Source organism: Methylobacterium sp. Leaf89, from assembly GCF_001422215.1.
In the GTDB taxonomy this organism is placed as follows: Bacteria; Pseudomonadota; Alphaproteobacteria; order Rhizobiales; family Beijerinckiaceae; genus Methylobacterium.
In genome coordinates, this window is the sequence record NZ_LMML01000009.1 from 1 (window position 1) to 55,681 (window position 55,681).

General features: G+C 73.1%; 46 protein-coding genes, 1 tRNA gene and 1 pseudogene (1 of these 48 cut by a window edge). 23 read left to right on the top strand and 25 right to left on the bottom strand.

Features of this window, described 5'->3' with window-relative positions:
* The first annotated feature begins 690 nt into the window (after positions 1-690).
* Positions 691-2,445, top strand: a complete 1,755-nt coding sequence (locus tag ASF18_RS03815; protein WP_056221815.1) for a type I secretion system permease/ATPase — start codon at positions 691-693, stop codon at positions 2,443-2,445.
* On the top strand, positions 2,445-3,794 hold the full coding sequence (locus ASF18_RS03820; RefSeq protein WP_056221817.1) for an HlyD family type I secretion periplasmic adaptor subunit: 1,350 nt from the start codon (positions 2,445-2,447) through the stop codon (positions 3,792-3,794). The genes ASF18_RS03815 and ASF18_RS03820 overlap by 1 nt, the downstream gene beginning before the upstream one ends.
* A 142-nt stretch (positions 3,795-3,936) precedes the next feature.
* On the opposite strand, the gene ASF18_RS24370 is transcribed toward ASF18_RS03820, so the two are convergent.
* Positions 3,937-4,083 (bottom strand): hypothetical protein, encoded by a 147-nt coding sequence (locus ASF18_RS24370; RefSeq protein WP_156389685.1) that lies wholly within the window; start codon positions 4,081-4,083, stop codon positions 3,937-3,939.
* Positions 4,084-4,425: 342 nt separating this feature from the next.
* On the opposite strand from ASF18_RS24370, the gene ASF18_RS03825 reads away from it, so the two are divergent.
* A complete protein-coding gene (locus ASF18_RS03825) occupies positions 4,426-4,647 on the top strand; it encodes a hypothetical protein (RefSeq protein ID WP_056221819.1) in 222 nt (73 codons plus the stop codon).
* Between the two features lie 174 nt (positions 4,648-4,821).
* Here ASF18_RS03825 and ASF18_RS03830 read toward each other — a convergent pair whose 3' ends face one another.
* From ASF18_RS03830 to ASF18_RS03850, 5 genes are all read right to left on the bottom strand, one after another.
* Positions 4,822-5,694, bottom strand: a complete 873-nt coding sequence (locus tag ASF18_RS03830) for an alpha/beta hydrolase (RefSeq protein ID WP_056349658.1) — start codon at positions 5,692-5,694, stop codon at positions 4,822-4,824.
* The gene (locus ASF18_RS03835; RefSeq protein WP_056349662.1) at positions 5,684-6,601 is read right to left on the bottom strand and encodes a polysaccharide deacetylase family protein; all 918 of its coding nucleotides are present in this window, start codon (positions 6,599-6,601) and stop codon (positions 5,684-5,686) included. The genes ASF18_RS03830 and ASF18_RS03835 overlap by 11 nt, the downstream gene beginning before the upstream one ends.
* Before the next feature lie 105 nt (positions 6,602-6,706).
* Entirely contained in the window at positions 6,707-7,486 is a 780-nt protein-coding gene (locus tag ASF18_RS03840; RefSeq protein ID WP_056349665.1) for an ABC transporter ATP-binding protein, read from the bottom strand.
* Entirely contained in the window at positions 7,479-8,297 is an 819-nt protein-coding gene (locus ASF18_RS03845) for an ABC transporter permease (RefSeq protein WP_244472580.1), read from the bottom strand. Before ASF18_RS03845 ends, ASF18_RS03840 begins: the two co-directional genes overlap by 8 nt.
* A 29-nt stretch (positions 8,298-8,326) precedes the next feature.
* The gene (locus ASF18_RS03850) at positions 8,327-9,286 is read right to left on the bottom strand and encodes an NrtA/SsuA/CpmA family ABC transporter substrate-binding protein (RefSeq protein WP_056276977.1); all 960 of its coding nucleotides are present in this window, start codon (positions 9,284-9,286) and stop codon (positions 8,327-8,329) included.
* A 126-nt stretch (positions 9,287-9,412) separates the two neighbouring features.
* On the opposite strand from ASF18_RS03850, the gene ASF18_RS03855 reads away from it, so the two are divergent.
* Together ASF18_RS03855 and ASF18_RS03860 are read left to right on the top strand one after the other, a co-directional pair.
* On the top strand, positions 9,413-10,321 hold the full coding sequence (locus ASF18_RS03855) for a LysR family transcriptional regulator (protein WP_056221836.1): 909 nt from the start codon (positions 9,413-9,415) through the stop codon (positions 10,319-10,321).
* A 14-nt stretch (positions 10,322-10,335) separates the two neighbouring features.
* Positions 10,336-11,517: a hypothetical protein gene (locus tag ASF18_RS03860; RefSeq protein WP_056349670.1), complete on the top strand. Its 1,182-nt coding sequence runs from the start codon at positions 10,336-10,338 to the stop codon at positions 11,515-11,517.
* A 34-nt stretch (positions 11,518-11,551) separates the two neighbouring features.
* On the opposite strand, the gene ASF18_RS03865 is transcribed toward ASF18_RS03860, so the two are convergent.
* Positions 11,552-12,865, bottom strand: a complete 1,314-nt coding sequence (locus ASF18_RS03865; protein ID WP_056349673.1) for a GGDEF domain-containing protein — start codon at positions 12,863-12,865, stop codon at positions 11,552-11,554.
* A 376-nt stretch (positions 12,866-13,241) separates the two neighbouring features.
* Here ASF18_RS03865 and ASF18_RS03870 point away from each other — a divergent pair, with 376 nt between their 5' ends.
* Entirely contained in the window at positions 13,242-13,901 is a 660-nt protein-coding gene (locus ASF18_RS03870; protein ID WP_056349676.1) for an OmpW family outer membrane protein, read from the top strand.
* Between the two features lie 31 nt (positions 13,902-13,932).
* Here the strand turns inward: ASF18_RS03870 and ASF18_RS03875 are convergent, their stop codons facing one another.
* The 3 genes from ASF18_RS03875 to putA form a co-directional block, all read right to left on the bottom strand.
* On the bottom strand, positions 13,933-17,385 hold the full coding sequence (locus tag ASF18_RS03875; RefSeq protein ID WP_056349679.1) for a YhaN family protein: 3,453 nt from the start codon (positions 17,383-17,385) through the stop codon (positions 13,933-13,935).
* 96 nt (positions 17,386-17,481) lie between these two features.
* Positions 17,482-18,732, bottom strand: coding sequence for a DNA repair exonuclease (locus ASF18_RS03880; protein ID WP_056276956.1), 1,251 nt, complete (start codon positions 18,730-18,732; stop codon positions 17,482-17,484).
* Between the two features lie 154 nt (positions 18,733-18,886).
* Positions 18,887-22,582 (bottom strand): bifunctional proline dehydrogenase/L-glutamate gamma-semialdehyde dehydrogenase PutA, encoded by a 3,696-nt coding sequence (gene putA, locus ASF18_RS03885; protein ID WP_056349682.1) that lies wholly within the window; start codon positions 22,580-22,582, stop codon positions 18,887-18,889.
* Between the two features lie 342 nt (positions 22,583-22,924).
* On the opposite strand from putA, the gene ASF18_RS03890 reads away from it, so the two are divergent.
* Positions 22,925-23,098 (top strand): hypothetical protein, encoded by a 174-nt coding sequence (locus ASF18_RS03890; RefSeq protein ID WP_200917498.1) that lies wholly within the window; start codon positions 22,925-22,927, stop codon positions 23,096-23,098.
* Between the two features lie 77 nt (positions 23,099-23,175).
* Here ASF18_RS03890 and ASF18_RS23510 read toward each other — a convergent pair whose 3' ends face one another.
* Entirely contained in the window at positions 23,176-23,319 is a 144-nt protein-coding gene (locus tag ASF18_RS23510) for a hypothetical protein (protein ID WP_156389683.1), read from the bottom strand.
* A gap of 191 nt (positions 23,320-23,510) precedes the next feature.
* Here ASF18_RS23510 and ASF18_RS03895 point away from each other — a divergent pair, with 191 nt between their 5' ends.
* Together ASF18_RS03895 and ASF18_RS03900 are read left to right on the top strand one after the other, a co-directional pair.
* Positions 23,511-23,969 carry a hypothetical protein gene (locus tag ASF18_RS03895; protein WP_056349688.1) on the top strand — a complete coding sequence of 153 codons (459 nt, stop codon included), beginning with the start codon at positions 23,511-23,513 and terminating at the stop codon, positions 23,967-23,969.
* A gap of 311 nt (positions 23,970-24,280) precedes the next feature.
* Complete coding sequence (locus ASF18_RS03900) at positions 24,281-24,736, top strand: Rrf2 family transcriptional regulator (RefSeq protein ID WP_056349691.1); 456 nt, start codon at positions 24,281-24,283, stop codon at positions 24,734-24,736.
* Positions 24,737-24,881: 145 nt separating this feature from the next.
* Here ASF18_RS03900 and rocF read toward each other — a convergent pair whose 3' ends face one another.
* Entirely contained in the window at positions 24,882-25,811 is a 930-nt protein-coding gene (gene rocF / locus ASF18_RS03905; protein ID WP_056349695.1) for an arginase, read from the bottom strand.
* Between the two features lie 454 nt (positions 25,812-26,265).
* Here rocF and ASF18_RS25015 point away from each other — a divergent pair, with 454 nt between their 5' ends.
* Positions 26,266-26,394: a hypothetical protein gene (locus ASF18_RS25015; protein WP_274533541.1), complete on the top strand. Its 129-nt coding sequence runs from the start codon at positions 26,266-26,268 to the stop codon at positions 26,392-26,394.
* 25 nt (positions 26,395-26,419) lie between these two features.
* Here ASF18_RS25015 and ASF18_RS03910 read toward each other — a convergent pair whose 3' ends face one another.
* From ASF18_RS03910 to ASF18_RS03920, 3 genes are all read right to left on the bottom strand, one after another.
* Complete coding sequence (locus ASF18_RS03910) at positions 26,420-28,876, bottom strand: DNA topoisomerase (RefSeq protein ID WP_200917500.1); 2,457 nt, start codon at positions 28,874-28,876, stop codon at positions 26,420-26,422.
* A gap of 43 nt (positions 28,877-28,919) precedes the next feature.
* Complete coding sequence (locus ASF18_RS03915) at positions 28,920-29,222, bottom strand: hypothetical protein (RefSeq protein WP_244472566.1); 303 nt, start codon at positions 29,220-29,222, stop codon at positions 28,920-28,922.
* Positions 29,223-29,408: 186 nt separating this feature from the next.
* Positions 29,409-29,687 carry a hypothetical protein gene (locus tag ASF18_RS03920; RefSeq protein WP_244472567.1) on the bottom strand — a complete coding sequence of 93 codons (279 nt, stop codon included), beginning with the start codon at positions 29,685-29,687 and terminating at the stop codon, positions 29,409-29,411.
* Positions 29,688-30,028: 341 nt separating this feature from the next.
* On the opposite strand from ASF18_RS03920, the gene ASF18_RS03925 reads away from it, so the two are divergent.
* From ASF18_RS03925 to ASF18_RS03930, 3 genes are all read left to right on the top strand, one after another.
* Positions 30,029-30,343, top strand: a complete 315-nt coding sequence (locus ASF18_RS03925) for a hypothetical protein (RefSeq protein ID WP_056221872.1) — start codon at positions 30,029-30,031, stop codon at positions 30,341-30,343.
* 174 nt (positions 30,344-30,517) lie between these two features.
* Positions 30,518-30,694 carry a hypothetical protein gene (locus ASF18_RS24210; protein WP_200917502.1) on the top strand — a complete coding sequence of 59 codons (177 nt, stop codon included), beginning with the start codon at positions 30,518-30,520 and terminating at the stop codon, positions 30,692-30,694.
* A 164-nt stretch (positions 30,695-30,858) separates the two neighbouring features.
* Complete coding sequence (locus ASF18_RS03930) at positions 30,859-31,062, top strand: hypothetical protein (protein WP_055953942.1); 204 nt, start codon at positions 30,859-30,861, stop codon at positions 31,060-31,062.
* Between the two features lie 132 nt (positions 31,063-31,194).
* On the opposite strand, the gene ASF18_RS24215 is transcribed toward ASF18_RS03930, so the two are convergent.
* Positions 31,195-31,338: a hypothetical protein gene (locus ASF18_RS24215; RefSeq protein WP_200917504.1), complete on the bottom strand. Its 144-nt coding sequence runs from the start codon at positions 31,336-31,338 to the stop codon at positions 31,195-31,197.
* Positions 31,339-31,455: 117 nt separating this feature from the next.
* Complete coding sequence (locus ASF18_RS03935) at positions 31,456-32,412, bottom strand: alpha/beta hydrolase (RefSeq protein WP_056276931.1); 957 nt, start codon at positions 32,410-32,412, stop codon at positions 31,456-31,458.
* A 97-nt stretch (positions 32,413-32,509) separates the two neighbouring features.
* Between ASF18_RS03935 and ASF18_RS03940 the strand changes: the two genes are divergently transcribed.
* Together ASF18_RS03940 and ASF18_RS22790 are read left to right on the top strand one after the other, a co-directional pair.
* A complete protein-coding gene (locus tag ASF18_RS03940) occupies positions 32,510-33,397 on the top strand; it encodes a LysR family transcriptional regulator (protein WP_056349697.1) in 888 nt (295 codons plus the stop codon).
* Between the two features lie 83 nt (positions 33,398-33,480).
* A pseudogene (locus tag ASF18_RS22790) lies at positions 33,481-34,386 on the top strand (transposase).
* Between the two features lie 43 nt (positions 34,387-34,429).
* On the opposite strand, the gene ASF18_RS03950 reads toward ASF18_RS22790, so the two are convergent.
* From ASF18_RS03950 to ASF18_RS03960, 3 genes are all read right to left on the bottom strand, one after another.
* Positions 34,430-34,519 (bottom strand) — tRNA-Ser (locus ASF18_RS03950).
* A gap of 457 nt (positions 34,520-34,976) precedes the next feature.
* Positions 34,977-37,148: a glucans biosynthesis glucosyltransferase MdoH gene (gene mdoH / locus ASF18_RS03955; RefSeq protein ID WP_280138918.1), complete on the bottom strand. Its 2,172-nt coding sequence runs from the start codon at positions 37,146-37,148 to the stop codon at positions 34,977-34,979.
* The gene (locus ASF18_RS03960) at positions 37,145-38,737 is read right to left on the bottom strand and encodes a glucan biosynthesis protein D (RefSeq protein WP_056349698.1); all 1,593 of its coding nucleotides are present in this window, start codon (positions 38,735-38,737) and stop codon (positions 37,145-37,147) included. Before ASF18_RS03960 ends, mdoH begins: the two co-directional genes overlap by 4 nt.
* 398 nt (positions 38,738-39,135) lie before the next feature.
* On the opposite strand from ASF18_RS03960, the gene glmU reads away from it, so the two are divergent.
* The 4 genes from glmU (at position 39,136) to ASF18_RS03980 (ending at position 43,432) form a co-directional block, all read left to right on the top strand.
* Positions 39,136-40,515 (top strand): bifunctional UDP-N-acetylglucosamine diphosphorylase/glucosamine-1-phosphate N-acetyltransferase GlmU, encoded by a 1,380-nt coding sequence (glmU, locus tag ASF18_RS03965; protein WP_244472568.1) that lies wholly within the window; start codon positions 39,136-39,138, stop codon positions 40,513-40,515.
* Positions 40,516-40,761: 246 nt separating this feature from the next.
* On the top strand, positions 40,762-42,588 hold the full coding sequence (gene glmS, locus ASF18_RS03970; protein ID WP_056221892.1) for a glutamine--fructose-6-phosphate transaminase (isomerizing): 1,827 nt from the start codon (positions 40,762-40,764) through the stop codon (positions 42,586-42,588).
* A gap of 170 nt (positions 42,589-42,758) precedes the next feature.
* Positions 42,759-42,998 carry a hypothetical protein gene (locus tag ASF18_RS03975; protein ID WP_056221894.1) on the top strand — a complete coding sequence of 80 codons (240 nt, stop codon included), beginning with the start codon at positions 42,759-42,761 and terminating at the stop codon, positions 42,996-42,998.
* Positions 42,995-43,432, top strand: coding sequence for a type II toxin-antitoxin system VapC family toxin (locus tag ASF18_RS03980; RefSeq protein ID WP_056221897.1), 438 nt, complete (start codon positions 42,995-42,997; stop codon positions 43,430-43,432). Before ASF18_RS03975 ends, ASF18_RS03980 begins: the two co-directional genes overlap by 4 nt.
* A gap of 106 nt (positions 43,433-43,538) precedes the next feature.
* On the opposite strand, the gene ASF18_RS03985 is transcribed toward ASF18_RS03980, so the two are convergent.
* Entirely contained in the window at positions 43,539-44,882 is a 1,344-nt protein-coding gene (locus tag ASF18_RS03985; RefSeq protein WP_056221902.1) for a dicarboxylate/amino acid:cation symporter, read from the bottom strand.
* 359 nt (positions 44,883-45,241) lie between these two features.
* On the opposite strand from ASF18_RS03985, the gene ASF18_RS03990 reads away from it, so the two are divergent.
* Entirely contained in the window at positions 45,242-47,155 is a 1,914-nt protein-coding gene (locus tag ASF18_RS03990; protein WP_082487046.1) for an ATP-binding protein, read from the top strand.
* Between the two features lie 8 nt (positions 47,156-47,163).
* Positions 47,164-48,510 (top strand): sigma-54 dependent transcriptional regulator, encoded by a 1,347-nt coding sequence (locus ASF18_RS03995; protein WP_056275093.1) that lies wholly within the window; start codon positions 47,164-47,166, stop codon positions 48,508-48,510.
* Between the two features lie 48 nt (positions 48,511-48,558).
* Here the strand turns inward: ASF18_RS03995 and ASF18_RS04000 are convergent, their stop codons facing one another.
* The 3 genes from ASF18_RS04000 to ASF18_RS04010 all read right to left on the bottom strand — a co-directional run bounded on the left by ASF18_RS04000 (position 48,559) and on the right by ASF18_RS04010 (position 53,116).
* Positions 48,559-49,113: a PepSY domain-containing protein gene (locus tag ASF18_RS04000; protein ID WP_056221905.1), complete on the bottom strand. Its 555-nt coding sequence runs from the start codon at positions 49,111-49,113 to the stop codon at positions 48,559-48,561.
* Positions 49,114-49,209: 96 nt separating this feature from the next.
* Positions 49,210-50,814 carry a PepSY-associated TM helix domain-containing protein gene (locus ASF18_RS04005; RefSeq protein WP_056349700.1) on the bottom strand — a complete coding sequence of 535 codons (1,605 nt, stop codon included), beginning with the start codon at positions 50,812-50,814 and terminating at the stop codon, positions 49,210-49,212.
* A gap of 37 nt (positions 50,815-50,851) precedes the next feature.
* On the bottom strand, positions 50,852-53,116 hold the full coding sequence (locus ASF18_RS04010; RefSeq protein WP_244472581.1) for a TonB-dependent siderophore receptor: 2,265 nt from the start codon (positions 53,114-53,116) through the stop codon (positions 50,852-50,854).
* Positions 53,117-53,680: 564 nt separating this feature from the next.
* Here ASF18_RS04010 and ASF18_RS04015 point away from each other — a divergent pair.
* The gene (locus ASF18_RS04015) at positions 53,681-54,427 is read left to right on the top strand and encodes a Crp/Fnr family transcriptional regulator (RefSeq protein WP_056349704.1); all 747 of its coding nucleotides are present in this window, start codon (positions 53,681-53,683) and stop codon (positions 54,425-54,427) included.
* Positions 54,428-54,587: 160 nt separating this feature from the next.
* Here the strand turns inward: ASF18_RS04015 and ASF18_RS04020 are convergent, their stop codons facing one another.
* Entirely contained in the window at positions 54,588-54,851 is a 264-nt protein-coding gene (locus tag ASF18_RS04020; protein WP_056221917.1) for a hypothetical protein, read from the bottom strand.
* Positions 54,852-55,059: 208 nt separating this feature from the next.
* Between ASF18_RS04020 and ASF18_RS04025 the strand changes: the two genes are divergently transcribed.
* On the top strand, positions 55,060-55,681 hold the 5' portion of the coding sequence (locus ASF18_RS04025) for a DUF502 domain-containing protein (protein ID WP_056349706.1). The gene runs 158 nt beyond the window's last position; only the first 622 of its 780 coding nucleotides appear in the window; it begins with the start codon at positions 55,060-55,062; the stop codon falls past the right edge of the window.

Below are 55,681 nucleotides of genomic sequence, written 5' to 3' on the forward strand. Positions count from 1 at the left end.
AGGATCCGCAAGAGCAAAATCGCCGCCCACGCTTCTCTTTCTCAGATTCACTTGTCAAAGAACATTGTACCGAACACGAACCGTTCGGTCCCAATGCCGCTACAGACAAAAACAGTTGGTCATCCAGCTCTTCGCCGGATCCCCATCCGATAGTCTCTGCAGAAGCGTCGGTGCGCCGCCAAACCCGTTGGCCGGCGCCGATGAGCCGGGGTATACGGGCGCCGGCCGGGGCCGTCAACACCCAACATCACATTTTTACGACGCCCATGCGCAAGGCGCCCCAGCGACCGCCGGGTTGGGCGCGCAGGGCCCCCATGCGTCGCCCCCACCCCTATCCGGCGGCACTCTCTCACGGTGCCGATCGGCGGGGGAGGGGCGGTCTTGGCCTGTCCACGGCGGATTGTGCCACCGCGGCCCCGATCGGCCCGAATCTCGGGGGAGGGCGCATTCACCGCATCTTCACACGATTGCCACATGCCTATGGAATGCGCCGCGGCCGCGTCGCGGGGCGTCTTCGCTCCGACCTCGCAACGCGCTCCGCTTCGGTATCAGACTTAATCCCGACTGATTACGGGTGCGCACGAGGGGGCATCAGCGCGCGGAGACACTTGCAACGACTAAGTGGCTCGCTCAAAATACAGTTGTGGAGAGGGGCGGGCCGCACCGGTCTCGCCGGGAAGGAAGCAGATTGTGACGCAGGCCCGGGATTCCGCCGAGCTGGCCTCGGCACTGGCGCAGTGCCGGACGGCCTTCATCGGCGTGGCCGCCATGAGCGGGCTCGTGAACGTGCTCTATCTCACCGGCTCGTTCTTCATGCTCGAGGTCTACGACCGGGTGATCCCGAGCCGGTCGGTACCGACCCTGATCGGCCTCTGCATCCTGGCCTTCGTGCTCTACATCTTCCAGGGACTGCTCGAAGCCCTGCGCTCGCGCATCCTGGCCCGCATCGGTGCCGCCCTGGACGAATCCCTGAGCGGGCGAGTCTTCGACATCGTGGTGCGCGCGCCCCTGAAGGGGGCCGCCCCCGGCGACGGCCTCCTGCCCCTGCGCGACCTCGACCAGCTGCGCGCCTTCCTCGGCGGCTCGGGCCCCTCCGCCTTCTTCGATCTCCCCTGGATGCCGATCTATCTGCTGATCTGCTTCCTGTTCCATCCCCTGATCGGCGTCGCCGCCCTCGTGGGCGCGGCCGTCCTCGCCACCCTCGGCCTTCTCACCGACCGAGCGACCCGGCATCCGGCCCAGACCGCCACCGCCCACGGCCTGCGTCGGAACGGCCTGGCCGAGGCCGGCCGCCGCAACGCCGAGGTCTTGGCCGCCATGGGCATGCAGGGGCGCTTCGGCACCCGCTGGGCCCTGGCCAACCGCGACTACATGCAGTCCCAGCAGCGCGCCTCCGACATCGCCGGCGGCTACGGCGCCGGCTCCAAGGTGTTCCGCACCGCCCTGCAGTCCGGGGTGCTGGCGCTGGGCGCCTACCTCGTGATCAACGGTCTGGCCTCCGCCGGCATCATCATCGCCTCCTCGATCCTGGTGGCCCGGGCCCTGGCCCCGGCGGAGCTCGCCATCGCCAACTGGAAGAGCTTCGTCCAGGCCCGCCAGTCCTGGGCCCGCCTCTCCGAGCTCTTCGCCCGCATGCCCGCCGGCGCGCAGCCGCACGCGCTCCCGGCGCCATCCCGCGCGCTTCAGGTCGAGAGCGTCAGCGTCGCCCCGCCCGGAACTCCCCGCCTCGTGGTCCAGGACGTCAGCTTCGCCCTCCAGGCCGGCCAGGGCCTCGGCGTCATCGGCCCCTCGGCCTCGGGCAAGTCGAGCCTGGTGCGCGCCCTCGTCGGGGTCTGGCCGGCCGTGCGCGGGAAGGTGCGCCTCGACGGCGCCGCCCTCGACCAATGGTCGGCCGACGATCTCGGCCCCCATATCGGCTTCCTGCCCCAGGAGGTGGAGCTGTTCGCCGGCACGGTGGCGGAGAACATCGCCCGCTTCGATCCGCAGGCCCCCTCCGACGCCGTGATCGCGGCCGCCCGCGCGGCCGGCGTGCACGAGCTGATCCTGCGCCTGTCGGAGGGCTACGACACCCGCATCGGCGAGGGCGGTGCAGGCCTTTCCGCCGGCCAGCGCCAGCGCGTCGGCCTGGCCCGGGCCCTCTACGGCGATCCCTTCCTGGTCATCCTCGACGAGCCCAACGCCAATCTCGACGCGGAGGGCGAGAACGCCCTGACCCAGGCGATCATCGGGGTGCGCCGCCGCGGCGGCATCTGCATCGTCATCGCCCACCGGCCGTCCGCCCTCGGCGCGGTCGACCTCATCCTGATGATGGCGGAGGGCCGGGCCCAGGCCTTCGGGCCGAAGGACGAGGTCCTCAAGCGCGTGCTGCGTCCGGCCTCGGTCCCCGTGGAGGCCCGCCCCGTGGACACGCAGGCCGGCCCCGGCGCCCTGCAGGAGAGTGCATGATGTCCGTCGCCCTCAGCCCCGTCGACCTGCATCCCGCCCTCACGGCCCCGCGTCCCACCGCGCAGGGCTCGATCCGCCGCCACCTCGCCCTCGGCCTCGCCCTGGGCGCGGTGCTGGTGGTGGGCGTGGGCGGCTGGGCCACCTTCACCCAGATCTCTGGCGCCGTGATCGCGCCGGGCCAGCTCGTGGTCGAAACCGACGTGAAGAAGGTGCAGCACCCCACCGGCGGCGTCGTCGGCGAGCTGCGGGTCCACGACGGCATGCGCGTCAAGGCCGGCGACATCCTGATCCGTCTCGACGAGACCCAGACCCGGGCCAACCTCGACATCATCCTGAAGGCCCTCGACGAGCTCTCCGCCCGGCGCGCCCGCGACGAGGCCGAGCGCGACGGCGCCGCCACCATCGCCTTCCCGCCCGAGTTGCTGGCCCGCAAGGACAGCGATCCCTCGGTGGCCCACCTGATCGAGGGCGAGACCCGGCTGTTCAGGTCCCGCGTGGCCGGCCGCGAGGGCCAGAAGGCGCAGCTGCGCGAGCGCGTCCAGCAGCTGCGCGAGGAGATCAAGGGCCTGACCGAGCAGGTCGCGGCCAAGGCCCGCGAGGTCGGCTTCATCACCGGCGAGTTGCAGGGCGTGCGGGAGCTCTACGCCAAGAACCTGGTGCCCCTGGCCCGGGTCAACGCCCTCGAGCGCGACGCCGCGCGCCTCGACGGCGAGCGCGGGCAGCTCCTCGCCTCGACGGCCTCGGCCCGCGGCAAGATCGCCGAGACCGAGCTGCAGATCCTTCAGATCGACGGCGACATGCGCACCGAGACCGGCAAGGACCTCGCCGAGATCCGGGGCAAGTGGTCGGAATACGTCGAGAAGCGCGTGGCGGCCGAGGACCAGCTCAAGCGTGTCGACATGCGCGCCCCGCAATCGGGCACGGTGCACCAGATGACGGTGCACACGATCGGCGGCCTGGTGACGCCCTCCGAGCCCGCCATGCTGATCGTGCCGGAGGCGGACCAGCTCGCGGTGGAGGTGAAGATCCAGCCGCAGGACATCGACAATGTCCGCCTCGACCAGGCGGCGGTGCTGCGCTTCTCGGCCTTCAACCAGCGCACCACGCCGGAGATCGACGGGGTGGTGTCGCGGGTCTCGGCCGACGTCACCTCCGATCCGAAGACCGGGATGAGCTACTACACGGCCCGCATCCGCGTGCCGGAGGACCAGAAGGAGCGCCTCGGCACCGCCCGCCTCGTCCCGGGCATGCCGGTCGAGACCTTCATGCAGCTCGGCAACCGCTCGGTGCTCAGCTACCTCACCAAGCCGCTCACCGACCAGATCGCCAAGGCCTGGCGAGAAAAGTAAGGCCTGGCGAGAAAAGGTAAGGCCTGGCGAGAAAAGGAAAACGTGGCGCGAGGCCTTCGTCTCGCCGGAAGCCGGATGGCCCCGGCCTGCGCGAAGGCCGCTGCGCCTGAACGGGGGATGGCCCGTGCGCTGGCGGGAGGGATCAGCAGGCCGGCTGGATCGCGGACATCAGGCTTCGAAGGACGGCCCGGAGATGGGCGCGGAGCGCCAGGACCCGCTCGTCCGGCAGGGTCTCGGTTCCTGCCCTCTCGCTTCCGGGACCTGCAAGATATCCGTCGAACCCGCTCATCGGCAGCGCCCCTCAATGCCACGACGCATTTTTGCAGTGCACAAAAGACAAAAAGTATTATTCCAGACTGATTGTCAATACCTGCTTCTAGCGCAATTGCGCATCCCATTCGCCAATTGCATCTTCGATGAATGAAGCGCTTAATTCTACCTGAAGTTAATCGGGATTGAGCAACGATATCCGATACTGAGCACGCCACGGCCTCCCTTTGACTGGCCCGTCGCCCGTACCCTGAGACCTGGATCCCTTCCGGCCTGGAACGGACGTGCGGCGGTTCGGGCGGCAGGTCAGCGGGGGCGACAGGCCCATGCTCGTCCCTGCGTCCCGAGGGCCATTTCCCCGATGCGCTTCCATTTCGATCTCACCGATGGCCGGACCACGATGCCCGACGCGAGGGGCGCCGAAGCGGCCGACCTCGCCGAGGCCATCGCCCAGGCCGCGCTGGTCATCGAGGAACTTCGCAGGGGCGGCGAACTGGTCCATGTCGAGGGCGCCTGGGATCTCGTGATCCGGGATGCGGACGGGCGGGACCTGCACCGCATCCCCGTCGTCCCGAGGGCGTGAGTGCGCGGGCCTGCGCGTCCGAAGCCGAAGCTATGCCGCATCGACGGGGCCGTGCATTAACTTTCCATGAGCGGTTCACGATCAGCGGTTCACGATGCGTGGCCTGCCCTGAGCCAAGGCGGGTCGAGGAGGGGCCGACCGGGCGAAGGCGGGGCGATTCGCGTCCGGGACGACTCAGGAATGGCCCAACGCGGCGGCGATGCGGGCCAGGCGCCCGTCCGGATGCGCCAGGGCCTCGAGGATCGAGAAATGATCCGCGCCGTCGAGCGCGACGCAGCGGGTCTCGGGCTCCACCGCCGCGCGCGACGCGGCGTAGGCCTTCGACTGGCACCGAAGTTCGGGCAGTTCGTCGGCCCCGTAAGCGACCACCAGGGGGACGAAGCGGCGGGGGGCCAGGCGGATCGGCGACAGCGCCTCCACCTCCCCGGGCGTGAGCCCGAGCGCGTCGTCGAGGGACGTCCGGCGGATGGGGGCGAGATCGTAGATCCCGCTGATCGCGAGGCCGGCATCGGCGTCCGGCCCGTCCAGCGCCAGGGCGGCGAGGTGCCCGCCCGCCGACCAGCCGGAAACCACGAGGCGCCGACGCCCCAGGCCCACGGCGGCATCGTGCGCCCGTAGGGCGCGCAGGGCCGCCCGGATCTCGTCCGCGATCCGGGTCAGCGACGCCTCCGGCGCCAGGGTGTAGCCGATCAGGGCCACGTCGAGGCCGAGGGCGAGCGGCCCCTCGGCCAGACAGGCGAAGCCCTCCTTGGCGTTCCGCTGCCAGTAGCCGCCATGGATGAAGGCCAGCAGCGGGGCGCTGGCCCGTCCGCAGGCGAACAGGTCGATCCGATTCCGGGGGCCGGCAGCGTGGGGCGGCCCCGGATCGTAGGGGAGATCGAGGGTGTGGCCCGGGCGGGCCCGGAGGGCGGCGCTGCGCGCGCTCCAGTCGGCGAGGCGGGCGGCGCTGTCGGCGACCGCCCCCGCATTGTCGTAGGCCCGGCTCAGGGCCGCGCGGTCGAGGTCCCGCCAGTCCGTCGGCGGCGTCCCGTCGGTCTCAAGCCTCATCGCCGGTTCCCCGATACCAGTCCACGAGTTCGCCCCCTTGGGCGAACCAGACGTCGTCGCGGGCGAGGAGCGCGTCGAGGAGCCGCTCCAGCAGCCCGATGCGGTGGGGGACGCCGGTGATGTAGGGGTGGAGGGCGAATCCCATCACCTTGGCGCCGCCCAGCGGCCCGTCGCCGGCCGCCTCCGCGGCGAGGCGCTCGACCTGGGCCAGCGCCCGGGCCACGAACTCGTCGGCACGGTGATGCTGGATCGCCAGCAGGGGGATGTCGTTCAGCTCCACCGAGTAGGGCAGGGCGATGAGCGGGCGCGTCGCGGTGGCGATGCGGCTGGGCCGGTCGTCCACCACCCAGTCGCCCACATAGTCGAGACCGGCGGCGGCGAGGTGGTCCGGGGTGTCGAGGGTCTCGGTCAGGCCGGGCCCGAGCCAGCCGCGCGGGTTCGTCCCCGTCACGGCGCGGATCGCCGCCAGGGTCCGGGCGATCATCGCGGGCTCGTCCGCGATGCGGTGGGTCGGGACCTGGTGGAAGCCGTGGCCCATGAACTCCCAGCCCGCGGCGTGGGCTTCGTGCGCCACGCGGGGATAGGCCTCGCAGACCGAGCCGTTGATCGACAGGGTCGGGCGGACCCCGCGCGCCTGGAACGCCGCGAGGAAGCGCCAGAACCCGACGCGCATCCCGTATTCGTGCCAGCCCCAGTTGGCGAGGTCGGGCAGGAGGGGCGCGCCGGTCGGCGCCACCAGGATCTGGCGCGGCATCGGGTTGTCGATGAGCCAGTGCTCGACATTCACCACCGGCCAAATCGCCACGTGCTTGCCCTTCGGCAGGACGAGGCGCGGCCGGTCGATGGCGGCCCAGTAGGCGAGGCGGCGCTCGGGGCGGCGGGGGTCCGACAAATCCGGTTCGGTCATGCGGGCTCGGTGCGGCACCAGGGGTTGGACATGTGGAGGGCGGCGGGCGCCGCCCGTTCCCCTTCTCCTCGAGGGGGAGAGGGACCCGTTCCGGACGTCAGCGCCTCACGCGGCGACGCGGCCGTGATGGCTGTGGAGCTGGGCCGAGAGCATCCGGCGGATGTCGTTGAAGGCCGGGCTCGAGACGTCGCGGCGGCGGGGCAGGGCGATGTCGTGCACGGCGTCGATCCGGCCGGGGCTCGGCGACATCACCACGACGCGGTCGGCGAGGAAGATCGCCTCCTCGATGGCGTGGGTGACGAACAGCACGGTCAGGCCCGTGCGGCTCCAGAGCTCGAGGAGCTCGTCCTGCAGGCGCTCGCGGGTCATGGCGTCGAGCGCCCCGAAGGGCTCGTCCATCAGCACCACCTCCGCCTCGTTGGCCAGCACCCGGGCGATGGCGACGCGCTGCTTCATGCCCCCCGAGAGCTGGTGGGGATGCGCGTCCGCAAAGGGGCCGAGGCCCACGAGGTCGATGTAGCGGGCCACCGTGTCGCGGATCTCAGGCGCAGGGCGCCCGCGGGATTTCGGACCGAATCCGATGTTGTCGCGAACCGAGAGCCAGGGGAACAGGCCGTAATCCTGGAAGACCATGCCGCGCGACGGGTCGGGGCCGGCGATGGGCTTGCCCCACATGCACGCTTCGCCGGAGGAGGGCGGCTCGAAGCCGGCGGCGATGCGCAGCAGGGTGGACTTGCCGCAGCCCGAGGCGCCCAGCAGGCAGACGAACTCGCCCCGCTTCACCGTGAGGTTGGCCCCCTTCAGGGCGGTCACCGTCCTGCCCTGGACCGCGAAGGTCTTGCCGACGTCGCGGATCTCGAGAATCGGAAGCGTCGGATCACCCATGAGACGGACTCCAGGCCAGGAGGCGGCGGCCGATCAGCATGACGATCCGGTCCGACAGGAAGCCCGCGACGCCGATGACGATCATGCCGCAGATGACGATCTCGGTGCGGGAAAGCTGGCGCGCCTCCATGATGATGGCGCCGAGCCCCGTCTGCACGCCGGTCATCTCGCCGACCACGATCACCACCCAGGCGAAGCCGAGACCGAGGCGCAGGCCCGTGAAGATCGACGGCAGGGCGGCGGGCAGCACCACCCGGGCGAACTGGGCCGAGCCCCGGCAGCCGAGCATGCTGGCCGCCTCGAACAGGCGCGGCTCCACCGAGCGCACCCCGAAGATGGTGTTGACCAGGATGGGGTAGAACGCCCCGAGGAAGACGAGGAAGTAGGCCGAGCGCGGCCCGAGGCCGAACAGGATCATGGCCAGCGGCAGCCAGGCGGTGACCGGCACCGGCCGCAGGATCTGGAAGGTCGGGTCGAGGAGCTGGCGCATCAGCGGCACCCGCCCGATGAGGAGGCCGAGGGGGAGCGCGAACAGCACCGCGAGGGCGAAGCCCCCGTAGACCCGCGACAGCGAGGCGCCGAGATGGGTGAGCAGGGTGGCGCTGAAGGCGTCGTCGTTGATGCCCCCCACGGCGAGGTCGACCAGCGCCGTCCAGACCTCCGCGGGCGGCGGGATCAGGCTGTAGGGCCGCCCCGTCGTCAGGAGATGCCAGATGACGGCGAGCCCGGCGGGGATCGCCAGGGCCAGGGCCGCCGCGCGCAGGCGCCCCCAGGGCCATGCGACGCGCGGGCGGGGCGGGGCCGCCGGCACGGACGCCGCGACGGCGGCCGGCGCGGCGCTCACGCGTCCCTCATGGCATCGACGAAGCGGGTGTCGATGAAGGTCGAAAAATCGGGCAGGCGCTTGATCTGCTTCAGGGCGAGCATGCGGTCGGCATAGACCTTGGCCTGGGCGACCTCGGTCTCACCGAGCTTCCATTTCAGCTCGACGTTCGGGGCGGAGAGTTCCAGCGCCTCCCGCTTCTGCCCGAGCTTGGCCACCGCCATGGCGATCATCGCCTCGCGGTTGCCCTGCGCGAACTCCGTGGCCTTGCGGTGGATCTCCAGCATCGTGCGGACGATCTCGGGCCGCTGCGCCGTGGTGTCGGCGTGCGCGCCGAACACCATGTTGAGGGCGCCCATCTCGGTCCCGTAGGGATACTCGACGAGGCTGCCGACGCCGCTGGCGAGGCTCACGCCCGGGGCCGGCTCGGCGCCCACATAGGCGTCGATGTCGCCGCGCGCCAGGGCGATGTGCATCTCCGAGAACGAGATCCGCACCGGGGTGATGTCCTTCACGCTCATCCCTTCCTGGCGCAGGCGCTCCAGGGCGAAGACCTCCTGGGTCGAGCCGGGCCACAGGGCGACGCGCTTGCCCTTGAGGTCCTTGAGGGCGGCGATGCCCGCATCCTTCCTGGCGATGATCGCCATGCCGCGGTTGCAGGTCGAGGCGATGATGACGAGGGGCTCGCCGGCGGCCGCTCCCAGGGTGCCGGCGGCGATGCCGAAGGTCCCGAAATCCACCGACTTCGTCACCACCGCGTTCTTGCACTCGGTGGGGCTCTCGAACGGCACGACCTCGACCTTGTATCCGGCCGGGGTGAACGACTCGTAGAAATGCGGCGCGATCGAGTGGATCAGCTTCAGGGAGCCCATCCGGATCACCGTGGGGGCCTGCGCCCGGGCCGGACGGGGAAGGCCGAGGGGCGTGGCCAGGAGGCCGGCGCCGAGGCCGGCCAGGAGGGTGCGACGGCGGATCATGGCGGGGCTCCGGACGGCAAGTCTCGACCACCGAGGCTAGGGTCATCGCCTGTTGCACGCGAGTGCTGTTTCTTGACTGCCCCGTTGCCGATCGGGCAACAGGGGCGGGACCAGCGGACCCGCACGATGAAGCACCTACGCATCCTCACCTACGTGGCCGAGGTGGCCCGCCACGGCGCGATCCGCCGGGCGGCGGAGCGGCTCAACATCACGCCCTCCGCCCTGACCCGGCAGATCCAAGACCTCGAATACGAGCTCGGCACGCCGATCTTCGAGCGGGTGGCCCAGGGCATGCGCCTCAACGCGGCCGGCGAATTGCTGGTGCGCCACATCCGCGACCAGCGCGCCGACCTGGAGCGGGTGCGCTCGCAGATCGCCGACCTGTCCGGGGTCCGGCGCGGGCACGTGGCGCTGGCCTGCAGCCAGGCCTTCGTCAACCACGTGGTGCCGGACGAGGTCGAGGCCTACCGGGCGCAGTTCCCGCAGGTGACCTTCACCGTGCAGGTGCGCGACCACGTCCAGGCGGTGGCGGCGCTGGCCCAGTTCGAGGCCGACCTCGCCCTGGTGCTGCAGCCGCCGCCCTCGGCCGACATGCAGGTGCTGTTCTCCTGCCGCCAGACACTGTGCGCGCTGATGCGGGCCGAGCACCCGCTGGCCGCGGAGACCGGCCCGGTGCGCCTGCGCGACTGCCTCGCCCACCCGATGGCCCTGCCGGACCGCTCGCTCGCCATCCGCCACCATTTCGACGACGCGCTGGGCCGCCGGGGCACACCGCTGAGGCCCGCCATTGAGTCGAGCTCGCTGGAATTCCTGCGCAACCTCGTCCTGCGCGAGGACGCGGTCAGCCTGCAGGTCCCGAGCGGCATCCCCGACGATCCCCGCCTGCGCTCCCGCCCCATCGACGCCCGGGACCTCGCCCCGATGGCGCTGATCCTGGCGCAGCTGCGGGGCCGCACCCTGCCGGTGGCGACGGCCAAGTTCGCCGACCGCTTCGCGAGCAGCCTGCACCGGCGCTACGGCGTCGCGGCATCCTGACGGCGGAGGCGGAGATGCGCGTCCCCCGCCGCGTCCCCATCTCCACCCGGACCATTGGCACGGGATCGGACATGACGCGGATGCGCCTGCGCGGCGGTGCGGCCTGGATCTCCGCGGCCGCGGGCTGGATCGGCCTCCTGGCGGCCGGCGTGACCCTGGCGGTCGCGGCGGCACCGGTGCTCGTACCCGCCGCGCGCGCGGGCCGCCTCCTCGCGGCGGCCGACGATCCCGGCGCCCTGGCGGAGATCCGCCTGGAGCGCGCGGCCACGCCGGAGCGCCTGGAGGCCGGGCTCGATGCCGCGGTCGCGGCGGAGGACGAGGACCTCGCCCTGAGCTTCCTGGCGCTGGCCGAGACCCGCGGCCTGCCCGTCGATCCGGCCCGCCGGGGCCGCGTGGAGGCCCTGGCGCAGGGCCGGATGAGCCGCGCCGCCCGGGACTTCGCGGCCGGGGCGGTCTCGGGCACCGCGGAGGGGACGGCGGGTCTCGCCGGCACCCTCGCGGCCGACGTGACCGGCCTCGGCGACCTGCGCGACCTCCTGCGCGAGGGCGGGCGCTACGCCCGCGCCGAGCCCTACGACCCGCTCCTCCTCGGCATGGCGCTGGTGGGCCTGCCGCTCACCGTCGCCACCTGGACGGCCGGGGCGGGCGCGGGCGGGCGGGCCGGCATGACCGTGCTGAAGGCGGCCCGGCGCGGCGGCCGGCTCTCGCCCGCACTCGCCGCGAGCCTGGGCCGCACGGTCCGCGCCGGCCTCGATCGCGAGGCCGTGGCCGGCGCGGTCGCCGCCTCCGCCCGCCTGGACGTCGCCGGCGCGCGGGCCGCCGCCGGCCTCGCCATCCGGCCCGGCACGGTGGCGCGCCTGACGAACCTGGCCGGCGATGCCCTCGTGCTCGGCCGCCGCACCGGCCAGCGCGGGGTGATGCAGGTGCTCGGCCTCGCCCGGGACCCCGGCGACGTCACCCGCGCGGTCCGCCTCAGCGAGCGCCTCGGCCCCCGCACCCGCGCCACCCTGGCGCTCCTCGGCCGCGGCGCCCTGGCCCTCGGTGCCGGCCTCGCGGCCCTGGCCAGCGCCCTGCTGACGGGGCTGGCCTGGTGCCTGGGTCTGGCGCTGTTCTGCCGACGCCTCGGACTGCTCCTCGGACGCGCGATCTGGCGCCGGCCCAGGCCCCCGAGCCTGCGGGACGCGGGTCGGGCCTGACGGGGTCTTCGGGCCGGAGCAGGTCCGGGACGCCCTAAGCCAGGCGCAGATCGGCGTGCGGCAGATCGGCGACCGGCACGTTGACCGGCAGGTCCACCACCGGGGGATCGAGCGGCGTCGGATCGGCGAGCGGCAGGGCACGGGCCTGCCCGAGGCCACCCCCGACTGCGCCCCCCACTGCGCCGGGCGTCGGAGCCGCCTTCGGCTCGCAGCAGACGCGGTTCCGCCCCTGGGCCTTCGCCCGGTAGAGGGCGGCGTCGGCCTGCCGCGTCGCCTCCTCGAAGCTCGCCGCGTCCAGCCCCATCATGGCGGCTCCGATGCTCACCGTGACCGTCAGGGCCCCGGACCGATGCGGAAACGGCTCCTCGGCGACGGCTGCCCGCACGCGTTCGGCCACGGGCAGGAGTTCCTGCGGACCGGCGCCCGGAAGAACGATGAGGAACTCCTCGCCGCCCCAGCGGGCGATCAGGTCCGTGGCCCGGAGCGTTGCCCGCACGCGGGCCGCGAACGTCGCCAGGATGGCGTCCCCGCTCTCGTGGCCGTAGCGGTCGTTGATGGACTTGAAGTGGTCGATGTCCAGGATCAGGACCCCGCCCAGCGCCTGCCGGCCCGGGGCCGGAAGGCGGCGGCGCAGCTGCTTCTGCAGGCCGCGGCGGTTGGAGAGCCCGGTGAGCGGATCCGTCTCGGCCAAGCGCAGGAGCGTCCGGTTGGCGCGCTCGGCGGCCATCGCGATGTAGCCGAAATAGGCGAAGACCCCCATGACCTGATCCAGGATCATGGAGGTGCGCTCGGTCTCCGCCGAGGCCATCGGCCAGTCGGTCCCGACGAGGACCCCGATCGAGACGAGGAAGACCAGCCCATAGGAGCCGAACGCCACGGTCACGATGGATTGCGACCACAGGCGTTCGACGCCCGGCGACAGGCGAACGGTCTCGCGGGCGGCCAGGAGGGCGACCCCGAGGCAGCAGAGGAACACGGCCGCGACCGCCAGGCGGTTGGCGACACCGGCCGAGAGCAGGAGCGGATAGAGGAGACCCGGGAGGGCGGTGAGACAGATCCCGAGATCGATCCGCACGGGGCGGCCGAAGAAGCTGCGCAGGCCCGTCCAGCACAGGACGAGACTCCCGGCGTAGAGCCAGTAGACGACCATCGCGATCCAGACCGGCGGCGCGTCGGACGACGGGACGTGCATCATGATGAGCGATCCCACCATCGACGTCCCCATGGCGCCCATCCATTGCCAGAGAAAGGTCTGCTGCCGCTGGCTGAGGGCCATGACGAGAAAGACGACGACGTAGGCACACCGGCTGGCAGCACTGGCAAAGTGAAGGGTGTGGAGATCAAGCATCACAGAACTCCGTCTCCAGACACAGCGCCACCACCGTCACAACAATCACGGCATCTGTGGAGGCTGCCACGGGATTTATCATTTCATAAGATACGAATACGCAACCAATGCCCAGGGACGACGATCAGGTATATTTATTGCACTTGCACCAATATATCAAATACATATCCGCGAAAATCGTCCTGCAATACTGTAAATCTGCAAGATTAAGGACACGGCAAAGGGCATGCTTAAGAGTATCTTCAGTCGATCCGCCTAGCTTTCCGGGACAGCCCCGCGACCGGGTGCGCCGCGCGAGCCCCGTCCCGGCGGCCTTCCGCCCGGGCCCCGGCGCCCGAGCGCGTCGCGCGGTCCGGCCTCTCCGAAAGCACGTCCCATGTCGAAGCTCGCCTCGTCCCTCGGTTCGCTCCTGGCCGTCGTCCTCGCGGACGGAGCGGGCCCCGCACGGGCGGCGGAGCCCGTCGGCGTCGATCGCGGCTTGCGGGCCGGGGACTGGCTCGTGCGCGGCCGCATCATGGGCACCATCCCCACGGAGCAGAGCACCCACATCGCCGTGATCGGCGGACAGAGCAAGACGCCCACCGCCCTGCTGCCGGACGGCGACGTCTCGTACTTCCTGACGGATCACATCGCCATCGAGGGACAGGCGGGCCCGATCCGGACCCGCCCGAAGATCCGGAACTCGCTGGTGGGCGACGTCGCGATCGGATCGGTCTGGAACGCCGCCGCCATGGCGACCCTCCAGTATCACCTCCTGCCCGGGGCGCGTCTCAATCCCTATCTCGGAGTCGGCCTCGCCGTGACCACGCCCATCGCGATCGACCCGGCGCGGGGGATCCCCGATTTCACGCTCGGGTCGCTGGCCAGCCCCGTGCTCCAGGCCGGCTTCGACTATCACCTCGGCGGCAACTGGTTCGGGAACGTTGCGGTGAAGTACCTCTTCGTGCCGCGTCAATCCTACATGATCGGCGGCGTGCGGGTGGCGGCCGACCTGGACATGCTCATGGTGGGCGCCGGCCTCGGCTACCGGTTCTGAGCGCGCCGCGCCCGAAGCGGGGCGGCGCCGTTCACAGGTCGAGCACGTCCACCGCATCCCCCAGGCGCGCCCGGGCCAGGTCCGCCACGTGGCGGTGGTGGGTGAACAGGATCGGCTGGATCGTGCCGCCCACCGCCGCCAGGGCCTCGAGGCCGTGGGCGGTGCGGGCGTCGTCGAAGGTGAGGAACAGGTCGTCGCCGATGAAGGGGGCGGGCTCGGCGCGGGCGGCGTAGTCCTCCAGGTAGGCCAGGCGCAGGGCGAGGTAGAGCTGGTCGCGGGTGCCCTCGCTCAAGCCCTCCACGGGCACGAGTTCGCCCGAGGCCCGGCGCCCCGCGAGGCGGGGGGTGTCGGCGGCGTCGTAATCCTGGGCGAGGCCCGCGAAGGCGCCTCCGGTCAGGGCCCCGAACAGGGTGCCGGACCGGGTGAGCAGCGGGTCCTGCTGGCCGGCCCGGTGGCGGCCGATGGCGGTGCCGAGCATCAGGCTCGCGAGCTTCAGCACCGCCCAGTGCCGGGCATTGGCCTGGAGTTCGGCCTCCGCCGCCTTGCGCTGGGCGAGCGCCAGCTCGGCCCCGATGCCCCCCTCCAGCTCGGCGCGACGGCGCTCGTGCCGGTCGCGGTCGGCGAAGGCCCGCTGTCCGCGCTGATCCAGGTCCTCGGCCTCCGCCGCCAGGTTGGCGAGCGATCCCTCGATGTCGTCGCCGGTGAGGGCGGCGAGGTCCGCCCGGAGATCGGCTTCGCCGTGGCCGTCGGCGGCCCGGGCGAGCTCGGCCCGGCGCTCGGCCAGCTCGGCCTGGCAGGCCCGGCGGGCGGTGAGGCGCCCGTGGAGCGCCTCCGGGTCGGTACCGGGGGGCAGCCCGGCGGCCGCCCCCTCGGCCATGAGGGCGGTCAGGTCGGCACCCGCGGCCTGCGCTGCCCGGGCCGCCTGCACCCGCGCCGCCTCGGCGGCATCGCGCTGGCGCCCCAGCTCCGCCCGGCGGGTCTCGCCCCTGAGGGCGTCCTGCAGGCGGGTGTGCAGCGCCTTCATGGCGGCGGTGGGGGGCAGGGCGGCGAGATCGGGCGCCACCGCCGCGGTCAGGCGCGCCACCGCCTCGCGATGGACCCCGATGTCGCGCGCGATGCCGTTGACCCGGCCGAGGCGGTTGTCGCGCTCGGACAGGGCCGCCGGCACCGCGCGCCAGGCGGCCAAAGCCGCCTCGGCCTCGTCCGGCGTGGCCGCGGCCGCCAGGCCGAGATCGGCGAGGGCGGGCCCCCAGGCCGTGCGCCAGGCGGCCTCGCGGGCCAGGGCCTCGGCGAGGGCCGCCGCCGTGCGGGCGATCTGCTCCGCGGCGGTCTCGGCGCGGGTCTTGGCCTCGCGCACCGCCTCCCAGCGCAGGGCGAGTTCGCCGACCCGGTCCTCGAGGCGGGCGAGCATCCGGCCGAGATCGAGGCCGTCGAGGCCGGGCAGGCCGGCCCGGCGGCTGAGATCCGCCAGGGGCGCCCGGCAGGCCTCGACCCGGGCGGCCATCCGGGCCTGCTCCAGCCTTGTGGTCTCCAGCCCTTGCGCGGAATCCTGCAGGGTCTCGACCTCCGTGAGCCAGGCGGCCATCTCGGCCGGGAGGGCGGGGTCGATCCCGCAGGGGGCCCAGGCCGCCCGCCAGGCGGCGGCGCCCTCGGCCAGCCGCGCTTCGCAGGCGGCGAGGGCCTCGTCCGCCGCGGCGGCCTCGGCCTGCTCGGCCGCGAGGCTGCGGGTGTCGGCCCCCTGCTCGGCCACCCGGGCGGCGTCGCTCACGAGGTCGTCGGCCGCCCGGTCGGCGGCGGCGAGCGCCGCGCCGAAGCGGGTCAGGATCTCGGGGGCGCCCCCGGGCAGGTCGGCCAGGAGGGCGTCGCGGCGGGCGCGCAGGGCCAGGAGGTCCGCCAGGCTCGGGATCGGCCGACCGGCGGCGCGCGCCTCCAGGCGGGCGCGGCGCTGGGCCACCGCCGCCTGCGCCGCCGCCAGGCGGTCGGCGGCCCGGTCGCGCGCGCGCAGCGCCCCGTCGAGGGTGCTCCGGTAGCGCGCCACCGCCTCGGCCGAGGGCGGGCGTCCGGCGGCGTAGGCGTCGAGATCCGGGATCGGGGGGCTGAGGCGGCCGGCCTGGTTCCGGATCGAGGCCGCCTCGCGGGTGAGGGCGGCGTCGAGGTCGTCGCGCCGGTCGAGGTCGCGGCGCAGGCCCGCGAAGGCCTTCAGGTCGGCCCGCAGGGGGGCCGGATCGGCGAGGGCGCCCGCGCCCGCCGTGGCGGCGGCGAGGCGGTCCCGCTCGGCCTCGCGGGCGGCGAGGTCCTGGCGCAGGCGGGCGATCGTGGCGGCGTCCTCGCGGCCCGCGCGGATCAGGCCCTCGATGCGGGTGCGGGCCGCGTCCGAGGGCTGGCGCGCCCGCAGGGCCTCGGCATCCGGCAGGCCGATCCGGGCCGCGAGCTGGGCGAGCTCGCGCGCGACGGCATCGGCCTCGCCCTGGATGCGGGGCAAATCGATGCCGCCCTTGTCGAAGCGGTCGGTGCCGCGGAACGCCTCCAGGATCTCGTCGGCCCGGGCGAGCACGCCCTCCTCCACCGGCACCTGCTCCAGGGCCAGGGCGGCCTGCGCGGCGGCGGACCGGGTGCGGGCCGCCGCCTCCGCCGTGGTGCGCAGGGCCGCCAGGGCCTGGCCGAGGCGGTCGATCCAGGCCTCCGGCACCGCGATCAGGCCGGGCTCGGCCTCGGCGCGGGCGGCGGCCGCATCGATGGCCTGGAGAAGCGGGCCGACCCGGCGCAGGCGGGTGAGCCGGGCCTGCTCGGCGGCGATGCGCGCCCGCTCCGCCTTGAGGGCGACGAGGGCCGCCCCGGCGGCCTCGATCTCGCCGTTGAGGTCGCGCCAGTCGCCCGCCCGCAACTCCCCGGCGCGGATCGCCTTGCGGGCCTCGTCGTAGCGCTGGAGCGCCTGGTAGAAGGTCCGGCTCTGGGCGGCGCGCGGCATGAAGATGCCCGCGGCCTCGGTCTCGAGCTCGGCCTGGAGGCCGCTGTAGCCGCGCAGGCCCGAGGCCGCCGCGAACAGGCTGGCACCGACCTCGCCCTCGGCATCCATCATCTCGGCCGCCCCCGCACGCAGGGCGCGGGCGTCGAGGCCGAAGGCGCGGCAGAACACCTCGCGGGACAGTCCGCCGAGGAAGGGCGCCAGGGCATCCTCCGGCAGGGCCGCGTCGGCGGCGTCCACGAGGGTGTTCCGGTTGCCCTTGCGCCGCCGGAACCCGAGCCGGCGGCCGTCGGCGGCGCGGATCTCGGCGCCGATCCGCATCTGCGGCATGTCGTGCAGGAAGTCGTAGCGGGTCCGCGTCTCGATGCCGAAGAGGAGGTCCGTGACGGCGCTGAGCGCCGAGCTCTTGCCGGCCTCGTTGGCCCCCAGCACCACGTGCAGGCGCGCGTCCTCGCGGAACGTGACGGTGCGGTCCGTGAAGGGACCGTAGCGTTCGAGGGCGAGGGAGAGGAGACGCATCGGAACCTTGGGGGACGCTTCGGGAAGAGCTTCGGGAAGAGCTTCGGGACCCTTGGGGGGCGCTTGCCGGCGGGCGGTCGTTCGACGGGGCGGCGTTCAGCAGGACCGCCCGGAGAGGCGCCCGAGGATCACCGCCTCGGCCTCCGCGCACAGGGCCTCGAGGTCGGCGGCGAGGTCGTCCTCGGCGGCGAGGCCGGCCGGCATCTTGGCGGCGATCTCGGCCAGCGCCGCCCGGGCGCGGGCGCGGAAGTCCGGCTCGTGGTCCACCGCCGCCAGCAGGGTGGCGGGGTCGATGGCCGCGAAGGCGTCGGGGCGGGCCTCCGCGACGGGCCGGCGCGGACGGGCGGTCTCGATCTTCAGGCGCTCCAGCCAGATGTCCTCGTGGAGGCGGTGGGCGGCGGCCTGGATCTCGGCGGTGAGCCCGTCGCGGTCGGCCGCCAGGCGGTCGTGCGCCGGGGTCTCCCCCCGCAGGCGCACCCGCACGGCGATGAGGCGCGCCGCGGCGGCCTCCGCGAGCGGGCGCAGGGCCGCCTCGACGCGGGCGACCGCCGCGCGCTCGTCGGCCACGCCGGAGAGATCGACGTCGACGGGTTGGAATCGGGCTTGGTCGACGATGAGGCGCTCGACGCCCTGAACCCGCCCGTCGGCGACGGACACCGCGACGGCGCCCTTCTGGCCGGGCTCCCGGATGCTGCGCCCCTGCAGGTTGCCCGGAAACACGATCCAGGGGTCGCGGGCGAGTTCGGCGTACTCGTGCACGTGGCCGAGCGCCCAGTAGGCGTAGCCCCGCCCCGCCAGGTCCGCCACCGAGCAGGGGGCGTAGGTGGCGTGGGCCGCGTGGCCGGTGCAGGAGGTGTGCAGGATGCCGATGTTGAACCAGCCCGGCAGGGCGGGCGGATAGGTGAGAGCGTAGTTCTCCTCCACCGCCCGGTTGGGAAAGCTGCGCCCGTGCAGCGCCACCTTGAAGGGCTCGAGGCGGTGGGTCTCGGCCCGGCTCGTCGGGAAGCTGCGCACGGAGTCCGGCAGGGTGATCGAGCGGGTGATGACGCTCTCGGCGTCGTGGTTGCCGCGCACCAGGATGACGGGGATGCCGGCCCGGTCGAGGCGGGCGACCTGCCGGGCGAAGAACAGCCCGATGGTGTTGTCGGACCAGTCGCCGTCATAGACGTCGCCGGCCACGATCAGGAAGGCGACGCTCCGCTCGATCGCCAGGGTGACGAGATCCTCGAAGGCCCGGCGCCCCGCCGAGGCGAAGCGCCGGGCGATGTCGGGGTCCTTGAGAGCGAGGCCGCTGAGCGGGCTGCCGAGATGCAGGTCGGCGGCGTGGATGAAGGTGAACGCGGACATGCGGTGCGGATGAGGGGCCCTGAGAGGCGGCCGGGGCGGGAAGATGCGGGCGCCAGGGTCGCGGGTTTGGCGCCCGATTGCAACGTGGGCGCCCGGATCCGCCCACAAGCCCCTGCGATCCCGAGGCTTTCGTCTCCGATCGCGCCGGCGGCCCTCATCCGTCCAGGGTCATCAGGCCGGCGTTGCCGCCGGCCGCCGCCGTGTTGCGGCTGACCACGCGCTCGCGGACGAGGCCCTCGACCGGGTAGGCCTCGCAGCCGGCGGCCGGATCGGGGCGGGGCCGGTGGATGGCCACCAGGGGGCCGGGACGGGCGGCGAGGGCCGCGGCGAAGGCCGTCAGGGCCTCGGACGCGCCCTCCCACAGGACCGCGTCGGCGGCGGTCTCCGGATCGGCGGCCCGGATGAAGCCGTCCAGATCGTGCGGCAGGGGGTGCGGCAGGGCGGCGAGGAGGACTTGGGCCGGCGCGGTGGGACTGAGAACGACGCGGTTGCCGGTGGCGAGCGCCGCGCCGATCTGGGCCGCGAGCCCCGGCCCGGTCGCCGCCCGGCACAGGATGGTGCCGCGCGGATGCAGGTCGTAGCGGTTCTCCTCGCCCACCGGGCCCGGCAGCCGGAGCCCGCCGCCCACCGGGCTTTGGGCGATCCGCGCTTCCGCAGCCGCGGCCTCCCCGGGCCGGCCCTGGTCGCGCAGCCACCGGACCCAGGCGAGGGCCGCCGGGGCGGGCGGCCCGGGCGGAAGGCCGGTCCCGGCCGGGGCGGCGGCGAGGAGGCGCCGCAGGAGGAGCGGACCGCCGGCCTTCGGGCCGGTGCCGGAGAGGCCGTGCCCGCCGAAGGGCTGCATCCCGACCACGGCCCCGACGAGGTTGCGGTTGACGTAGAGGTTGCCCGCCGCGCTCAGGGCGCAGGCCCGGGCGATCGCCGTGTCGAGGCGGGTCTGGACGCCGAAGGTGAGGCCGTAGCCGGTGGCGTCGACGGCCGCGATCGTCGCCGCGAAGGCGGTGCGGTCGAAGCGCACCACGTGCAGCACCGGGCCGAAGACCTCGCGGGTGAGGGCGGCGACGGACGGGATCTCGATCACGGTCGGGGCGACGAAGGTGCCCCGGTCGCAGGCCTCCGGCAGGGGCGCCCGGTACACGGGATATCCGGCGGCGCGCATCGCGGCGACGTGGGCCTCGATGGCGTCGCGCGCCTGTGCGCCGATCACCGGCCCGATATCGGTGGCCAGCCGGTCCGGGTTGCCGACCCGCCACGCGGCGAGGGCCCCCTTCAGCATGGCCAGGGTCCGGTCGGCGATCTCCTCCTGCAGCGCCAGCAGGCGCAGGGCCGAGCAGCGCTGGCCGGCGGAATCGAAGGCCGAGACCAGGGTATCGGCCACCACCTGCTCGGTCAGGGCCGAGGAATCGACCACCAGGGCGTTCAGCCCCCCGGTCTCGGCCACCAGGGGCACGGGCCGGCCGTCCGGGTTGAGGCGCCGCGCGAGGGTCGCCTGGATGCCCGCCGCCACCGCGGTGGAGCCGGTGAACAGGACGCCGTTCACGCGCGGGTCGGCCACGAGGGCGGCCCCGGCCTCGCCGCCGCCGGGCAGGAGCTGGAGGGCGCCCGCCGGCACCCCGGCCGCGCGCAGGATCCGCACCGCCTCGGCGGCGACCAGCGGGGTCTCCTCGGCGGGCTTGGCCAGGACGCCGTTGCCGGCGGCGAGGGCCGCCGCCACCTGGCCGGTGAAGATCGCCAGGGGGAAGTTCCAGGGACTGATGCAGGCGACGACGCCGAGGGGCCGGTGCGTGGCGGGGGCGAAGTCCCGGGCCTGCCCGGCATAGTCGCGCAGGAAGTCCACCGCCTCCCGCACCTCCGCCAGCGCGTTGGCGGCCGTCTTGCCCGCCTCGCGGATCAGGAGGGCGAGCAGCGCCGGCCGGCGCGCGTCGAGCGCCTCGGCCGCCGCCTCCAGGATCGCCGCCCGGTCCGCCCCCGGCCGCGCGGCCCAGGCCGCCGCCCCGGTCCCGGCCCGGGCCAGGGCCTCCGCCAGGCCATCCGGCCCGGCCTCCACCACGGTGCCGACGCGGTCCGCCCGGTCGGCCGGGTTGCGGACGTCCCGGGCCGGCCCGGCGCCCTCGGCTCCGGCCAGCATCGGCACCGCCCGCCAGAGACGCGCACCCTCCGCCGCCAGGCGGCCGGCGAGATCGGCCAGCCCCTGCTCGTCGGACAGGTCGAGGCCGGCGGCCGCGACCCGGTCGGGGACGAGGTCGCGGGGCTTCCGGATCGCCGGGTGGGGGGCGCCGGGAGGCTGCGCGGCCCGCACCACCGCGACCGGGTCGGCGGCGAGGTCGGCGACGGCCACCCGCGCATCCGCGACCCGGTTGACGAAGGAGGTGTTGGCGCCGTTCTCGAGGAGGCGGCGCACGAGGTAGGCCAGCAGCGTCTCGTGGGTCCCCACCGGCGCGTAGATCCGGCAGGGGCGGTCGAGCCCGTCCGGTCCCACCACCGCCGCGTAGAGGGCCTCGCCCATGCCGTGCAGGCACTGGAACTCGTAGCGTCCGAGCCGGAAGTCGGGCCCCGCCAGGGTGTGGAGGGCGGCCAGGGTCTGGGCGTTGTGGGTGGCGAATTGCGGGAAGATCGCGTCGGGGGCGGCGAGCATCCGCTCCGCGCAGGCGCGGTACGACAGGTCGGTGTGGACCTTGCGGGTGAAGACGGGGAAGTCCTCCAGGCCCGCCACCTGCGCCCGCTTGATCTCGGTGTCCCAGTAGGCGCCCTTGACGAGGCGGACCATGAGGCGGCGCCCGGAGCGGCGGGCGAGGTCGACGAGGACCGCGACCAGCGTCAGCGCCCGCTTCTGGTAGGCCTGCACCACGAAGCCGAGGCCGTTCCAGCCGGCCAGGTCCGGGTCGGCGCAGAGGGCCTCCAAGATGTCGAGGGAGAGATCGAGGCGATCGGCCTCCTCGGCGTCGATGGTGAGGCCGATGTCGTCGTGGCGGGCGAGGCGGGCCAGGGCGGCGACGCGGGGCAGGAGTTCGGCCATCACCCGGTCCCGCTGGGCGCGGACGTAGCGCGGATGCAGGGCCGAGAGCTTGATCGAGATGCCGGGGCCGGAGACGAGGCCGCGCCCCGCCGAGGCCGCCCCGATGGCGTGGATGGCGTGCGTGTAGTCGGCCGTGTAGTGCGCGGCGTCGGCCGCATTCATCGCCGCCTCGCCGAGCATGTCGAAGGAGTGGGTGAAGCCGCGCGCCTCCTGGTGGCGGGCCTGGCGCAGGGCCTGCGCGATGGTCTCGCCGGCGACGTACTGGCCGCCCATGAGGCGCATGGCCTGGTCGACGCCCTCGCGGACCAGGGGCTCGCCGCCCCGGGCGACGACCCGGGCGAGGGAGCCGGACAGCCCCGCCTCGCGGCGCTCCGCGGCGCGGGCGAGGCGTCCGGTGAGCACCAGCCCCCAGGTGGCCGCGTTGACGAAGAGCGAGGGGCTGTGCCCGAGATGGGCCGCCCAGTCCCCCTGTCCGATCGTGTCGCGGATCAGCGCGTCGCGGGTCTCCGGATCGGGAATGCGCAGCAGCGCCTCGGCGAGGCACATCAGGGCCACGCCCTCCTCCGTCGACAGGCTGTATTCCCGCAGCAGGCCCTGGACTCCGCCGACCGGGCCCTGGGCGCGCAGGCGTCCGACGAGCGCGTGCGCGAGGCGCGCGGTGACCGCCGCGGCCCCGGGATCCGTCGTCACCGCCTCCAGGCAGGCGGCGACGCGCTCGGGCTCGGGCGCGCGGGTCTCCGCGGTCAGGCGCCGACGCAGGGGCGTCGGCGCGGCACGCGGCCCCAGGAACGCACCGAAGGGGCGGGCTGACGGCGGTGCCGGATCGGCAGGGCGCATCGCGGGCTCACGGTTCGGGCGGAACCGCCGCCCCGGCCGGGGAGGATGGGACGCGACGCACCGCGAGTCGAGGCCCCGCCCGCGGAGGGACGTCCCGAGCCGTTTTCCCAACATTAGGCAAGCAGGGATATCGCGAGAAATCCAGTATAGTCCCTGCGTAAACCGGACGCTCCAAAGCAGAAGCCGTAAGTTTTCCCGGGTCGAGCGATCGGCCCGCGCCTGGACGTCCGTGCCCGAGACCCCAGCCCCCCCCTGTGTGCCTCGGGCCCGATGCTGGTGGGGCTGGCGCCGCGCCGCGAAGGGCATCACATCCGCGCCGCGCGCGCCTTCCTCGACGGGTCCATGACCGATCTGTCCCGGGCCAGCGGGCTCTCGTTCTCGACCGTCCAACGCCCGGAGGGGCGCGCGGAGGCCCCCGGCCCATCCAGCCGGTACCGGGCCGTCGCCGCGCTCCAAGCGGCCGGGATCCTGTTCTCCCTGATCGAGGGGGCCGCCATCGTCGCCGGCCAGGCCTGAACGCCGTCGCGCCCCGCCCGAACCCCGTCGAGCGGGTCCTGCGGCAGGCGTCGACGCGTCAGGGCGTGCAGCAGGACCTACAGAAAGTGGCGATACACCACGTGGGTGTCGGCTTCCGGCTGGAGGCTGCTCCGGCCGGCGGCGCCGCAGGTCGCGGCGGCGAAGGGCGAAACCATTGCGACGAGGGTCAGGAGCCAGCGAAACGGACCTGCGGCAATCATCGGAATCTCCTCGGCCGGGTGGGGATCGGCGGGTTGGGATCGAATCGTCGCCTGCGATGGCTGCGGGCCTGGGCCCGGGTCCTCCATGGAGCGTTCCGGCCCGTTTCGCGGTGCCGAGACGCACCCGGCCTGCGCTGTGGACGGCCGCACGCGACCGGGGCGCGCCGTCGCCTTTGGCCGTAGGGTGGGCCATGGCTGCACGGATCCTGGATCGCGACCGGTTCGCGAAGTGTCGCGCACTGATGGAGCGCGGGGCCACGCCCGGCGAGCGCGCGGCCGGACGCGCGGCCGCGACCCGGGTGGCGGCCGCCGCCGGTCTCAGCCTCGCCGACGCGCTCGTCCTGGCGGATGCCGGTCGCCCGGACGCCGGCCGGGCCCCCGCCCCGGACCACGACCGGCCGCGCCGGCCCGCCGAGCGGACCTACGCCTGGGCGACGCCCAGGCCCGCCCCGGAACCGGTGACGGTGGAGGAGTTGCGGCGGCAGAAGGCGGCGGACGAGGCGCGGCGCAAGAAGGCAACGGCCCGTGCCCGCCGGCGCCCGCAGGCCGCCGATCCGGACTGGGAGCACTGGTCCGGCGAGGTCCGCGAGGCCCAGGCCGCCCGGGACCGGGACTGGGCGCAGCGGCGTCCCCCCCGCGCCGCCGATTAAGGTGCCGGCCCCGAGGCTGCAACCGGCCCGACAAACACGCGCGAAAGCCCATTCGGATCGGAACGTACCGTTCCAAGGCGTCCGATCCATGATAAAAAGACGACAAAGGCGCAGCGTCGCACATCCATCCACGCCGTGATCTCTGTCCGTCGCGCAACGGTTGGCTTGCCGCCGCATGTGCCCGATCCCCGGGACGTCGCCCCCCCCGAGACAACGCCGGGATACGGTGCGCGCGGGAAGCGCCCCCTGCCAGGCGGCCCGCGCGGGGCCCGTGCGTCACGGACTCGCTCTCACGCGTCCGAGTGAACGCCATGCGCCTCACGCTCCACACCGATTATGCCCTCCGCACCCTGATCTACCTCGGGGTCAACGGCGAGCGGCGGAGTTCCACGGCGGAGATCGCCCGCGCCTATCGCATCTCGGAGAGCCATCTCACCAAGGTGGTGCACAAGCTGGGTCAACTCGGGCTGATCCGGACCACGCGCGGCCGTGGCGGCGGTCTCCGCCTCGGGCGGCCCGCGGCCGAGATCTGCCTCGGCACGGTCGTCCGGGCGACGGAGGAGGATTTCGCCCTGGTGGCGTGCTTCTCCGGGGCCGCCTGCGTCCTGACCCCGAGCTGCCGCCTGCAGCAGGTTCTCGGGGATGCCCTGAACGCCTTCCTGGCGGTGCTCGACCAGGTCACCCTGGCGGACCTGATCGGCGGATCGGGGGGCGCGGTCGCGCAGCTGCTCGGCCTGGAGGCTCCGCGCACCCAAACACCCCTCTGATACGGGCTCCGCTCGATCGCAGCGGTGGCCGTATCGGCGAGCCTGCGCGGCGCTCGAGCGAAGCCCGGATCCACCCTCCCGAAGGGATCAGACGGTCGGTGTCCGGTGGGGACTGGGGGGGCCGCCCGGGACGCGGCGGGACGCCTCAGTAGCTCTGCGTCGGCCGGTCGAGCACGGTCCGGCCCATCAGGCTGGCGGCGAGATCCACCATGAGGAGGGCCGTGCGTCCGCGCTCGTCGAGGAACGGGTTGAGCTCGACGAGGTCGAGGCTGCCGACCAGGCGGGAATCGTGGAGCATCTCCATGATCAGGTGCGCCTCGCGGAAGGTCGCGCCCCCCAGCACCGTGGTGCCGACCCCCGGCGCGATGCCGGGGTCCAGGAAATCCACGTCGAGGCTGACATGCAGCCGTCCGCCGGCCGCGGCGACCTGCCCGAGGAAGGCCCGCAGGGGGGCGACGACGCCGACCTCGTCGATGCTGCGCATGTCGTGGATGAGCACGCCGGCCTCGAGCACCGCCACGCGCTCCGCCGGGTCGAGGCTGCGGGTGCCCATCAGGCAGACGTTGCGGGGGTCGATCGGGGCGGCGGGGGCCGGCAGGTAGCCGGAAAAGCCGCGCCGGCCGGTGGCGTAGGCGAGGGGGACGCCGTGGAGGTTGCCGCTCGTGGTGGTGTCGAGGGTGTGGAAATCCGCGTGCGCATCCAGCCAGAGCACGAACAGGGGCCGCCCCTCCTGCGCCGCCCGGCGCCCGAGCCCCGACAGGGTTCCGGCCGACAGGCTGTGATCGCCGCCGAGGAAGATCGGGAGGCCCTCGGCGCTGTGCCGGTAGGCGGCCTCGGCCAGGGCCTCGGTCCAGGCCGCGAAGGCGCCGAGGTGGCGCAGGGCCCCGTTGGGATGGGCCCGCTCCTCGGCGAGGGCCGGCGCGAGGTCGCCCGCATCGACGATGGAGAGGCCGAGGCCCCCGAGGGTCTCGGCGAGGCCCGCGGCCCGGTAGGCGCTCGGCCCCATGTCGCAGCCGAGGCGGCCGGCGCCCTCCTGCACGCGGGCGCCGAGAAGGATGCAGCGTCGGTTCGTCATGGTCGGGTCTCGCTCCGCAGCCCCGTTCGCTCGGCCCCCTCGCGGGGCCGTGTTGCCCAGGCGACGTTGCCCGGGCGGGGTGTTGCCGACTCGGTCTTGCCAGGCCCGTGCCGGGGCCGGGCCCGGCGCGATCCGGCCTGCCGGACGCAGGATAGGCGATCCCCGTGACGCTCGTTCCGGGCGGGACGCCGCAGGTCTTCGTCGCCCCCTCGGTCTCCGCCGCCCCGTGCGGGGCTCGGCATCCCGGCCGCCATGTTTTGTTAACCATTCCGGTCGCAGCGTGCCGCCGTTCCTCCGGCACCGGCGCGCGGCCGGCGGACCGGAGGGAGGCTTCGCCGATGAGTCCCGAATTCGGCGGCGCCTCCATAATCCCGCCCGTTTCTCCGAGCCCAGTGGGGCGGGTCGGGGCCCTGGATCACGCAGCGGCCACGACCATGCACAAGGAGTCTCTCCCATGATCAAAACGCTGCTGGCGCTCTTCACCGTCGCCGCCGTCCTGACGATCCGGGCGTTCCTGAAGCTCCTCTGGCTGCCGTTCCACAGCTTCGGCGGCCTCCTGCGCGGCCGTCCGGCCGCCACCTGAACCCGGGCCCGCAGCCGGGTCCCGATCAGCCGGCGCCGCGACCGGCCGTCCTCCGGCGCGGCCGCCCCGCCGCCGTGCCGGCCTCCTTCGCGATCCCCCGGCCGGCCTCCTTGCCGGCAGCCTTCGCGAGGCCCCGGCCGGCCGCCCCGCCGGGCGTCGGCTTGACCGGCCCCGGCCTCGCCTGGCGCGCGGTCGGCCCCGTCCGCGTCGGCGCCGCCTGGGCGTCGAGGAACCGGCGGCAGGCCTCGAACTGCGTCTCGACCTCGGGCGGGCAGTCCAGGCCGCGCTCCGCCGCCAGGGTCCGGGCATAGCGCAGCATCGCCGCGCTGGGGGCACGCGGCCCGCCGGCCGCGCCCGGCGCCGCCGTTCGTGACGCGGCGGGACCGGCCTCGGCATCCAGGAAGGCCCGGCAGCGGGCGAGGCTGCTCTTGCAGCCGCGGGGCAGCGGGATGCCCTTGCGGGCCGCCAGCGCGACCGCGAAGGCGACCATGGCCGGCGTGGGCGGACGATCGCCGCCGCCCGCGGCTCCGCGTCCCCGCGACGGCGGGATCAGGCTCGGGTCCAGGCTGACCACCTCCGCCTGCGCGATGGCGGCGATCAGGCCGTCGAGGCGGGTGCGGGTGCGCTGCCGGAAGGCCTCGGCCCGCGCCCGCGCCTCGACCCGGGTGGGCGCCCGGCCGATCTCGGCGAGCTCCGCCTCGAACGACGCCCGGCCCACCGGGTCGCCATAGGCCGGAAACACCCGCCGCACCGCCGCGATGAAGGCGAGCCCCACCTCGGTCACCGTGAGGGCCGGGTCCTTGCCGTCCCCGAGGGCGAGGTAGTGGCTCTTCAGGAGCTTGGGCAGGATGGTGTCCCGGGTCGCGGCCGTGCCGAGCCCCTTCGGCTCGTTCGGGTTGACGGGGTTCTCCAGGGCCCGCTTCGCCGCCGGATCGTCCACCTGGTCGATCAGGCGGCCCATCACCACGGGAAGCTCGCCCCGGGTGATCCGGCGGGGCGGCTCGGTCACGGCCTCGACGATCTCGGCACCGGCGGCCCTGGCCGCCTCCCCGTCGCGCAAGGCGGGCAGGCGGGTGGCGCGGGCCTCGTCCTCGGGCCGGGCCTTGCCCGGAACGGGATCGGCCTCGACCTCGGCCTCCGCCCCGTAGAGGGCGCGCCAGCCCGGCGCGCGCACGACGCGCCCGCCGACCGCGAAGCGCTTCGCGCCGAGGGGCGTCGCCACCTCGGCCACGACCTCGGTGCGCGCATCGATGCCGTCGGGCAGGTGCGCGGCGCCATAGGCCTTGGCCACGAGCTCCCAGAGGCGGGCGAGGTCCGCCGCGAGGCGCCCGGGCTCCGGCACCTTGCGCAGGGGCACGATGGCGTGGTGCTCGCCCGGATCCTTGACGTAGTGCCCCCGCGCCCCGCGCCGGATGACGGGCGGCGCCGCGGTCAGCAGGGCGCCGAGGTCCGGTAGCACGGAAGCGATGGCGGCCAGCACCGCGCCCGCATCCCCGGCCTGCCCCTCGGGCAGGGCATCCGACTCGGTGCGCGGATAGCTGAGATAGCCCTGGTCGTAGAGATCCTGCGCGAGCCGCGCCGTGTGCTGGGGGTCCCAGCCGAAGCGCTTGGCGCAGCGGCGGGCCAGGGTGTCCTTCGAGAACAGGCGCGGCGGCGCCCGGCGGACGTCCCGCTGCGTCACCCCGAGGGGCCCGGACCACGCGGTCGCCGCCGCCCGGATGGTCTCGGCCGCGGCGCGTTCGAAGATCCGCTCCTTGGGGAGGTGCCACAGGGTCAGGGCCGCTCCCGTGCCGGTCTCGGCGTGCAGCGCCACCTTGAAGAAGTCCTGCGGGACGAAGGCCCGGATGCGCGCCTCGAGGTCCGCCAGGATGGCGAGCGTGGGCGTCTGCACCCCGCCGAAGCGCCAGGGCTCGCGGAAGGCGGGCGGCCGCAGGCGCAGGGAGATCGCGCGCGTGCCGTTGAGGCCGAGATGGTAATCCTCGTATTGCCGGCACAGCGCCTCCAGGTAGGCGGCGTAGTCCCGCTCGCCGGATTCCGGCTCCCGGGCCAGCATGGCGAAGGCCCGCCGGACGGAGACGTCGTCGAGGGCGCCGAGCTTGAGGCGGTCGACCCGGCCGCGCCAGCCGAGATGCTCCAGCACCTCCCAGGCGATCATCGACCCCTCCCGCCCCGGATCGGTGGCGATGATGACGCGCTCGACGCCCCGCAGGGCCTGGCCGATCGCCGCGAGCTTGCCCGCATGCGACTGGCCGGACCGGTTGGTGCCGCAGATCACCGGCAGGGTGTCGAGGACGATCGGCAGGGCCTCGAACTGCCAGACCTTCCAGTCCGGCCGGATCCGGCCCGGCTCCTCGGCGGCGAGCAGGTGCCCCTCGGCCGCGACGCAGACGGTGCCGGGCGAGCGGAAGTAGCGCTGGAGCTGACGCATCGCCGACGGCTTCTCGAAGAAGAACAGCGTGCGGCCGGGCGGGGCAGGGGACATGGGATGGGGCACACGGGCTGGAAGGGGATCGCGCGCGCGGGGCTCAGGCGGCCTGCCCGAGGCCGTCCCCGTCGCGGGCCCGCCGCGCCGTCCGTGCGGGCCGGTCCCGGCCCGGCGCCGGGGGATCGACGGACAGGAAGGGCCGGACGAGGACGCGCCGGCCGCGCAGGTCGTGGACGGTCACGTGCCACTCCGCCCAGTCTCCTCCCGCGCCGAGGCTGCGCATTACGTCCCGCGCCACCGCCTCGGCCCGGCGCATCAGCCGATGGGGCGCCCGGATGTCGTTGCCCACGGCGTCGAAGACGCATTCGCGGCCGTTGGTGCAGTGGAAGCGGTAGCGGGCCATGCTGCTCTGACTCCCCCGTCGCCGCGCGCCGGGACGCGCTCGAGTTCACTCTCTGTTCTCATATGCACGCAAGGGCGCCGGGATGGCAAGGGCGGGATGGCAAGAGGTGGCCCGCGCACGCAAAGCCTGCGCGGGCAGGACCGCCGGGCGGCGGCGTCCTGGGGGAAGTCCTCATGGAAGAAGTCGTCAGCGCCCGCCGGCGCCCCCCCGCATGCTCCTCTGCCGACAGGTGCGGCCCATATCCTCGAAGCCCGCCGGGCAGCGCCGGACGCAGGCGCCGGCGGCGTACTTGAGCGGCGGCCGGCAAGCCCGGCTGAAGCGCTGTTCCTGGAACAGGTAATCCTTCGCGGGGCTCTGCGCCGCGGCCGGGCCGGTCAGCCCCAAGGGGACCACGCCCAACGGAAGCGCGCCCAGGGGAAGCGCGACGAGCGCGAGGCGGAGGGCGGCGTGGGGGAGGCGGGGCATCGATTGTTCCGGGGCGGGGGCTTGGGTCCGGGGGAGCCTTGCGGCCTTCGCCTCTACCACGTCCCGTCCCACCCGGACATGGGCGCCGACGCGCGGCGCGCCTCGGCCCGGAGGGGCGTCCAGCGCCCCCGGCGTCGCGACGGGCCTCGCGATCGGTCTCGATGCCACTATCCGCCGACATCTCTTCCTGATCTGCACCGATCTCGACCCGACAACACTTTTGCCATCCTGCTTTTTTGCAATGCACGGGTAATACCGCGGAGCACAAACTAGCCTATTGGTGGAACTTGTACCTTCGCGAACCGTAGGTAGTCTGAACGGGCCCAACCCTCGGGGACGCCATGTTGTACCTGTCCTTCCTTCTCCTGGGCGCCGTGGCCAGCCGCGCGTTCCGGATCTCGGGCCTGCTGGCGATCGTCGCGCTCCTGGCGGTGGCCATCGGACTCGAAGGCGCCCTCAACCAAAGGGACCCGGCCTCCGTGCTGGGCCATGCCGTGCTGATGCTGGCGGCGGTGGAAATCTCCTATCTCGCCACATCCTGGCTGTGGGACGCGGCGGCCCGTCCGCGGCCGCACGGGGAGATCGGAAGCGGGGAAGAGCCCGCGACCCCGAGGCCTTTCGGGCCAAGCCTCCCCGGCGAGCCCCGGGAGTTGTGAAGGTCCGCCCCGGACGCGACGGGGACAGGATCCCGCATCCGAACACCGCCAGCGCCGTCGAACGCCGACCGGCCCCGCCGTGATTCGGAAATTTCCTGCGCAACCTCCGCCCATCTTGCAGCATTATGCAGACTCGCCCCAAACGTCCGAACGGGGTCAAACGGAGTGTGACGGATGAGCGCCGGCTATCCACTTCTGATCCTCGCCCTGGGAACCCTCGGCGGCATCGGCTTCCTCGCCCTCGGGGCCCGCAAGCAGGTCGCCGACCTGAAGAACGACCCGAAGCGATCGAGCTTCGTGCGCGATCACGGCGGCACGCCGCGGGAGAACATGCCGGGCACCGAGCACTGACGGGGCGACCGGGACGCCCGCACGCGGCGTCCCGGTCGCCGAGACGGTCCCCGCCTGCCGAGTCGGAACCGGCGCCCGGCCCAGCCGTTGACAGCCAGATTGGAATTGATCTAATTCGCAACTGAGCGCGGCCTTCGCCGCCGCGCAGATCCCAAGGAGCTCCCATGGCCGGCCACGCGCATTGCGACAGCTGCAAGTTCTTCGACGAGCACAAGGTGAACGGCGCCCAGGCGGCCGGCGAAGAGGGCCTGTGCCGCTACAACCCGCCCGTGACCCAGCCCGCCCCCGAGTCGAAGGGCCTCTGGCCGGTGGTCGCCACCAGCGACTGGTGCGGCCACTTCACGCCCGAGATGTCGGCGGCCGAGTAAGCGGCCCGCACCGCATCCCACCAGGGGCCAGCCTTCGGGCTGGCCCTTCTCGTTTCGGCCGCGATCGACGAACGGGTCGGGTCGACCGCCATCCGGATCGCGGCGCGCACGGCGCGTCCCGCACCGACGGCCCTACAGGGTATTCCGCTTCAGGTGAGCGGCGACCCGCCCGCCGCTCACCTCGGCATCCGGGTTGCGAACCTCGCGCATCCGCGGAGCGGACCCGGTCGTCAGGTAGACCACCACCGTCAGTGCCAGGAGCACCTTCGCGCCCATCGCCCTTGCCCTCATCGTTAAGAGGGGGTGGATAGGATCGATCCCTTTCGACTTTGTTGCAGTGCGGTGGCTCCTCGCGCCGCCGCGGCGGCTTCGTCGGGTGTGGTGAACAGACCGTCACGGCGTGCCGCGATCCCCCGAACCTGCGCAGGCCGCCGTCACGGCCCGATCCAGGAACGCCGCCGCGGTGGCGATCGCCTCGCGCCCTTCGGCCAGTTCGGCATGGAACATGTGCCAGACGTGGAACATCCCCGGCCAGACCTGCAGCGAGGCGCGGACCCGGTTCTCGCCGAGATGCGCCGCGAGCCGGATGGCGTCGCTCAGCATCAGTTCGCCTTCGCCGATCTGCACCAGGATCGGCGGCAGCCCGCGGACATCGGCGAAGACCGGCGATGCCTCGGGGCTGTTCGGCAGCGCGCCGCCCAGGAAGGTCCTGGCCATCAGGTCGAGGCCGGCCTTGGTGTTCAGCCTGTCGAGGCCCTCGCGATTGGTCATCGACGCGCCGGTGTGCTCGAGGTTCGCCCAGGGCGAGAGCGCCGCACCGCCGGCCGGCAGCGCCACGCCGGCATTGCGCGCCAGGACCATCACCGAGACGACCATCGCCCCGCCGGCCGAATCCCCCGCGAACGTCACCGAGGCCGGGTCCTGCCCCTGGGCGATTAGCCAGCGGTAGGCCGCGAACGTATCTGCGATCGGAACGGGGAATGGATGCTCCGGCGCCAGCCGGTAATCGGGCAGGTAGACGCGCGCCTTCAACGCCCTGGCGAACGCCGCGGCCAGCCCGTGATAGCCGCCCGGCCCGCCGACGATGTACGCCCCGCCGTGGATGTAGAAGAGCACGCGGTCGCCCGCGACCTCCGGCGGGGTGACGAGGGTCGCCGGCACGCCGCCCATGTCGACCTGTTCGATCCGCATGTCGGCCGGCGTCGGATGCTCGGCCATCGTGCGGACGTACGACCGCCGGATGTCGTCGATCGTCACGGACGCGGTCTCGCCGCGGAGGACGGGGGCGAGGTCCCGCAGGCTCGCGGCCCATCGGTCGAGGCGATGAATCACGGTGGGGTTGAAGGTCATGGCGCTGGCTCCCGATGGCGTTGATCCGTTCACGTCCCCGATATAGTCCGGTGATTGGCGACGGGACGTCGACACTGCGAGGGAGCGGCGGCGCCGCATGGCACCGGGCAACATCAACGACATCGTCGCCTTCGTCGCGGCCGCCGAGGCGGGCAGCTTCGTCGGCGCGGCCCGTGCGCGCGCGATGACGCGGTCGGGCATCGCCAAGAGCGTCGCCCGCCTCGAGGATCGCCTCGGCGTCCGCCTGTTCCACCGGACGACGCGCAGCCTGGGGCTGACCGACGACGGCCGCGTGTTCCTCGATCGCTGCACGCCGATCCTGGCCGACCTCGAAGCGGCGGAGTCGTCGATGTCCGATGGCGGCGGGGAGCCGCAGGGTCTGTTCCGCATGACCGCGCCGATGACGTTCGGACGCGTCGTGATCCTGCCGCTGCTCAACGATTTCCTGGCCCGCTGGCCCCGGCTGAAGGCTGAGGCGAGCTTCACCGACCGGATCGGCGACCTCATCGAGGACGGGATCGACCTGGCGATTCGGATCGGCGAGCCCCGCGAGACCAGCCGCCTCATCACCCGAACCCTGACCCAGCAGCACGATCGGGTCGTCGCGAGTCCTGCCTATCTGTCCACGCATCCGGCGCCGCGGCATCCCGACGATCTGGCGGGGCACGACTGCCTGAATTACGTCGGCGCCGGGCAGAGGCGCCCGTGGCGCTTCACCGTCGAGGGCAGGACCGTCGCCGTCACCCCTCGCGCCCGCCTGTCGCTCGACAGCGGCGAAGCGCTCCGCGACGCGGCGGTCTCCGGGGCGGGGCTGGCGTTCCTGCCCGGCTATGTCGTCGAACGGGATCTCGCCGAAGGACGGCTCGTCGCGCTGTTGACGGACCATGGCGCCCCGCCGGTGCCGATCAGCCTCATCTATCCCAGCCGCCGCCATCTCGCGCCGAAGGTCCGGCGCTTCATCGATCTGCTGGTCCGGGCCGTCTGATACCCATCGGTACGGCTGAGGACGCACGGGTTCTACGCGCGCGCGTCGGGCGTGATCCGATGCGGCGAGCCAGGAGGTTTGCCCTGTCGAAGGCCGTGGACCTGCGCGCGGACTGGTGCCGATGCCCGACGACGCCGGGCGCGGACGAGCCGCGATGCCGGTCAGAGCCGGCGCCTTCGAGCGCGGGCCGCGATCGACGAGGGCGAAAGCCGCACCCGGGATTGCGCGGATCGGCGCGGTCGGCCTGCAGAGGGTGCGCGACTGGGGGCTGGCCTTCGACACGGCTGGGCCGGACGGTTTGATCGAGCGCAGGAAGCCCGGCCCACGGCCCACGCGCGACGATGCGCGGCGACACGCCCTGGCGGCTGTCATCAAGGAAGGGCCGAACCTGCAGCCGCACGGCGTGGTGCGCTGGCGGCGGAAAGACTCGGCCGCCTGGCTGTTCGAGCGCTTTGGGATCAGCCTCGACGAGAAGAGCGTCGGTCGAACTCCGGTGGCAGAACGAGGCCCGCCTCGGCCAGAAGAACCCGACCCCGCGGCGCTGGGCACGCCAGGGCAGCCGGCCTGCCGCCCCAAGGGATCGGCGCACGGCTTCCGCCGACATCTTCGGGGGGTCTGCCCGGAGAAAGGCGAGGGCGCCGGCCTCGTCCTGCCCTGCTGCGCCAGGCCGGCCATGACCGCGCATCGGGCCGAGATCCGTCGATCCCGGCGCTCACGCTGTCCCGATCCTTGAGGGAGCCGGCCGGCACGTCGCCGCCGACCTCGTGGCGCCCGACACCATCGCCTTGCCGACGTTGCCGTCTCATGCCCCCGAACTCGACCCGGTCGAGAAGGTCTGGCAGGTCCTGCGCGAGAACCGGCTCGGCGACAGGGTCTTCGCCTCCTGCGAGGACATCCTCGATCACGGCTGCGAGGCTTGGAACAAGCTGATCGCACAGCCCTGGACGATCCGGTCTCCCGGACTGCGCCAATGGGCCTATCGGTCATGAACCACGCCGATTGGTCTCGGTCGAGTGCATCGAATGGATACTTTGGCGGAAGGGGTGGGATTCGAACCCACGGTAGACTTGCGCCTACGGCGGTTTTCAAGACCGCTGCCTTAAACCACTCGGCCACCCTTCCAAGCCCATGCGGGAGCGAGAGACTTCGCCTCCGCGGAAGCACCGGGCCCGGACCCGACGCTCCTGCTCGCCCTCGTTCGAACTGGCGATCCTGTCTATGGCTGCCCGCGGGGCGGCGTCAACCGTCGCCGCGGAGCCCGCCCTTGCGCCGCCCGGTGGAGCGGGATGGCGCAAGCCCGGTCGCCCGAGGGCTTCGGCGCGATCGGCGCGTCGCCCGTCCGCCCCGCCGCCATCGTCCACGCCCGAAAAACCCGCCGCGGCTGGGCCGGGCGGGTGAAGGTGTTCCTCGGTGTTCCTGGGTGGAACGCCGTATCCTGCCACTTGGTATTCCAGCAGCAAAGGCGTGGGGGCCGGCCCCGGTGACGAGAGGCCGGGATTGAAACGGGAAACCCCGTCCGGGCCCGGTGGCGGCGCGTCACCGCCGGCGCCGCGGTGCGGTCAGGCCGGACGGCGCGGGCTCAGGGCGCCAGGCGGGTGAGGCGGTCGAGGAGGGCGCGGTCGTGCAGGAGGGCCATGCGCTCCTTCGGCGTCAGCCAGGCCCGGGCCTCGGCGATGCCCTCCGCCTCCACCACCTTGGCCTGGGCCAGCGCCCGGTCGGGGTCGATGGCCCCGCGCGGGCGGGGGGCGGTCTCGGGCAGCATCGCCGCGTGGGCCGCGGCGAGGTCCGCATCGGCGTGGAGGGCACTGAGCGCATCCGCGTCGTCGAGGCCCGCCTCGGCGTTGCGCCGGCTCAGGGCCCCGGCCTGCACGGCGATGGCGGGGGGGTCACGCTCCTCCGGGGTCATCAGCAGGCCGAGGCGCCGCAGGGCCAGCCCGAGGCCGAGCTGGCCGCTCGCCCAGGAGATGGGAATCGCCAGGACGAGGCCCAGGATGGTGGGCGACATCCACAGGAACAGCGAGGTGGCGATGGCGAAGGCCGCCACCCCCGTGACCAGGCCGAGCGCCATGTGCCAGCGGTGGCGGCGCACGATGTCGGACCAGGGGATCGAGCCGTCGTCGCGCCGCTGCGGGTTCCAGCCGGTGTCGCGCCCGAGCAGGATCTGGAACACCGAGCCCGACTGGATCAGCATCGCGATCGGGGCGATCAGGGCCGAGAGCAGGATCTCGATCAGGCTCGACAGCACGAGGCGGACCGCGCCGCCGCAGGCCCGGCGCACGGGTCCGTCGATCAGCGCGAGGCCCAGTCCCAGAAACTTCGGCGCCAGCAGGATGCCCATGGTCAGGCCGAAGAGCTGGAGCGCGCGCACGGGATCGAAGCGCGGCCAGACCGGGTAGAGGCCGAACTCGGAGGTGAAGTATTCCGGCCGCACATAGGCGGTCTGGAGCACCAGGGCGATACCGACCACGAGCTGGGCCAGCCACAGGGGCGAGGCGACGTAGCCGGCGATGCCGGTGGCGAAGTGCTGGCGGGAGGCGAGGGCCAGCCCCGCCGTGCCGATGATGCGGCTGTGCTGGAGGTTCCCTTGCGCCCAGCGCCGGTCGCGCACCGCCACGTCGATGAGCGAGGGTGGGCTCTCCTCGTAGGAGCCGGGCAGCGCCGGCAGCATGGTCACGCTCCAGCCGGCCCGCCGGATCAGGGCCGCCTCCACGAAGTCGTGGCTGAGCACGTGCCCGCCGAAGGGCGGCTTGCCCTTCAGGTCGGGCAGGCCGCAGGCCGCCGCGAAGGCGCGGGTGCGGATGATGGCGTTGTGGCCCCAGTAGTTGCCGTCGCGGCCCGACCAGACGGAGAGGCCCGTGGCGATCACCGGCCCGTAGATCCGCGCGGCGAATTGCTGGACCCGGGCGAACAGGGTGTTGCGGTTGATGATGAGCGGCAGCGACTGGATGATGCCGGCATCCGGGTCCGCCTCCATGGCGGCGGCCAGATGCACCACGCAGGAGCCGGTCATCAGGCTGTCGGCGTCGAGGACCAGCATGTGGTCGTAGGCGCCCCCCCAGCGGGAGACGAAGTCACCGATGTTGCCGGCCTTGCGGTGGTGGTTCTTGGCGCGATGGCGGTAGTACAGCCGCGCCCGTGCGCCGCCCCAGCGGGCCCGGAGCTCGAGGAAGGCGCGCTCCTCGGCGATCCAGGCGTCGCCCTGGGTCGAATCCGACAGGACGAAGTAGTCGAAGGCCTCGCCCAGGCCCGTGGCGTCGATCTCGGCGCGCATCGCCTCGATGGCCGCGAAGGTGCGCGCGGTGGCCTCGTTGTAGACCGGCATCACCACCGCGGTGCGGGTGGCCAGACGCGCCGGCAGGGCCGGGGTCGTTCCGCGGCGCAGAAGGACGAGGAAGCCCAGGATCGCGCCGGTGAAGGCCAGCGCGATCCAGGAGAAGTTCAGGGTGAAGAGGGCGAGCAGCACGTATTGCAGCGCCGTGGTGCCGCCCGAGACCGCCACCACCTCGTACATCTGCATCGCGCCGTAGGCGGTGAGCAGCGCCGCCCCGCCGAAGACGAAGGCGCGGGCGAGCCAGGGCTGGGCGTGGCGCGACGCCGGACGGTGGCCGTCTGCCGGGTCCCAATGCTCCAGGTCCTGCACGGGCATCGGCAGCGGCGCTTCGGGGGGCATCGCGGCGGCGAAGGGCCGGGGGGCCGGACGGGCCGCGGCGGCCGGAGCCGCCGCGTCGGGGGAGAGGGGGGATGCGGTCACGGGGTCCAACGGTAGAGCCAGGTTTCGGTGAGGGGGATGCCGCCGCGCTGCAGGTTGAGCCGCAGCTCGCAGGACTTCTCGCCCTTCGGGTCGAGCTCGAAGGCCACCCGCAGGGTGTCGCGCTCGGGGTAGCGGTAGAGGGTGCTCGACGGGATCGCCCCGGAGGCCGCGCCGAGCTGGGTCTGGAGGTCCCCGGGGGCAGCGATGCCCGCGCCGGTGAAGTCCACCAGGAACAGGCGGCGGTTGTCGCCGCCGCGCCCGCTGCGCGTGCCCGAGACCAGGGCGACCTTCGGCGGCTCGGGGGGCTGCCAGCACCAGTGCTGGCGGTAGCTGAAGGGCATCTCGGCCCCGGCCGCCAGAGTCGCCTTGGGGCGCCAATAGGCGAGCACGTTCTCGTTGAACTCGGAATCGCTCGGGATCTCCAGCAGGGTCACCGCCCCCGGGCCCCAGGCGCCGAGGGGCTCGAGCCAGAGGGAGGGGCGCCATTCCCAGTGCTGCACGTCGTCCTGGAAGGCGGCGTAGTCCCGCGCCCGCTGCATCAGGCCGAACCCCTTCGGGTTCTCGTCGAGGAAGGAGGAGATCTGCAGGGTCTGGGGATTGCGCACCGGGCGCCAGATCGCCTCGCCGGCGCCGGTGCGGATCTGCAGGCCGCCGCTGGCGGAGGCGCCCGCGCGGGCGTCGTCCGCCCCGCGCCGGTCGTGGGGGCCGAACAGGTAGCTCGTGGTCATGCCGCCGAGGCCCAGATGGTCGATGGCCGCGCGGGCGAAGACCGTGCCCTCGACGTCGCAGAGGGAGGCGTCGCCGGGGCGCAGGCTCATGCGCAGGGCCGCCGCGGCGGAGGGCGAATCCACCAGGGCGTGCAGGACGAGGGGGCCGCCGGGGCCGGGCCGCTCGATCCAGATCGCGCGGAATTCGGGGAATTCCTCGCCCTTCGCGTCGGCCGGGCGCAGGGTCAGGGCCCGGGCCGTGACGCCGAAGCCCTGGCCGGTGGCCAGGAGGCGGAAGAACGACGCCCCCTGGACCATCGCGAAGTCGCTGAGCTCCCCGCCGCGGAAGCGGGCGCGGATGCGGAAGCCCGAATAGCCGGGGTCGTCCTTGAAGGCCGGGAGGGCGACGCCCTCCGTCTCGAACCGGGCCGGATCGTAGGGCAGGGCGCGCACGGTGCCCTCCTCCACCAGGGCCAGCGCCACGCGGGAGCGGAAGACCGAGCCGCGATGCAGGGGCTCCAGGGTGAAGCCCAAGCCCGCCTCGGCCCAGACCGCGCTGCCGGGCCGGGTGCGGATGGCGGCGTACTGCTCGCGGTTGAGGCCCGTCAGGGCGTCCGGCAGGTCGTCGATGCGGGGGGCCGCGTAGGGGCGCCTGGCCAGGGCCCGGGCGAGATCGGTGATGAGGCCCGGCTGGAACGGCGTGCCGTCGGCGGGCAGGGCGGGGGCCTCGTCGGCGGCGGCGGCCCCCGGCAGGGCCGCGAGACCGCCGGCAAGCGTCGCGAGGCCGGCCTGCTGGAGAACGGTGCGGCGGCTCGGGCCGGTGCAGCGGGTCGGGCCGCTGGCGGACGGGGCGTCGAGGAAATCCGGGTTCGGCGGCGTCATCAGGTCCGTGGGGTCGGCGGGGGCGCGCGGAGAAAGGCGAGGGCGTCGATGTGGGGGGCTCGCGGAGGTCGAGCGTCGGTCGTGTCTACCATGCTGGGCCCTGAACCGGGGGTTAAGCCCTCCCGAACCGCGCCGGTCAACGCCGAAGGGCGCGTTTCCGTTCGGGCCGGGCCGGGCCAAACCTTGCCCGACAGGTCCTGTGACCCGACCGATACTGCCGGAGACCCTGCACGAGGTCCGGACCGATGAAGCCCATGCCGTTCGAGCCCGGACTTGAAACAGCCCCATCGGCGCTTTAGCCCGCGCAAGAGCACCAGCAAGAGCACCAGCTTGACCCGGGCACCAGCTTGACCCGAGCGACAGCGCGACCCGCGGCGGAACCCTCGATGACGGATCAGATGACCAGGAACGCAGACCGCAGCCTCACCGCCATCGTGCTCGCCGCCGGCAAGGGCACGCGGATGCGCTCGGACCTGCCGAAGGTGCTGCACCGGGTCGCCGGCCGGACCCTGCTCGGGCACGTGCTGGCCGCCGCGCAGGGGGCCGGGGCGACCCGCATCGCCGTGGTGGCGGAGCCGGGCCAGGACGCGGTCGCCCGCGAGATCGCCGCCCTGGCGCCCGGCGCGGCGGTCTATCCGCAGGCCGAGCGCCTCGGCACCGCCCATGCGGTGCTGGCCGCCCGTGCCGCCCTGGAGGCGGGCGACGACGACGTGGTGATCGCCTTCGGCGACACGCCGCTGATCACCGCCGACACCCTCGCGCGCCTGCGCGCGCCCCTGGCGCAGGGCGCGGCCGTGGCGGTGCTGGCCTTCGAGAGCCCGAATCCCACCGGCTACGGCCGGGTGCTGACGGAGGGGGACCGCGTCCTGGCGATCCGCGAGGAGAAGGACGCGAGCGCGGCCGAGCGCGCCGTCACCCTGTGCAATGCCGGCCTAATGGCCCTGTCGGGCCCCCATGCGCTGCCCCTCCTCACCCGCATCGGCAACGCCAACGCGGCGGGCGAATACTACCTGCCCGACGCCGTCGCCCTGGCGGTGGCGGACGGCCTGCCCGTCGCGGTGGTGCCGGTGTCGGAGGCCGAGGCGCAGGGGGTCAACGACCGGATCCAGCTCTCCGTGGCCGAGGCCGAGATCCAGGGGCGCCTGCGCCGGGCGGCCATGGCGGCGGGGGCGACCCTGATCGCGCCGGAGACGGTTTTCTTCAGCATCGACACGGTGTTGGGACGGGACGTTGTGGTGGAACCTCACGTGGTGTTCGGGCCTCATGTGACGGTGGGCGAGGCCTGCGTGGTGCACAGCTTCTCGCATCTGGAGGGCGCCACGCTTGAGTCCGGCGTCCAGATCGGCCCCTATGCCCGCCTGCGCCCGGGGGCGGTGCTGGAGACCGGCGCCCGCATCGGCAACTTCGTCGAGGTGAAGAACGCCCGGATGGGCGCCGGCGCCAAGGCGAACCACCTGACCTACGTGGGCGACGCCGAGGTCGGGGCGGGGGCCAATCTCGGGGCCGGCACCATCACCTGCAACTACGACGGGGTGAACAAGCACCGGACGCAGATCGGGGCGGGGGCCTTCATCGGCTCGAACACCGCCCTGGTGGCGCCCGTCCGCGTCGGCGCGGGCGCCATCGTGGGCGCCGGCTCGGTGATCGCCGGGGACGTGCCGGACGACGCCCTGGCGGTGTCGCGCGGTCGCCAGCGCAACCTGGCCGGCTGGGCGCCGGGCAAGCGCGCGGCCCTGCAGGCGGAGAAGGCGGCGCGGGCCACGAAACCGAAGCCGTGAGGCCGACGCGGGCGTGTGCTGAAAGCCCGCGTTCAGGATTGTCGGCGCAGGCTCCGAGGCGGGCTTGGCTGGCCGAGGTGGGCTTGGCTGGCCGAGGCGGGCTTGGCTGGCTCCGAAGCAGGCTTGGCGGCCGCCGGGTCACGCGGCTGGCGCGCCCCTGTCCCGATCCGGTACAAGCCCGGACGCATGCGACCGCGTCCGGGCCTCGCGCCGGGCATCTGAGAAACACCTGAGAGACCCAGACCCATGTGCGGAATCGTTGGCATCGTCGGACGGGACGCCGTGGCCGGGCAGCTGGTGGAAGCCCTGCGCCGGCTCGAATATCGCGGCTACGACTCGGCCGGCATCGCCACCCTGACGGAGGGGCACCTGGAGCGCCGGCGCGCCGAGGGCAAGCTCGCCAACCTGGAGATGCGCCTGCGCGACGCGCCGCTCGGCGGCAGCCTCGGCATCGGCCACACCCGCTGGGCCACCCACGGGCGGCCCAACGAGACCAACGCCCACCCGCACGCCACGACGCGCGTCGCCGTCGTGCACAACGGCATCATCGAGAATTTTCGCGCGCTGAAGGCCGAGCTGCAGGGCCAGGGCGTGCGCTTCGAGAGCGAGACCGACACCGAGGTGGTGGCCCAGCTCGTCAGCCACGCGATGGAGGGGGGCCTGGGGCCGGTCGAGGCGGTGGCGGCCTGCCTGCCGCGCCTGCACGGGGCCTTCGCCCTGGGCTTCATCTTCACCGGCCACGACGACCTCCTCATCGGCGCCCGCCACGGGGCGCCGCTGGCCATCGGGTTCGGCGAGGGCGAGACCTATCTCGGCTCGGACGCCCTGGCGCTGGCGCCCTTCACCCAGGAGATCACCTATCTCGACGAGGGCGACTGGGCGATCCTGTCGCGCGCGGGCGCCGAGATCCGCGACCCGGACGGACGGCCCGTCACCCGCGAGCGCCAGCGCATCGTCGCCCAGGCCTATCGGGTGGAGAAGGGCAACCACCGCCACTTCATGGCCAAGGAGATCCACGAGCAGCCCGAGGTGGTGGGCCGGACGCTGGCCCATTACGTCGACCTCGCCAACGGCCGCGTGGCCCTGCCCGAACCCCTGCCCTTCGACTTCGCCGCGCTCTCGCGGATCTCGATCACCGCCTGCGGCACCGCCTACTATGCCGGCCTCGTGGCCAAGTACTGGTTCGAGAGCCTGGCGCGCCTGCCCGTCGAGATCGACGTCGCCTCGGAGGCGCGCTACCGCGAGCCGCCGCTGGACCGGGACGGGCTCACCCTCGTGATCTCGCAATCGGGCGAGACCGCCGACACCCTGGCCTCCCTGCGCTACGCCAAGGGGCAGGGCCAGCACACCCTGGCGGTGGTCAACGTGCCGACCTCCACCATCGCCCGGGAGGCCTCCGCAACCGTGCCGACCCTGGCCGGGCCGGAGATCGGCGTCGCCTCCACCAAGGCGTTCTCGTGCCAGCTCACCGTGCTGCTGTGCCTCGCCATTGCGGCGGGCCGGGCCCGCGGCGCCCTGAGCGCCGAGGCGGAGCGCCGCCTCGTCGACGCGCTGATCACCGTGCCGGGCCTGATGGCCGACGCGACCAAGCTGGAGGGCGAAATCGAGCTGCTGGCCCGCGAGGTCGCCAAGGCCCGCGACGTGCTCTACCTGGGGCGCGGCACCAGCTACCCGATGGCGCTCGAAGGCGCCCTGAAGCTCAAGGAAATCAGCTACATCCACGCGGAAGGTTATGCGGCGGGTGAACTCAAGCACGGCCCCATCGCCCTCATCGACGAGAGCGTGCCGGTGATCGTGATCGCGCCCCACGACGCGATCTTCGAGAAGACGGTGTCGAACATGCAGGAGGTGGCCGCCCGCGGCGGGCGCATCATCCTGATCGGCGACGCCAAGGGCGCGGCCGCGGCCGGCCTCGACACCATGGCCACCGTGACGATGCCCGACCTCGACCCGGTGGTGGCCCCCATCGTCTACGCGGTGCCGATCCAGCTCATCGCCTACCACACCGCCGTCTTCATGGGCAAAGACGTCGACCAGCCGCGCAACCTCGCCAAATCCGTCACGGTGGAATAGGTCCGTGATGGGGGAGGCGGGTGCGGGCCGGCCCTTCGGAACCGCGACGGGCACGGCGGACCGAGGACCGCCAGTGGCCAGCCCCCTGCCACGGGCCTATGCTCGCCGGCACAGGCCCCTGCGACGGTCCACCGGGATGTTCCTGCAAGGGATCGTCATGGGAGGGTTTCATGGACGGAAAGACGGCGAGCCTGTTCCGGAGCGGCCGCAATCAGGCGCTGCGCATTCCGCGCGGGTTCGAGCTTCCCGGCACGAGCGCGCGCATCCGCCGGCTGCCGAACGGCAATCTCGAGATCGAGCCTCTGGGTGAGATCGGGCTGCTGGCCGCCTTCAAGGATGAGCCACCTCTGCCGCCGGACGATGCGATGGACCCGATCCCGGATCGTCCCGCAGAGCCCGTGGAGCGATGAGCGAGCGCTACCTGCTTGACACCAACATCCTCTCCGAGATCATCCGGGCGGGCAGAGACAGCGCCGTCCTGGGCATGATCGCCCGGGTCGGCCAGGACACCATCTGCACGAGCGCGATCGTGGCGAGCGAGATGCGCTACGGCGTCGAGCGCAAGGGCTCGACGCTCCTGCGTGACAAGGTGGAGCGTGCCCTGCGCAACATCGAGATCGTCCCCTACGCCTCCGACTGCGCGCACGCCTACGGCACCATCCGAGCGACGCTGGAGCGCGAGGGCAGGACGATCGGCGCCATGGACATGCTGATCGCCGCCCATGCCCTCGCGCTGAATCGAACCCTGGTGACGGACAATCTGCGCGAATTCGAACGCGTCGCCGACCTGCGCGTGGTCAACTGGCTCGACCCGGCCTCGCGGGAAGGCGGTCCCGCCGTGTAGGGACGCCGGCCGTCGCGGATTCTGTCCACGGTGCCAGGCCCTGATCGGTCCGACGCTCGACCTGACGAAGGAGGACCGGGCGCCGCGCGCCCGGTCCCGTGTCGCCTCACTCGGCCGGCTGCAGGGCCGGGAGCTCCGAGTCGAGGGGCATCGGGTTGCCGCCGAGCGCCGCCGCGAGCTTGACGTCGTCGACCTCGCCCTCCCAGCGGGCGACCACGATGCAGGCCACCGCGTTGCCGATGAAGTTGGTGAGCGCGCGGCACTCGGACATGAAGCGGTCGACGCCGAGGATCAGCGCCATGCCGACGACCGGCACCGAGGGCACCACCGCGAGGGTCGCCGCCAGGGTGATGAACCCCGAGCCGGTGACGCCGGCCGCGCCCTTGGAGGACAGCATCGCCACGAGGAGCAGGAGGCCCTGCTCGCCGTAGGTGAGGGGCGTGTCCGTGGCCTGCGCGATGAACAGCGCCGCCATCGTCATGTAGATGTTGGTGCCGTCGAGGTTGAACGAGTAGCCGGTGGGGACCACGAGGCCGACCACGGGCTTCGAGCAGCCGGCGCGCTCCATCTTCTCGAGGAGCGAGGGCAGGGCGGACTCGGAGGACGAGGTGCCGAGCACCAGCATCAGCTCTTCCTTGATGTAGCGGATGAGCTTGAGGATCGAGAAGCCGTTGTAGCGGGCGACGAGGCCCAGCACGCCGAGGACGAAGATAGCCGAGGTCAGGTAGAAGGCGCCGACCAGGTAGGCGAGGTTGGCGAGCGAGGCGATGCCGTACTTGCCGATGGTGAAGGCCATGGCGCCGAAGGCGCCGATGGGGGCGACCTTCATGATGATGTTGACGACGCCGAAGATGGCTTCCGACAGCACCTTGATGATGTCGAGGACCGGCTTGCCGCGGTCGCCCAGGAATGCGAGCCCGAAGCCGAACAGCACCGAGAAGAACAGCACCTGGAGGATCTCGCCGCCCGAGAACGCCCCCACCGCCGTGGTCGGGATGATGTTCATCAGGAAGTCGGTGATCGTCTGCGTCTTGGCCTTGTCGGCGTACATCGCGATCGACTTCGGATCGAGCGACTTCGGATCGATGTGCATGCCCGCGCCCGGCTGGACGAGGTTCGCCACGATCAGGCCGACGATCAGCGCCAGGGTCGAGAAGGTGATGAAGTAGATCAGCGCCTTGCCGCCGACGCGGCCGACCTTCTCCAGGTTGGTCATGCCGGCGATGCCGGACACCACGGTGAGGAAGATCACCGGCGCGATGATCATCTTGACGAGCTTGATGAAGGCGTCGCCGAGCGGCTTCATGTCCGCGCCGACCTGCGGGTAGAAGTGACCGAGGGCGATGCCGATCGCCACGGCGACCAGCACCTGGAAATACAGGGTCCGGTAGATCGGCTTGGGCTGGGGCGGCGCGTGGGGCGCGGTGAGGGGCGATGGTACAGCGGCCATGATGGCGTTCTCCCGGTGGGTCTCTCGAACGATGCCGGCGCGGCTCGGGGACGGCGTCCCGCGTCCGCGCTCTCTTGCTCTTGCGCCGAGGGGTCCGGCCTCCCCCGGCCGCGCCCCGGAGGGGTGCGGCGGCGGGGGCGGCGGCCCTGCGGCGGACAGTCCTGCGGTCGACGCAGGGCTGCATTACCCCTTTGGAATGGCAACCGGCATGCCAGGGCGAGCGCCGGCGAAACGTTTCGTTAAGCCTTTGAAATCGGGATCGTTTTCACGATGAGTCCGCGGCGCGCGCAGGATCGCTTTGCGAAAACCCGGACGCGGCGGCGAAATCCTTTCCGGGAAATCGCAGGGGTCCGACCGGCATGAGGCCCCGCGCCCAGCCGGCCCGATCCCGGCCGGAGGAGGGGCCCGGCGCGCCCCGGGCCCCCGCGTCGCAGGGGCCGAGCCGGCGGAGCCTCGTCCTGCTGGCGAGCGTCGCCGCGATCCTGCTCGCGGCCTGGCTCGCCGGGGGGATCGCCGAGCGCTGGGCCCTGGCCGATTTGCGCCGCACGGCGGCGGCGACGCTGGGGCTGCAGGTCGGCGTCCTAGCGGCCGAGATGCAGAAGCAGACCTCCCTGCCCCTGGCCCTGGCGGCGGATCCGGAGATCGCCGCCGCCGCGCAGGCCGCGCCCCCGGCGGACCTGATCGACCGCGTGAACCGGCGCCTCGCAGAGGTCGCCGCCGCGACGGACTCGGCGGTGATCTACGTCATCCGGCCGGACGGCGTCACGGCCGCGGCCAGCAATGCGGGGAGCCGGGGCAGCTTCCTCGGCCGGGACTACGCCTTCCGGCCCTATTTCCGGCAGGCGATGCAGGAGGGGTCCGGCTCGCAGTTCGCCCTCGGCACCGTGAGCGGCCGCGCCGGCCTCTACCTGTCCCGGCGAATCGGCGCCGCCGGCGGCGTCGTGGTGGTCAAGATCGAGTTCAACGGCGTCGAGGCGGCCTGGCGCGCGGCGGGGGACGGGGTGTTCGTCGCGGATGCGCGCGGCATCGTCCTCGTGGCGAGCGAGCCGGCCTGGCGCTTCGCCACCCTGCGCCGGATCGACGAGGCCGAGCGGCGGCGCATCCGCGAGGCCCTGGAATTCGGCGACGCGCCCCTCGACGACATGCCGCTCTATCCCGTCGCCGGCACGGAGGATCTCGTGCGCGTCGGCCAGGGCGCGCGCCCGGCCTGGGCCGCCCTGCGGCTGGACGCCCCGATCCCCGGCACCGCCTGGCGGCTCACCGCCCTGACGCCCCTGGGCCGCACCGTGGAGCGCGAGCGGGTCCAGGCCTGGATCATCGCCGCCCTGGTCACGGGCCTCGCCTGCCTCGGCCTCACCGCGCTGGCGGGCCGGGGCCGGCGCAACCGCGCGCGCCTCGCCCGCGCCTCGGCCCAGCGGGACGCCCTCGAGACCCGCGTCCGGGAGCGGACCCTGGAGCTCACCGACGCCAACCGGATGCTGCGCCTCGAGATCGAGGAGCGGCAGCGGGCGGAGGCCGAGCGCGAGCGCCTGGGGCGCGAGCTCGCCCAGGCGGGGCGCCTGGCCGCCCTCGGGCAGTTCGCCGCCAGCATGGCCCACGAGATCAACCAGCCGCTGGCCGCCATCCGCTCCTACGCCGACAACGCCGCCATCCTGGTCCGGCGCGGCCGGACGGAGGAGGCGGCCGAGAACGCCTTCGCCATCGGGCGCCTCACCGACCGCATCGGCGGCCTCACCCGCCAGCTCAAGGGCTTCGCCCGGCGCTCCTCCGCCAGGCGGGAGCCCGTGGCCCTGTCCGAGATCCTGCACAACAGCCTGGAGCTGGTGGAGGCCCGCGCCTCGGCCGCCCGCATCCCCCTGGTGGTGGAGGGCGCGCGCCCCGGCCTGCGGGTGCTCGGCGACGGGCCGCGCCTCGAACAGGTCGTGGTGAACCTGCTCCAGAACGCCCTCGATGCCGTCCAGGGCCGGACCGACCCGCGCGTCGGCGTGCAGGTCGCCGAGGAGGCGCCGGACCGCGTGGTGGTCGCGGTCCGCGACAACGGGCCCGGCATCCCCGAGGCGGTGCGGGCGCAGATCTTCGACGCCTTCTTCACCACCAAGTCGGACGGGCTCGGGCTCGGGCTCGCCATCGCCCGCGGAATCGTCGAGGATTGCGGCGGCAGCCTCACCGTCCAGGGCGATCCGGCGGGCGGCACGATCTTCCGCATGGCCCTGGTGAAGGCCGCGGCACAGGGGGGGACCGGGGTGGCCGGACCGGCGGAGGCGACGACGTGAGCGAGACCATGGCGGGGGCGGCCTCGGCGGAGCGGGTCGTCTTCATCGACGACGAGGCGGAGGTCTGCCGGGCCAACCGCCAGAGCCTGGAGCTCGACGGGTTCACGGTGGAGACCTTCGGGGCCGCCGGGCCGGCCCTGACCGCGATCCTGGCCGATCCCCCCGGCCTCGTCATCACCGACGTGCGCCTGCCCGACCTCGACGGGGTCGCGCTGTTCGCCCGCCTGCGCGCCCTCGACCCGGAGCTGCCCGTCATCCTGATCACCGGCCACGGCGACATCCGCATGGCGGTGGGGGCGATGCGCGACGGCGCCTACGACTTCCTGGCCAAGCCCTACCCGGCCGAGGCGCTGCTGGCCTCGGCCCGGCGCGCCCTGGAGCGCCGCCGCCTGGTCCTGGAGAACCGCCAGCTGCGGGCGCGCCTCGACGCCGCCCTGGAGGAGGATCCGGCCTTCCTCGGGGTCTCGCCCGGCATCGTGCGCCTGCGCCAGCTCGTGCGCGAGGTGGCCCAGGCCGACGTCGACGTCCTCGTGTTCGGCGAGACCGGCGCCGGCAAGGAGGTGGTGGCGAGCGCCCTGCACCGCTGGGGCCGGCGGGCCAAGCGCAACTTCGTGGCGATGAATTGCGGGGCGCTGCCCGACAGCGTCGCCGAGAGCGAATTGTTCGGCCACGAGGCCGGGGCCTTCACGGGCGCCCTGAAGCGCCGGGTCGGCCGGATCGAGCACGCCCAGGGGGGCACGCTCTTCCTCGACGAGATCGAGAGCATGCCGCTCAACCTGCAGGTGAAGATGCTGCGCGTGCTGCAGGAGCGCCGGGTCGAGCCGCTCGGCGGCAACGAGTCCCTGGCCGTCGACATGCGGGTGGTGGCCGCCACCAAGGTCGATCTCGGCCAGGCCGCGGCCCAGGGCACCTTCCGGGACGACCTCTACCACCGGCTCAACGTGATCACGATCGCGATCCCGCCCCTGCGGGACCGGCGCGAGGACGTGATCCTGCTCTTCCAAGAGTTTCTGCGACGGGCGGCCGCCCGCTTCGGCCGCGCGGTCCCGGCGATCACCGGACCGGTGCTCGACCACCTGCGCCGGCACGACTGGCCCGGCAACGTGCGCGAACTCGGGCACTTCGCCGAGCGCTACGCCCTGGGGCTCGCCGACCTGGAGCGCTCGGCCCCGGAGGCCGTCACCGCCGGCACCCTCGCGGATCAGGTCGACCGCTTCGAGCGCGGCCTGATCCGCGAGGAGCTGATCATGGCCGGGGGCGACGTCCGGCTGGCGGCGGAATCCCTGGGGACGCCGCGCAAGACCCTCTACGACAAGATCGCCCGCCACGGGCTCACGCCGACCGACTACCGCTGACGGCCCCGGTCGGGGAGGCCGGCCCTGGGGCCGGCCTCCCGCTTCAGATCAGTCGACGACCTTGCCGTCGGGGCCGACCTTGACCTTCTGCTCGCGGTCGGGGAGCGCCACCTTGATGTCGTACTGCACCGAGGCGCCCTCGCGCTCGACCTCGGCCTCGTAGGCCTTGCCGCCGCCGGCCTTCTGCTCGGCGATCTTCAGGGCGTCCTTGAGCGAGGTGGTGGCCTTCTGGAAGTCGGCCGGCTTCAGGCGGGTGAAGTAGCGCTCGATCGGCTGGTTCTCGGTCTTGTACAGGGCGCCGTCATCGGCGTTGATGCCGTACTCCACCAGCTTGCCGTCGGGGTAGACGACCTTGATGCTGTAGTGGTTCGGGTTCTTGCCGTCGGCCTTCTCGAAGTCGGCGTCGATGGCGCGGCCCTTCTCGCCCTGCTGCTCGGCGGTGGTCAGCGCCTGGGCGAGGGTGACCTTGCTGACGGCGGCGCGCTGGTACTCCTTCAGGTCCTTGTCCGTGTTGGCGTCCATCTTGGCGGCGGGGGTCTGGGCCAGCACGAGGCCGGAGCTCAGGGCGAGGAATCCGGCGGCGGCGGCGAGGCGGTACATCATGGCGGGTCGTCCCGTTTCGGGTTCGTTGAAGGACCCTGGAAACGGGCACCGGCCCGTTTGGTTGCCCCGCGTCGATCCGGTTGCCGCCGCCGGACCTCAGCGGGCCGACGGGCCCGTCGGGGCGAGGCCGCCGAGATGCGCGCGGTGCGGCGGCGAGGCGGACGCGGCGGCCGCCCGGGCCGCCTGCCGCGGCCCGGCGTAGCGGGCGAGCTTGCGCGCCGCGCCGGCGAACAGGCCCGCCAGGGCCAGCAGCGTCGCGTCGAACCAAACGAAGCGCGCCTGCCCGGCGAGGAGCCCGGCCCAGCCGTGATCGACCAGGGCGAGGTCGGCGGCCACCACCGCGAGATAGAGGCCGGCGGTCGCGGTCAGCGCCGCGCCCCAGGCCCGGCGCCCCGGCCCGGCGAGGGCCGCCAGGGTGACGAGGCCCCAGGTGGCGAAGAAGGCGGCGATCTCCCCGTCGCTCCGCCCCGGCAGGCCGAGGGGCAGCAGGCGGTTGGCGAGGAAGTAGGCCGCGATTCCCGCCGGCAGCCCGGCGACGGCGCCGATGTTGAGGGCCTGGACCAGGCGCAGGCCAGGCAAGCCCCGTTCGCCGGCCTTGGGCAGGCGCGCCACCGCCCACAGCACGAGGCCGGTGGCCACCATGGCGGAGCCCATCAGGCCGCAGACGAAGAACAGGATGCGCAGGGCCGGCCCGGCGAAATGCGCCTCGTGCAGGCCGACCAGGGTGGTGAAGGTCCGGGTCGCCGGCTTGAGGCCGCCCTGCCGGACCTCGCGCACCGCGCCGGTCACCCCGTCGAAGGCGACCTGCAGGTGCTCGTGCGAGAGCCCGTGCGGCTCCTCGAACACCGCCGTCACCACGGCGTTCGCGTCCCGCGGATTGGTGATCGCCAGCTGCTCCAGGGGCTCGGGCACCGTCGCCATGGCCGCGCGCACCATCGGGCCGATGGGCGCCAGGGTGCCGGGCTGCCCGGCGGGGGGGCGCGGCGCCGGGATCTGGCCGCTCTCGGCGAAGAAGGTCTGGGCCTCGCCCCTGTAGGCCGTGGTGATGCCCCAGGGCATGTACATCACGCTCAAGGTGACGATGCCCGTGTAGGTGATCATCAGGTGGAAGGGCAGGGCGAGGACGCCGGTGACGTTGTGGGCGTCGAGCCAGCCGCGCTGGGCCGACTTGTCCCGCCGCAGCGTGAAGAAGTCCGCGAAGATGCGCCGGTGCGTGATCACGCCGGAGATCAGCGCGACGAGCATGATCATGGCGCAGAGGCCGACGATCCAGCGGCCCCAGAGGGGCGGCATGTGCAGCTCGAAGTGGAAGCGGTAGAGGAAGTCGCCGCCCTTCGTGTCGCGGATCACCGCCGGCGCCCCCGTCGCCGGGTCGAGGCGGGCCTGCCCCGGCGGGGTGCCCGGCCTCGTCCGCCAGAACAGGTCGACGACCGGGCTGTCGGGGGTCGGCAGGCCGATGAACCAGCTCCGCGCCCCGCCCGCATGGGCGGTGAGGTGGGCGACGCCGAACTCGGCCGCCCGCACCTGGGCGTCGGGGCTGAGCGATTCGACCTGGCGGAGCTCGGGCCGCATCCAGCGCGAGATGTCCGTCCGGTAGTAGCTCGCCGTGCCGGTGACGAAGACCGCCAGCAGGACCCAGCCCACGACGAGGCCGGACCAGGTGTGGAGCCAGGCCATCGCCTGGCGGAAGCTCGTTCCCATGCATCCTCCGGGGGGGCGGGCCTGGCGAGGGTACGCGTTACCAGCGGTAGCGCAGGGTGGCGTAGACGGTACGGGGCAGGCCGTAGAAGCAGCTCGAGTAGCTGAAGCAGCCCGTGACATAGCGCTCGTCGAGGAGGTTCTGGGCGTTGACCTGCATCGTGAAGCCGTTGAGCGTCGCGTCGAGGTTCTTCAGGTCGTAGGTGAGCACGGCATCCACGAGGACGCTTTCCGGCACCTTGAAGGAATTGGCCGGGTCGCCCCAGGAGGAGCCGAGATAGCGCACGCCGCCGCCGAGGCCGAGCCCGAGCAGGGGGCCGCTGGTGAAGCGGTAGTCGACGAACAGCGAGGCGGTGGTGTCCGGGATCTGGACCGGGACTCGGCCCCGGAGCGGCACCTGCTGGTTGGTGACCTGGTTGAGGGTCGTGGTGATGTCGGAGACGGTGCGGGCGTCGATGACCGAGACGCCGCCGATGACGTTCAGCCCCTCGGCCAGGTTGGCCCGCGCCTCGAACTCCAGGCCCTGCACCCCCACGGCCCCGGTCTGCACCACGAAGTTCCGGTTGACCGGATCGGCGTTGGTCGCGTTCGAGCGGCGGATGTCGAAGGCGGCGGCGGTGAGCAGGATGTCGGTGCCGGGCGGCTGGTATTTGATGCCGGCCTCGAACTGGTCGCTGGTGATCGGATCGGGGATGCGGCCGACCGAGCCGAAATTCGCGTCGAAGATCCGCCCGGCGGTGATGGGCTCGAAGGCCTCGCTGTAGGAGACGTAGGGCGCGACGCCGTTGTCGAAGCGGTAGAGCAGGCTCGCCCGGCCGGTGAAGGCCTCGGAGGGCACGTCCTGGTTGGTCACGACGTTGGTCGTGAGGCTCCGGGTCGGGCCGAAATTGCTGGCCCAGTCGTAGCGGCCGCCCAGGGTGAGGACGAGGCGGTCGAACTTGATCTGGTCCTGGACGTAGAGGCCGGTCTGCTCCGACGTGATCCGCGCATCCGTGGTGAAGGGCGGCGTCGGGATGGTCATGGCGTAGTCGGGCGCCAGCACGTTCAGGCTGGGGGCCGCCGGGAAGGCCGTCGACAGGGTGCGGGTCTCGAACCTCCGGTAGTCCACGCCGACGAGGGCGGTGTGCGCGAAGAGGCCGGTGTCGAACTTGCCCACGAGGTTGTTGTCGATGGTGTAGGCATCGATCCCGACCCGGGTGGCGATGCGCGAGCGGTCGATGAGCGGCCCGCTGCTGAAGGGGCCGGTATTCTCGCTGAAGGCACTGTAGACGCTGCGGTAATCGCCCTCGGTGCGCAGGTAGCGCGCCGCCGAGTGGACGTGCAGCGCCTCGTTGATGTCGTGATCGAAGATGTAGCTGATCGAGGCCTGGGTCCGGTCCGAGCGCTCGAAGTTGCGGTCGCCGTCGTAGAAGTCCACCGGCAGGCGGCCGGTGACGCCGCCGCCGAAGTTGCGCGGGAACACCGTGCCCACGGCGGGGAAGCCGCCGTAGAAGCCCGAGAACGGATCGCGCTGGTAGTTGCCGATGAGGGTGAGCGAGGTGTCGGCGGAGGGCCGCCAGGTGACGCTCGGGTTGATGAGCACGCGCTCGACCTCCGTCGTCACCGCCGGGCCGTCGCCCTTCCAGCCGAGGCCGATCACCCGGTAGGCGAACTGGTCGGCCAGCGGCCCCGCCGCGGACGGGATCGGGCCGCCGATGTCGAAGCCGCCGCGGACCTCGCTGAAGCCGCCGCCCTGGACGAAGATCTCGCCGTGCTGGACGAAGCGCGGCATCTTGGACACGAAGTTGACGATGCCGCCGGGGCCCGACTGCCCGTAGAGCACCGAGGCCGGGCCCTTGATGACGTCGATGCGCTCCACCCGGAACGGATCGATGCTCGCCGAGGCGTCGCGGCTGCCCGGCAGGGCGAGGCCGTCGAGGAAGAGCGGCGCGGTGAAGCCGCGGATGTAGAACTGCTCCAGGCGGGTGGCGCCGGCGCCGCCCCGCTGCTCGGTGGTCACGCTCGGCGAATAGCGCAGGGCCTGGTTGATGGTGAGCGCGTTCTGGTCCTCGATCTGCTGGCGGCCGATCACCGAGATCGACTGCGCCGTCTCCAGGATCGGGGTGTCGGTCTTGGTGGCCACCCGACTCTGGGTGGCGACGTAGCCGGGCACCGGGCCGACCGCGCCGCCGGGCTGGCTGCCCGAGGCGTTCCGGCCCGCGCCGGCGCCCTCCACCGAGAGGGTGTCGAGGGTCACCGCGTCGGTGGCGTTCTGCGCCTGCGCATCCCGGAGCGCGAACCCGACCGCAGCAACGCCGGACAGCAGCGTGACCAAGAGACAGCGATGGGCTGCTCTGGCGACGGGACGGGCACGCTCATGCGACGCAAAGCAGTTCACAGCCAAAGACCATTCCAGGGTGAGTACGAAGGCGCTACCGCAGACGTGAATTGACTTACTTTCGGAAGCACCAAAACGTCTTGGCAGGATTCCCAATTCATCTGCAAGAGATATGTTTTTTACTTATTCCAGATTGGAACTGAGATGAGCAGACCGCGCGGACACCACCCTTAATCCCGCCCTCTGCGAAAAAACCCGCACCGCGACCCAAAGCGCACAGCCGGCGGAGGGGGCGTCGATCCGGGGACCCCGGACGGGCCGCGCTCCGGCGGCGCGGTCCGGGAGCGGCTTGTCCCCGAGGATCTCCGGGGAAGATCCCGAACGTCGGTCCACGCACCGAAACAGGATGTCCGACGTCTGCCGAGAGACCATGCAGACCCGGACGGATACTTGAAACGCGCGCCCACAACTCCATCTCAGAACCGTCGGTCGCATCCCGCCGCGGGCGGTTGAGGAGACCGCGCGCGCTCTTGCCGTCCTGGGAGGAGCGCCATGCCGGATCCGTCACAGCCGAGATCTTCGCCACCCGATCCGGTCCGGCAGGCCACGGTGCGGAACCGGCTCCTGCGGGCGATGGGGCCGGAGGATTTCGCGCGGCTCGCGCCGCACCTGGAGCCGATGGCGGGCGCGCTCCGCCAGCTGCTGATCCGACCCAACCAGCCGGTCGAGCGGCTGTACTTTCCCGAGAGCGGATTCGTCTCGATCGTCACCGAGGCCTCGGCCGGCCGGGTCGAGATCGGCCTCGTGGGCCGGGAGGGCCTCGTGGGCGCCACGCCGATCCTGCTCGACAGCGATCGGACCCCCCACCACGCCTTCGTGCAGAGCGCCGGCCGCCTGCTCGCCATCGACGCCCCGGCGCTCCTGGCGGCCGTCGGGCAGAGCCCGTCCCTGCGCCATCTGCTGCTGCGCTTCGTCCAGGTGCAGATCGTCCACCTGGGCGAGACCGCCTTCGCCAACGCCACCTTCACCCTGGAGGTGCGCCTGGCCGCCTGCCTGCTGATGTGCCACGACCGGATCGACGGCGACGACATCGCCATCACGCACGCGTTCCTGGCCCTGATGCTGGGGGTGCGACGCTCCGGGACGACCCTCGCGGTGCAGAACCTCGAGGGCCAGAACCTGATCCGGGCGCGGCGCGGGCGCATCACCATCCTCGACCGCCCGGCGCTGCGGGCCCTGGCCGACGGAAGCTACGGCACCGCCGAGGCCGAGTACGCCCGGCTGATCGGCGGGGCCTGATCCCCGCCGGGGGCCAATCCCCGCCAGGGGCCAATCCCCGCCGGGGGCGGCGGAGCGGAGGCCGCCCCGGCCCGCGCCGACCGGGCGCGCGCCCGGCAGGTCCTCGCCACCATCCTGGGCGGCTGAGAACGTCCGCGGCCGAGAACGCGCGCGGCTCGGCTCAGCCCCGGTCGGGCCGGGCCTCCCAGATCGCGGCCTCGACGAAGGGGCGCTTCAGCTGCGGGCCGGCGCCGCTGCGCAGGACGAAGTCGTTGGCGCCGGGATGGCGGCGGATGGCCTTGCCGAGGTTCAGCCGGTAGCCCGCCCCGAACACGAAGGGCGGCGCCATCGGGTCGGCCATGTAGGCGTTCACGGCCGCCGTCACCTCGGTCGCGGGAATGAGGCCCAGGTCGCACAGGGCGCGAATCGTCAGCTTCTCGGTCATGCGCTCTTCCATAGGCCCCCGGGGGGCGGGGCCGCAACGCGACCCGTCGCACGGGGCGCGGACGCGGTCTTGAGCCGCGGGAGCACAGGGGCTACCTCTTGGGACGGGGGCCAAGCTTGCCGGAACCCCGGCTCCGCACGCCGCGCGGGGCAGGGGCGTTCCGCGCAGGGCGCTCCGAGACGCCGTCCCCCCGGCCGAAAGTGCATCCGTGGCACCCACCCTGTCCCCCCCGCTTCCCCCACCCGAGCCCGAGGCCGGCGCCCGCCCGCGGGTGAGCGCGCGGGGCCGCCTGCGGACCTATTTCCTCACCGGCATCATCGTGTCGGGGCCGCTCGCCATCACGATCTACCTGACCTGGTGGTTCATCAGCCTCATCGACGGCTGGGTGAAGCCCCTGGTGCCGGCGAGCTACCTGCCCGACCATTACCTGCCGTTCTCGATCCCGGGCCTCGGCCTCCTCATCGCCTTCGTGGCGGTGACCCTGCTGGGCTTCCTCACCGCCAACCTGGTGGGGCGCAGCGTGGTCGAGTTCGGCGAGGTGCTGCTCGCCCGCACGCCGGTGATCTCCGGGCTCTACAAGGGCCTGCGCCAGATCTTCGAGACGCTGTTCTCCGCCAACGGCACCTCGTTCCGCACCGTCGGCCTCGTGGAATTCCCCGTGAAGGGCACCTGGTCGGTGGTGTTCCTGTCCGCGCCGGCCGCCCCGGACGTGCAGAACGCCCTGGCGCCGGGGGGCGACCATGTCGGCGTGTTCCTGCCCTGCGCCCCCAACCCCACCACCGGGTTCTTCTTCTACCTGCCCCGCACCGACATCGTGGAGATCGCCATGA

Excerpts from the sequence above, each read along its gene's own strand:
- ASF18_RS03820 (WP_056221817.1), top strand. The coding sequence starts at position 2,445 with ATGTCCGTCGCCCTCAGCCCCGTCGACCTGCATCCCGCCCTCACGGCC.
- ASF18_RS24370 (WP_156389685.1), bottom strand. The coding sequence starts at position 4,083 with ATGAGCGGGTTCGACGGATATCTTGCAGGTCCCGGAAGCGAGAGGGCA.
- ASF18_RS03825 (WP_056221819.1), top strand. The coding sequence starts at position 4,426 with ATGCGCTTCCATTTCGATCTCACCGATGGCCGGACCACGATGCCCGAC.
- ASF18_RS03830 (WP_056349658.1), bottom strand. The coding sequence starts at position 5,694 with ATGAGGCTTGAGACCGACGGGACGCCGCCGACGGACTGGCGGGACCTC.
- ASF18_RS03835 (WP_056349662.1), bottom strand. The coding sequence starts at position 6,601 with ATGACCGAACCGGATTTGTCGGACCCCCGCCGCCCCGAGCGCCGCCTC.
- ASF18_RS03840 (WP_056349665.1), bottom strand. The coding sequence starts at position 7,486 with ATGGGTGATCCGACGCTTCCGATTCTCGAGATCCGCGACGTCGGCAAG.
- ASF18_RS03850 (WP_056276977.1), bottom strand. The coding sequence starts at position 9,286 with ATGATCCGCCGTCGCACCCTCCTGGCCGGCCTCGGCGCCGGCCTCCTG.
- ASF18_RS03855 (WP_056221836.1), top strand. The coding sequence starts at position 9,413 with ATGAAGCACCTACGCATCCTCACCTACGTGGCCGAGGTGGCCCGCCAC.
- ASF18_RS03860 (WP_056349670.1), top strand. The coding sequence starts at position 10,336 with ATGCGCGTCCCCCGCCGCGTCCCCATCTCCACCCGGACCATTGGCACG.
- ASF18_RS03865 (WP_056349673.1), bottom strand. The coding sequence starts at position 12,865 with ATGCTTGATCTCCACACCCTTCACTTTGCCAGTGCTGCCAGCCGGTGT.
- ASF18_RS03870 (WP_056349676.1), top strand. The coding sequence starts at position 13,242 with ATGTCGAAGCTCGCCTCGTCCCTCGGTTCGCTCCTGGCCGTCGTCCTC.
- ASF18_RS03875 (WP_056349679.1), bottom strand. The coding sequence starts at position 17,385 with ATGCGTCTCCTCTCCCTCGCCCTCGAACGCTACGGTCCCTTCACGGAC.
- ASF18_RS03880 (WP_056276956.1), bottom strand. The coding sequence starts at position 18,732 with ATGTCCGCGTTCACCTTCATCCACGCCGCCGACCTGCATCTCGGCAGC.
- putA (WP_056349682.1), bottom strand. The coding sequence starts at position 22,582 with ATGCGCCCTGCCGATCCGGCACCGCCGTCAGCCCGCCCCTTCGGTGCG.
- ASF18_RS03890 (WP_200917498.1), top strand. The coding sequence starts at position 22,925 with ATGACCGATCTGTCCCGGGCCAGCGGGCTCTCGTTCTCGACCGTCCAA.
- ASF18_RS23510 (WP_156389683.1), bottom strand. The coding sequence starts at position 23,319 with ATGATTGCCGCAGGTCCGTTTCGCTGGCTCCTGACCCTCGTCGCAATG.
- ASF18_RS03895 (WP_056349688.1), top strand. The coding sequence starts at position 23,511 with ATGGCTGCACGGATCCTGGATCGCGACCGGTTCGCGAAGTGTCGCGCA.
- ASF18_RS03900 (WP_056349691.1), top strand. The coding sequence starts at position 24,281 with ATGCGCCTCACGCTCCACACCGATTATGCCCTCCGCACCCTGATCTAC.
- rocF (WP_056349695.1), bottom strand. The coding sequence starts at position 25,811 with ATGACGAACCGACGCTGCATCCTTCTCGGCGCCCGCGTGCAGGAGGGC.
- ASF18_RS25015 (WP_274533541.1), top strand. The coding sequence starts at position 26,266 with ATGATCAAAACGCTGCTGGCGCTCTTCACCGTCGCCGCCGTCCTGACG.
- ASF18_RS03910 (WP_200917500.1), bottom strand. The coding sequence starts at position 28,876 with ATGTCCCCTGCCCCGCCCGGCCGCACGCTGTTCTTCTTCGAGAAGCCG.
- ASF18_RS03915 (WP_244472566.1), bottom strand. The coding sequence starts at position 29,222 with ATGGCCCGCTACCGCTTCCACTGCACCAACGGCCGCGAATGCGTCTTC.
- ASF18_RS03920 (WP_244472567.1), bottom strand. The coding sequence starts at position 29,687 with ATGCCCCGCCTCCCCCACGCCGCCCTCCGCCTCGCGCTCGTCGCGCTT.
- ASF18_RS03925 (WP_056221872.1), top strand. The coding sequence starts at position 30,029 with ATGTTGTACCTGTCCTTCCTTCTCCTGGGCGCCGTGGCCAGCCGCGCG.
- ASF18_RS24210 (WP_200917502.1), top strand. The coding sequence starts at position 30,518 with ATGAGCGCCGGCTATCCACTTCTGATCCTCGCCCTGGGAACCCTCGGC.
- ASF18_RS03930 (WP_055953942.1), top strand. The coding sequence starts at position 30,859 with ATGGCCGGCCACGCGCATTGCGACAGCTGCAAGTTCTTCGACGAGCAC.
- ASF18_RS24215 (WP_200917504.1), bottom strand. The coding sequence starts at position 31,338 with ATGGGCGCGAAGGTGCTCCTGGCACTGACGGTGGTGGTCTACCTGACG.
- ASF18_RS03935 (WP_056276931.1), bottom strand. The coding sequence starts at position 32,412 with ATGACCTTCAACCCCACCGTGATTCATCGCCTCGACCGATGGGCCGCG.
- ASF18_RS03940 (WP_056349697.1), top strand. The coding sequence starts at position 32,510 with ATGGCACCGGGCAACATCAACGACATCGTCGCCTTCGTCGCGGCCGCC.
- ASF18_RS03960 (WP_056349698.1), bottom strand. The coding sequence starts at position 38,737 with ATGACGCCGCCGAACCCGGATTTCCTCGACGCCCCGTCCGCCAGCGGC.
- glmU (WP_244472568.1), top strand. The coding sequence starts at position 39,136 with ATGACCAGGAACGCAGACCGCAGCCTCACCGCCATCGTGCTCGCCGCC.
- glmS (WP_056221892.1), top strand. The coding sequence starts at position 40,762 with ATGTGCGGAATCGTTGGCATCGTCGGACGGGACGCCGTGGCCGGGCAG.
- ASF18_RS03975 (WP_056221894.1), top strand. The coding sequence starts at position 42,759 with ATGGACGGAAAGACGGCGAGCCTGTTCCGGAGCGGCCGCAATCAGGCG.
- ASF18_RS03980 (WP_056221897.1), top strand. The coding sequence starts at position 42,995 with ATGAGCGAGCGCTACCTGCTTGACACCAACATCCTCTCCGAGATCATC.
- ASF18_RS03985 (WP_056221902.1), bottom strand. The coding sequence starts at position 44,882 with ATGGCCGCTGTACCATCGCCCCTCACCGCGCCCCACGCGCCGCCCCAG.
- ASF18_RS03990 (WP_082487046.1), top strand. The coding sequence starts at position 45,242 with ATGAGGCCCCGCGCCCAGCCGGCCCGATCCCGGCCGGAGGAGGGGCCC.
- ASF18_RS03995 (WP_056275093.1), top strand. The coding sequence starts at position 47,164 with ATGGCGGGGGCGGCCTCGGCGGAGCGGGTCGTCTTCATCGACGACGAG.
- ASF18_RS04000 (WP_056221905.1), bottom strand. The coding sequence starts at position 49,113 with ATGATGTACCGCCTCGCCGCCGCCGCCGGATTCCTCGCCCTGAGCTCC.
- ASF18_RS04005 (WP_056349700.1), bottom strand. The coding sequence starts at position 50,814 with ATGGGAACGAGCTTCCGCCAGGCGATGGCCTGGCTCCACACCTGGTCC.
- ASF18_RS04015 (WP_056349704.1), top strand. The coding sequence starts at position 53,681 with ATGCCGGATCCGTCACAGCCGAGATCTTCGCCACCCGATCCGGTCCGG.
- ASF18_RS04020 (WP_056221917.1), bottom strand. The coding sequence starts at position 54,851 with ATGACCGAGAAGCTGACGATTCGCGCCCTGTGCGACCTGGGCCTCATT.